Source organism: Streptomyces sp. NPDC002133 (assembly GCF_040296405.1).
In the GTDB taxonomy this organism is placed as follows: Bacteria; Actinomycetota; Actinomycetes; order Streptomycetales; family Streptomycetaceae; genus Streptomyces.
The window spans coordinates 1-47,686 of the sequence record NZ_JBEOXF010000059.1 but is presented as its reverse complement, the minus strand read 5'-3'; the positions used below and the strand labels follow the sequence as shown (position 1 = coordinate 47,686).

36 protein-coding genes and 1 pseudogene are annotated in these 47,686 nt (G+C 70.3%); 17 read left to right on the top strand and 20 right to left on the bottom strand.

Going from position 1 to position 47,686, the window contains the following annotated elements; genetic code table 11:
• Window positions 1-511 precede the first annotated feature (511 nt).
• The gene (locus ABT078_RS34730; protein WP_351234963.1) at window positions 512-2,092 is read left to right on the top strand and encodes a phosphodiester glycosidase family protein; all 1,581 of its coding nucleotides are present in this window, start codon (window positions 512-514) and stop codon (window positions 2,090-2,092) included.
• Window positions 2,093-2,520: 428 nt separating this feature from the next.
• Here ABT078_RS34730 and ABT078_RS34725 read toward each other — a convergent pair whose 3' ends face one another.
• Window positions 2,521-3,276, bottom strand: coding sequence for a dienelactone hydrolase family protein (locus ABT078_RS34725; RefSeq protein ID WP_351234961.1), 756 nt, complete (start codon window positions 3,274-3,276; stop codon window positions 2,521-2,523).
• Window positions 3,277-4,585: 1,309 nt separating this feature from the next.
• Between ABT078_RS34725 and ABT078_RS34720 the strand changes: the two genes are divergently transcribed.
• The 6 genes and pseudogenes from ABT078_RS34720 to ABT078_RS34695 form a co-directional block, all read left to right on the top strand.
• On the top strand, window positions 4,586-5,803 hold the full coding sequence (locus tag ABT078_RS34720) for a glycosyltransferase (protein WP_351234971.1): 1,218 nt from the start codon (window positions 4,586-4,588) through the stop codon (window positions 5,801-5,803).
• Complete coding sequence (locus ABT078_RS34715; protein ID WP_502981460.1) at window positions 5,800-7,440, top strand: glycosyltransferase family 39 protein; 1,641 nt, start codon at window positions 5,800-5,802, stop codon at window positions 7,438-7,440. The genes ABT078_RS34720 and ABT078_RS34715 overlap by 4 nt, the downstream gene beginning before the upstream one ends.
• Window positions 7,437-8,642: a glycosyltransferase gene (locus tag ABT078_RS34710; protein ID WP_502981458.1), complete on the top strand. Its 1,206-nt coding sequence runs from the start codon at window positions 7,437-7,439 to the stop codon at window positions 8,640-8,642. Before ABT078_RS34715 ends, ABT078_RS34710 begins: the two co-directional genes overlap by 4 nt.
• Window positions 8,642-11,095: a galactose oxidase early set domain-containing protein gene (locus ABT078_RS34705; protein WP_351234959.1), complete on the top strand. Its 2,454-nt coding sequence runs from the start codon at window positions 8,642-8,644 to the stop codon at window positions 11,093-11,095. Before ABT078_RS34710 ends, ABT078_RS34705 begins: the two co-directional genes overlap by 1 nt.
• Entirely contained in the window at window positions 11,092-11,994 is a 903-nt protein-coding gene (locus ABT078_RS34700) for a hypothetical protein (protein ID WP_351234975.1), read from the top strand. Before ABT078_RS34705 ends, ABT078_RS34700 begins: the two co-directional genes overlap by 4 nt.
• A gap of 139 nt (window positions 11,995-12,133) precedes the next feature.
• A pseudogene (locus tag ABT078_RS34695) lies at window positions 12,134-12,265 on the top strand (IS5/IS1182 family transposase); the annotation flags it as partial.
• A 171-nt stretch (window positions 12,266-12,436) separates the two neighbouring features.
• Here the strand turns inward: ABT078_RS34695 and ABT078_RS34690 are convergent.
• On the bottom strand, window positions 12,437-13,015 hold the full coding sequence (locus ABT078_RS34690) for a TetR/AcrR family transcriptional regulator (RefSeq protein ID WP_351234957.1): 579 nt from the start codon (window positions 13,013-13,015) through the stop codon (window positions 12,437-12,439).
• A gap of 306 nt (window positions 13,016-13,321) precedes the next feature.
• Here ABT078_RS34690 and ABT078_RS34685 point away from each other — a divergent pair, with 306 nt between their 5' ends.
• A complete protein-coding gene (locus tag ABT078_RS34685; RefSeq protein ID WP_351234965.1) occupies window positions 13,322-14,791 on the top strand; it encodes an MFS transporter in 1,470 nt (489 codons plus the stop codon).
• A gap of 314 nt (window positions 14,792-15,105) precedes the next feature.
• On the opposite strand, the gene ABT078_RS34680 is transcribed toward ABT078_RS34685, so the two are convergent.
• On the bottom strand, window positions 15,106-15,726 hold the full coding sequence (locus ABT078_RS34680; protein ID WP_351234955.1) for a TetR/AcrR family transcriptional regulator: 621 nt from the start codon (window positions 15,724-15,726) through the stop codon (window positions 15,106-15,108).
• Window positions 15,727-15,777: 51 nt separating this feature from the next.
• Between ABT078_RS34680 and ABT078_RS34675 the strand changes: the two genes are divergently transcribed.
• Entirely contained in the window at window positions 15,778-16,350 is a 573-nt protein-coding gene (locus tag ABT078_RS34675) for a GNAT family N-acetyltransferase (protein ID WP_351234953.1), read from the top strand.
• Window positions 16,351-16,614: 264 nt separating this feature from the next.
• Here ABT078_RS34675 and fxsT read toward each other — a convergent pair whose 3' ends face one another.
• Both fxsT and ABT078_RS34665 read right to left on the bottom strand, forming a co-directional pair.
• Entirely contained in the window at window positions 16,615-19,164 is a 2,550-nt protein-coding gene (fxsT, locus tag ABT078_RS34670; RefSeq protein WP_351234951.1) for an FxSxx-COOH system tetratricopeptide repeat protein, read from the bottom strand.
• A gap of 205 nt (window positions 19,165-19,369) precedes the next feature.
• Window positions 19,370-19,723 (bottom strand): hypothetical protein, encoded by a 354-nt coding sequence (locus ABT078_RS34665; RefSeq protein WP_351234949.1) that lies wholly within the window; start codon window positions 19,721-19,723, stop codon window positions 19,370-19,372.
• 495 nt (window positions 19,724-20,218) lie between these two features.
• Between ABT078_RS34665 and ABT078_RS34660 the strand changes: the two genes are divergently transcribed.
• Window positions 20,219-20,806, top strand: coding sequence for a protoglobin domain-containing protein (locus ABT078_RS34660; RefSeq protein ID WP_351234947.1), 588 nt, complete (start codon window positions 20,219-20,221; stop codon window positions 20,804-20,806).
• Window positions 20,807-21,099: 293 nt separating this feature from the next.
• Here ABT078_RS34660 and ABT078_RS34655 read toward each other — a convergent pair whose 3' ends face one another.
• Entirely contained in the window at window positions 21,100-22,716 is a 1,617-nt protein-coding gene (locus ABT078_RS34655) for a calcium-binding protein (protein ID WP_351234945.1), read from the bottom strand.
• 51 nt (window positions 22,717-22,767) lie between these two features.
• Here ABT078_RS34655 and ABT078_RS34650 point away from each other — a divergent pair, with 51 nt between their 5' ends.
• Window positions 22,768-22,923, top strand: coding sequence for a hypothetical protein (locus ABT078_RS34650; RefSeq protein WP_351234943.1), 156 nt, complete (start codon window positions 22,768-22,770; stop codon window positions 22,921-22,923).
• A 37-nt stretch (window positions 22,924-22,960) separates the two neighbouring features.
• On the opposite strand, the gene ABT078_RS34645 is transcribed toward ABT078_RS34650, so the two are convergent.
• The 9 genes from ABT078_RS34645 to ABT078_RS42960 form a co-directional block, all read right to left on the bottom strand.
• Window positions 22,961-24,397: an aldehyde dehydrogenase family protein gene (locus ABT078_RS34645; RefSeq protein ID WP_351234941.1), complete on the bottom strand. Its 1,437-nt coding sequence runs from the start codon at window positions 24,395-24,397 to the stop codon at window positions 22,961-22,963.
• A 28-nt stretch (window positions 24,398-24,425) separates the two neighbouring features.
• The gene (locus ABT078_RS34640; RefSeq protein WP_351234938.1) at window positions 24,426-25,199 is read right to left on the bottom strand and encodes an SDR family oxidoreductase; all 774 of its coding nucleotides are present in this window, start codon (window positions 25,197-25,199) and stop codon (window positions 24,426-24,428) included.
• Window positions 25,199-26,101: a dihydrodipicolinate synthase family protein gene (locus ABT078_RS34635; RefSeq protein WP_351234936.1), complete on the bottom strand. Its 903-nt coding sequence runs from the start codon at window positions 26,099-26,101 to the stop codon at window positions 25,199-25,201. The genes ABT078_RS34640 and ABT078_RS34635 overlap by 1 nt, the downstream gene beginning before the upstream one ends.
• 20 nt (window positions 26,102-26,121) lie before the next feature.
• A complete protein-coding gene (locus ABT078_RS34630; RefSeq protein ID WP_351234934.1) occupies window positions 26,122-26,907 on the bottom strand; it encodes an enoyl-CoA hydratase-related protein in 786 nt (261 codons plus the stop codon).
• Window positions 26,904-28,094, bottom strand: a complete 1,191-nt coding sequence (locus ABT078_RS34625; protein WP_351234932.1) for a CaiB/BaiF CoA transferase family protein — start codon at window positions 28,092-28,094, stop codon at window positions 26,904-26,906. Before ABT078_RS34625 ends, ABT078_RS34630 begins: the two co-directional genes overlap by 4 nt.
• Window positions 28,091-29,446, bottom strand: a complete 1,356-nt coding sequence (locus tag ABT078_RS34620; protein WP_351234930.1) for an FAD-dependent oxidoreductase — start codon at window positions 29,444-29,446, stop codon at window positions 28,091-28,093. Before ABT078_RS34620 ends, ABT078_RS34625 begins: the two co-directional genes overlap by 4 nt.
• Before the next feature lie 11 nt (window positions 29,447-29,457).
• A complete protein-coding gene (locus tag ABT078_RS34615; RefSeq protein WP_351234927.1) occupies window positions 29,458-30,759 on the bottom strand; it encodes an MFS transporter in 1,302 nt (433 codons plus the stop codon).
• A 108-nt stretch (window positions 30,760-30,867) separates the two neighbouring features.
• Window positions 30,868-31,476: a helix-turn-helix domain-containing protein gene (locus ABT078_RS34610; protein ID WP_351234925.1), complete on the bottom strand. Its 609-nt coding sequence runs from the start codon at window positions 31,474-31,476 to the stop codon at window positions 30,868-30,870.
• 621 nt (window positions 31,477-32,097) lie between these two features.
• On the bottom strand, window positions 32,098-33,108 hold the full coding sequence (locus tag ABT078_RS42960) for a hypothetical protein (protein ID WP_502981457.1): 1,011 nt from the start codon (window positions 33,106-33,108) through the stop codon (window positions 32,098-32,100).
• A gap of 85 nt (window positions 33,109-33,193) precedes the next feature.
• Here ABT078_RS42960 and ABT078_RS34595 point away from each other — a divergent pair, with 85 nt between their 5' ends.
• Both ABT078_RS34595 and ABT078_RS34590 read left to right on the top strand, forming a co-directional pair.
• Window positions 33,194-33,451, top strand: a complete 258-nt coding sequence (locus ABT078_RS34595; protein WP_351234973.1) for a hypothetical protein — start codon at window positions 33,194-33,196, stop codon at window positions 33,449-33,451.
• A gap of 308 nt (window positions 33,452-33,759) precedes the next feature.
• On the top strand, window positions 33,760-34,203 hold the full coding sequence (locus tag ABT078_RS34590) for a PAS domain S-box protein (protein ID WP_351234923.1): 444 nt from the start codon (window positions 33,760-33,762) through the stop codon (window positions 34,201-34,203).
• A gap of 146 nt (window positions 34,204-34,349) precedes the next feature.
• On the opposite strand, the gene frc is transcribed toward ABT078_RS34590, so the two are convergent.
• Entirely contained in the window at window positions 34,350-35,606 is a 1,257-nt protein-coding gene (gene frc, locus ABT078_RS34585; RefSeq protein ID WP_351234921.1) for a formyl-CoA transferase, read from the bottom strand.
• A 74-nt stretch (window positions 35,607-35,680) separates the two neighbouring features.
• Window positions 35,681-37,432 (bottom strand): oxalyl-CoA decarboxylase, encoded by a 1,752-nt coding sequence (oxc, locus tag ABT078_RS34580; protein WP_351234919.1) that lies wholly within the window; start codon window positions 37,430-37,432, stop codon window positions 35,681-35,683.
• Between the two features lie 258 nt (window positions 37,433-37,690).
• Between oxc and ABT078_RS34575 the strand changes: the two genes are divergently transcribed.
• Complete coding sequence (locus ABT078_RS34575) at window positions 37,691-39,286, top strand: FadD7 family fatty acid--CoA ligase (protein WP_351234917.1); 1,596 nt, start codon at window positions 37,691-37,693, stop codon at window positions 39,284-39,286.
• Between the two features lie 17 nt (window positions 39,287-39,303).
• Here ABT078_RS34575 and ABT078_RS34570 read toward each other — a convergent pair whose 3' ends face one another.
• Entirely contained in the window at window positions 39,304-40,236 is a 933-nt protein-coding gene (locus tag ABT078_RS34570) for a LysR family transcriptional regulator (RefSeq protein ID WP_351234915.1), read from the bottom strand.
• A 366-nt stretch (window positions 40,237-40,602) separates the two neighbouring features.
• A complete protein-coding gene (locus ABT078_RS34565) occupies window positions 40,603-41,616 on the bottom strand; it encodes a 2-dehydropantoate 2-reductase (protein ID WP_351234913.1) in 1,014 nt (337 codons plus the stop codon).
• Between the two features lie 157 nt (window positions 41,617-41,773).
• Between ABT078_RS34565 and ABT078_RS34560 the strand changes: the two genes are divergently transcribed.
• The 3 genes from ABT078_RS34560 (at window position 41,774) to moaA (ending at window position 45,906) form a co-directional block, all read left to right on the top strand.
• Window positions 41,774-43,315 (top strand): Re/Si-specific NAD(P)(+) transhydrogenase subunit alpha, encoded by a 1,542-nt coding sequence (locus tag ABT078_RS34560; RefSeq protein WP_351234911.1) that lies wholly within the window; start codon window positions 41,774-41,776, stop codon window positions 43,313-43,315.
• A gap of 6 nt (window positions 43,316-43,321) precedes the next feature.
• The gene (pntB, locus tag ABT078_RS34555) at window positions 43,322-44,797 is read left to right on the top strand and encodes a Re/Si-specific NAD(P)(+) transhydrogenase subunit beta (RefSeq protein ID WP_351234909.1); all 1,476 of its coding nucleotides are present in this window, start codon (window positions 43,322-43,324) and stop codon (window positions 44,795-44,797) included.
• 119 nt (window positions 44,798-44,916) lie between these two features.
• Window positions 44,917-45,906: a GTP 3',8-cyclase MoaA gene (gene moaA, locus ABT078_RS34550; RefSeq protein ID WP_351234907.1), complete on the top strand. Its 990-nt coding sequence runs from the start codon at window positions 44,917-44,919 to the stop codon at window positions 45,904-45,906.
• Between the two features lie 694 nt (window positions 45,907-46,600).
• Here moaA and ABT078_RS34545 read toward each other — a convergent pair.
• The coding region (locus ABT078_RS34545) for a hypothetical protein (RefSeq protein WP_351234905.1) at window positions 46,601-47,686 on the bottom strand (1,086 nt) is incomplete at its 5' end.

Here is a 47,686-nt window from a genome sequence, read left to right as displayed (position 1 = left end):
CTGAGCGTCAAGAACTCCATGATCACCATGGCTCGTGCCTGCTCGACTTCCGGGGTCGCCCTCATCAACGACGCACGCCTACTGCCGGGCGCTCTAAGCCGCGCTACTCAGCACGAGCTGACACCACCGGCCGACAAAAGGGCGAACGTTGTCTGATGCGGCGCACTCGCCAGATGTGCTGCGCGCCGTGTCCAGCCAGGCGCCCCGCCCCCGACGAGCGTGGTGAACGAGTACGGCTTCGGCGACCTGCGGCGACGAACGCCGACTGATGGAGCACGTCTTCGACGCGCACCCCTACCCGCCGGTCCGCCTGCGCCCGACCAGCGCGCCCTGTCGACCACTTGTCACCTGGGCTTCTTCTGGGAGTTCGCCACACGTACGGTGATCGACTCCGCATCTGGTTGCCATGTGCCGATGGGAAGGCCAGGGTTCATGTGCCGCCCCGGAACTGCGACCGTCAGGGAGTCCAATGTCCAACGCAGCCGTACGAACGCACCAAACAGCGCGAGGGATGAGGCACGCCGGATGGCGCAGGGCCGCCCTGGGGGTCGCCCTGCTGCTTGCCGCCGCCGTTCCGCAGGGCACCGCCTCGGCATCCTCCTCGACGTCCGCCTCCGCGCCGACGGGGATACGGTGGACGACACAGCACGTGGCGCCCGGCGTTCAGGTCCGCACCGGCGTGATGAACGACGAGACCTCCACACCTGTCTGGACCGTGACCGTCCAGGCTCCGGCCACCAACCGGCTTACCGGTGCAGCCACGTGGGCCCCGCTCGGGGACCGCGCCTGGGCGGACGCCACTGCGGAGCAGTTGCGTCGCGCCGGGTTCGAGCCTCGGATCGAAGAGGTGGTGTGGGACACGTACACGGACACCCCCCACGGCACGATGGGCTGGCAGGTCCGCGTCGGCTCGTACGCCACCCAGGCCGAGGCGAACACGGCCGGCACGGCAGTGACGGCGGCAGGTCTCCGTACGGCGGTGGACTGGTCCGGCTATGACGGCCGGCAGGCCCCCGACGCCGAAAAGGTCCACGTCACCGTCATCGACCCGGCACGCTTCCACGGCACGGTGGAGACGAGCAACGGCGGCAACGTCGCCGACCGCGAGCGCACCTCCGCGGTCTCGGCGAAGCTCGGCTCCCTCGTCGGCGTCAACGGCGGCTTCTTCATCACCTCGGACGCGGACGGTGTCCAGGGCACGGTGGCCGGCATTTCCGCCGTGGACGGCAGGCTGGAGTCGATGGCGGTCGGTTCGCGCGCCGCGCTGATCCTCGCGGACGGCGGCAGGCGCCCCCGGATCGCCGACCTGTCGACCACCGTCACCGTACGGGCGGGGGCCGCTTCGTACGCGGTGCAGGGCATCAACCGAGTTCCCGGCAAGGTCCGCAACTGCGGCCGTCCTGGAGCCGTGCCCACCGACAGGCCCCGCCACGACACGACCTGCACGATCGCCGACGACCTGGTGAAGTTCACGCCTTCGTTCGCAGCCCCGCTCCCCCAGGGCACGGGCACCCAGGTCGTCCTGGACGCCGGCGGACGGGTCGTGTCCGTCGGCGAGCGCGGGGGCAGCGTCCCGGCGGGCGGCGCCGTTCTGCAGGGCATCGGCGGCGCGGCCCAGTGGCTCACCGGCCACGCCCGCACCGGCCGTACGGTGGCGATCAAGGAGGTCGTACGCGACTCCGCAGGACGGCAGGTCAGGCTCGGCCCCGACGACAGCATCGTCAGCGCCGCACCCACCCTCGTGGAGAACGGCCGGATCCACATCGACGCCGCAACCGAGGGCACGCTCGACCCGCTGGACCTCTCCTTCGGCTTCGCATGGTCCAACGTCCGCCAGCCCCGCACCCTGGCCGGCATCGACGCCCGCGGCCGACTGCTCCTGGTCACCGTGGACGGCCGCCGGCCCGGCGTGAGCGAGGGCTTCACCCTCGGCGAGGCAGCCCGCTTCATGCGCTCAATCGGTGCGATCCAGGCCCTCAACCTCGACGGCGGCGGCTCGACGACCATGGTCGTCGGCGGCTCCGTCGTCAACATGCCGTCCGACGCGGCGGGCGAGCGCCCGGTCAGCGACACCATCCAGATCCTGCCGTAACACGGCAACCACATGGCCTGTCGGGGACTTCCCACGCCCCGACAGGCCACTCGGGCCTACCGGCCCACCCCCGCATGGCAGCACTTCGGTTCGGTCTACCCGCACGCCGCACCCGTGTCGGCGAGGCAGGACATGTGCGCTCCGGGTGAGCGCGTGCCGCGCCCAGGTGCGGTGATCCCGGAGAGAGCGGCGGACCGCGTTTTCCCCACATCGCAGGCGGGAACGCAAGCAGCATCGGCACGGTCAGCGTCCTGCCTCGTCAAGCACCCGGGGCTGCCGCCGGCCCCGGCGGTGTCCGGCCGGGCGTGCGTGGAGGCGCACCGCGGCGGCCGTGGTCTCCTCCCCGGACTGGGGGCACTGCGTCGCCGCACTCCTCACCCGTCCAGCCGTTCACCCGCCATCCCCCTTGCGTCGGTCGTTGGTTGCCGTCACAGGTTGCGGCTGAACAGGTCCAGCAATGCGCTCCAGTGGCGTTCGGCCGCCTGCTGGTCGTACGCCTCGGTGTCCGCCATCGTGAAGCCGTGGACAGCGCCGGTGTACACCTCGGCGTGGTGGCGGACTCCGGCTCGGGTGAGGGCCTGGTCGAGGCGGGCCTGCTGCTCGGGCGGGTTGCCGGCGTCGTGGTCGGCGTGTCCGAAGTACAACTCTGCGGTGATCTTGTCGGCGAGCAGGTGCGGGCTGTCGGGGGCGTCGGTGGCCAGGCCGGCGCCGTGGAAGCCGGCCGCGGCGGTGACCTGGTCGGGGTGGCTGCCCGCGGTGAGCAGGGCGAGGCGGGCGCCCATGCAGTAACCGGTCATGCCGACCGGGGCGCCGTCGGTCTCGGGCCGCGATCGCAGCCAGGTCAGATACGCGTCCGCGTCGGAGGCCACCACATCGGGGTTCAGCTCGCCCAACATCGGGAGGAGCTGCTCGAACAAGCCCGCACGGTTGTCGCTGCCGATGACGTCTGGCAGCGGTACCACCGGGGCCCGGCCATGGCGGTAGAAGACGTTGGGTACGAGCACCGTGTAGCCGGCCGCGGCAAGGCGGTCGGCCATCGCACGAAGCTGGGGCCGCGGCCCGAACGCGTCCATGTACAACAGGACGGCGGGGCGGGCGGCACGGTCGCCGGGGTGGACGAAGTAGGCGTCCGCGGTGCCGTCCGCAGTGGGGATGTCGACGGTGGATCCCTGTACATCGGTCATGGTGTTGTTCCTCTTTCACGTCGGCCCCGGCAGGGTCTTGTTCCTCTTGCCCGGGATGTCTTCCAGCGGGCAGGCCGGCTGGGAGGCGGTGGGTCACCGCTGCACGCCGCAGGACCACGCTAGCTAGGGCTGCAGCCAAAACGGCTGAGTTCCTCCGGGCCATGGCGCTGATGGCGGCGGACGACAACGACCGGCGCACAACAACGGCCCCGATCCACGTTCACGCAGATCAGGGACCGTCACTTGCGGGAGTCGGCGATCGAGGAGCATCAGCCAGCCCGGCCGGGGGCCCGGCCGGTCCGGTGGACGCCGAGCCGTCGCTGAGCGATGGAGGCCTCCAGGTGGAAGGTGTTGCTCAAGCAGCGGCCTGGACTGACTCGTACGAGTGAGCCCGAGTCCACGTCCACCGATGGCCGTGCAGGACCAATGAGCCGCTCACCTGTTGGTTTCTCCATTCCGTGAAATCGACGCGGAAATCTCCCGCAGGAGCGGCTTGCATGGCAGTACACACAGCAACTAGCGTCCAATCCCGCCGGACACATCGTCCAATGATGCCGGACAGGGTTGCGTGTGCCCGAATACGCCTTCCAGTGCCCGTCACGAAGAGGAATCACCATGCTCGACGCGCAAAAACTCGACAGCGAGTCCGCGGGGCTGCTTCCAGCCCCGAGGTCCTGGCCAATGGGCGGAGGAAACGGCCGGCCATGCCTCAGGTTGTCCCGGAGGACGCCTTCGCGACGAGCCCGCGAATACGCAAGCTTCCCATTTTAAGGGCAAGGCCGCTTCCGGTTGCAGTACCAGGGCAGTCGCAGGGCGCGGGCCACTCGGATCCGCTCGGCTTGCGTCGCAGGTGAGGCCGCACGGAGAAAGCGCCTGGGGTGCACAAGTGGTCAATCGCACCGCCATCGGCACACTCTGAGCAATTTCCTGGACCTCTTGGGGTCCCGAGGCGGTCGCCGACCCCTGACGTAGTAGTCCGCGCCGACCGGACGGATCGCCGAATCGTTTAGTTCTACTTTTCTGTCTCCGTCCCAGCGGACCGGCGTGCAGGGCGATTCAGCCGCGTACACAGAACCACCACCACACACCAAATCTGCCGTGACGTGCGGATTCCCGTATTTCGCAGGTACGCGCCCGGGGCGCGCGCATGCGACGAGGAAACGAGAGCATGACCAGATTTCTCATTGCCGACTCCGCGACGGCACCAGCCCATGGGGATCCGTTCACAGCTGTGGCGCTCAACAGCCCACCCGAAGGGCTCTTCTTGCTTTCCGCGCTCATCACCGCCACGTCGCTGGTGCTGTTCTGGATGGCGACGTTCACTCTTTGGTGGCAGATGCATGCCTGGCGTACGCCGGAGACGCTGGCGGCCACCCGTTTCGCGCGGCCCGACGGGGACGCGGGCCTGTCCTTCTCCCTGCTGGTGCCGGCTCGGCACGAGCAGGCGGTCCTGGAGCACACCGTCAACGGTCTGCTGACATCGACGCACGGCGACTACGAGATCCTCGTCATCGTCGGTCATGACGACCCCGGCACCACCGAGGTCGCCGAGCGCGTCGCGGCCGTCGCCCCGGACCGGGTCCGTGTCGTGGTCGACACCAACGCGGTCAAGAACAAGCCCAAGGCCCTGAACACCGCGCTGCCGTACTGCAGAGGCGACGTCATCGGGGTCTTCGACGCCGAGGACCAGGTCCATCCGGCCCTCCTCGCCCACGTGGACCATGCCTTCCGCGTCACCGGCGCCGACGTCGTGCAGGGCGGGGTCCAGCTGATCAACTTCCACTCCAGTTGGTACAGCCTGCGCAACTGCCTGGAGTACTTCTTCTGGTTCCGCAGCCGGCTGCACCTGCACGCCCTCAAGGGGTTCATCCCGCTCGGCGGCAACACCGTCTTCGTCCGCACCGAAGTGCTCCGCGACGCCGACGGCTGGGACGAGAACTGCCTGGCCGAGGACTGTGACCTGGGCGTGCGGCTGTCCAGCAAGGGCAAGCGAGTGGTCGTCGCGTACGACTCGGAGATGGTCACCCGCGAGGAGACGCCCGGCACGCTGCTGAGCCTGATGAAGCAGCGCACCCGCTGGAACCAGGGCTTCCTCCAGGTGTACCGCAAAAGGGACTGGCAGCAACTGCCCACCCTGGGGCAGCGGATGCTCGCCCGCTACACCCTGATGACGCCGTTCTTCCAGGCGTTCACCGGGGTGATCATCCCGGTCAACGTCGCGGTGGCGGTGTTCCTCGACGTCCCGGTCGGCGTCGCAGTGGTCACCTTCCTGCCCGCCCTGGCCGCCATGGTGACCTTCGTCTTCGAGATCGTCGGACTGCACGACTTCGGCCGCCAGTACGCCCTGCCGGTACGTCTCGTCCACTACCTCAAACTCATCGTGGGCGGCCCCTTCTACCAGCTCCTTCTGGCCGGCGCCGCCACGCGCGCGGTGTGGCGGGAGCAACGCGGCCGCAACGACTGGGAGCTGACCCATCACGTCGGCGCCCATCTCACCGAAGCGACCCGGAAGGACGTGCTCCGGTGACCGTCACCCGGCCCGCCGCTACTCTGCCCACCGCGGCTGTGCCCGCGCCGCGTGGCGTCGCCCACGCCGTCGCGAAGAACCCTGCTCCACGATTCCGCTTCCGCACCTCTCGCCCGGATCTGCTGCTGTGCGGCGCCCTGCTGACGGTGATCCTGACCGTCCAGGGCTGGAACATCACGCGCTTCCCGACGTTCAGCGACGACGAGGGCACCTACATCGCTCAGGCCTGGTCGGTCCAGCAGGGCATGGGCCTGGCCCACTACACCTACTGGTACGACCACCCGCCGGCCGGCTGGATCCAGATCGCGCTCATCACGTGGCCGGCCTCGCTGATCGACCCGTCCACCATGACGGTGGCGACGATGCGTTACGCGATGCTGCTGGTCAGCGGGATCAGCGCGGTGCTGCTGTTCGTACTGGCGCGGCGGCTGGGCCTGCCACGCTGGGCGGCCGGGCTCGGCATGGCGCTGTTCGGCCTTTCGCCGTTGTCGGTGATGCTGCAGCGGGAGATCTTCCTCGACAACGTCGCGGTGATGTGGATGCTGCTGGCGTTCTGCCTGGCCGCGTCCCCCAGCCGGCACCTATGGCACCACTTCGGGGCCGGGTTGGCCGGCGCCGTTGGCGTTCTGAGCAAGGAGACGATGCTGGTCGTACTGCCGGCGCTGCTGGTGACGATGTGGCGGCACAGCCACCGGGACACCCGCAAGTTCGCGGTGACCGGCGCGGTGGCCGCCTGCGGGCTGAGCGGCCTGGGGTATCCGCTCTATGCCCTGCTCAACAGTGAGCTGTTCCCGGGGAATGGGCACGTCTCGCTGATCGACGGCATCAAGTACCAGATGAGCCGCGATGGCTCGGGCTTCATCCTCGCCACGGGCGCCGACTCGCACGCCGTCCTCGAGTCGTGGCTCTACTACGACGCCGTGCTTCCGCTCGGCGGACTCGCGGGCGCCGTGCTGCTGCTCGCTGTCATGCGCTGGTCGGTGACGGCCAGGGCGCTGGCCGGTCCCGCGCTCGCCGTGGCGACCCTTGCTCTGGTCGCCATGCGTCCGTCGGGCTATCTGCCCGCCATGTACGTGATCCAGGCGCTGCCCTTCTTCGCGCTGATCATCGCCGGAGCGGCCGCCAGCGTCACCCACGCGGTGCTGCGCAGGCGCCGCAAGGTCGACGAGCCCAGCGGGCTGAAGGCGACCCGCTGGGGGCTCACCTTCGTGCTCGCCGCGGCAGCGGCCGCTTACGTCGTACCGCACTGGTACGAGGGCAACCGCACCGCGCTGACCGCCGACGCCAATGCCCCCTACCGGGCGGCCGCCGCCTGGATGCGGGACGCCGTGCCGGACCCGGGCGGCACCCGGGCGCTGGTGGACGACGCCCTGTGGCTCGACCTCGTCCACGCCGGGTATCAGCCCGGTGACGGCGCCATCTGGTTCTACAAAGCCGACCTCGACCCGGCCGTCGCCAGGACGCTGCCCCGCGGCTGGCGGGACATCGACTACGTGGTCTCCTCCCCGACGGTGCGCCGGGACGCCGTCGATCTGCCGACCGTCAGGGCTGCACTGGAGCACTCCACTCCGGTCGCGGTCTTCGGCCTGGGCGAGGACCGCATCGAGATCCGCCGCATCGCCGGAGGCACCGGGTGAGCGTGTTCAGCACCGGAACGGAGGAGATCGACGACCAGGATCTGCGGGTCGGAGCGCCGGCCGCGCCCGGCACCGTCACCGTCGTCATCCCCACCTTCAACGAGGCCGGCAACATCCGCGAACTCCTGGCGCGGCTGGGCGCGTCCCTGCCCGGTCGGCTGACCGGCTGCGAGGTCGTCTTCGTCGACGACAGCACCGACGACACCCCCGCCATCGCCGAAGCGGTGGCCCGCGACTGCCCGTTCCCCGTCACCGTCATCCACCGCGACACCCCGGTGGGAGGTCTCGGCGGAGCCGTCGTCGAGGGCCTGAAGGCCGCCCGCGCGGAATGGGTCGTGGTCATGGACGGCGACCTGCAACACCCTCCGTCCCTCGTCCCCGAACTCGTCGAGGCGGGCACCCGCAAGGGCGCCGACCTGGTCGTGGCCAGCCGCTACACCGGCGGCGGCAGCCGCATGGGGCTGGCCGGGGCGTACCGGGTCGCGGTCTCCCGCGGCGCGACCTGGCTCACCAAGGGCCTGTTCCCGCAGGCGCTGCGCGGCATCAGCGACCCGATGAGCGGCTTCTTCGCCATCCGCCGCGACGCGGTGCGCGACCAGCGGGACAGCGGCGCGCTGCGCCCGCTCGGCTACAAGATCCTGCTGGAGCTGGCCGTGCGCTGCAGTCCGCGCTCCGTCACCGAGGTGCCCTTCGTCTTCCAGAACCGGTACGCGGGCGATTCCAAGTCGACCGCGCGGGAGGGGATGCGCTTCCTCGCCCATCTGGTGGCGCTGCGCACCGCGTCCCCGGTGGCGCGGACGCTGGTCTTCGGCCTGATCGGGCTCACCGGCTTCGTGCCGAACCTGGCGGCGCTGGCCGTGCTCACCGCCCTGGGTGTGCACTATGTGCCGGCCGAGATCGTCGCCAACCAGTTCGGCGTGCTGTGGAACTTCCTGCTGATCGAGTCGCTGCTCTTCCGCGACCGGCGCCGGCACCGCCACTGGGCGGACCGGGCGGGCCGGTTCGCGCTGCTCGCCAACGCCGATCTGCTGCTGCGCATCCCGCTGATCGCCGTCTTCGTCGGCCGCCTCGACGTGGACGTGCTCACGGCCACGGCGCTCGCGCTGCTGGTCACCTTCGTCCTGCGCTTTGCGGGCACCGAAATGCTGGTCTACCTGCCGCGCCGCAGCAGCCGGGGCCGCACAACGATCGAGGAGGCCTGATGCCCAGGAGCGTACGCGGGCCGTTCGCGGCCGCCACCGCCTTCATCCTCGCCGCCGTGGCAGCGCCCTTCGTCCTGCTGTCGGTCCCGCAGGAGGCCGAGGCCGGCACCAACCTCGTCATCAACCCCGGATTCGAGAGCGCCGGCACCGATGACATGCCGGCCTGCTGGGAGAAGTCCGGCTGGGGCGACAACGACTTCACCTTCACCACCACCTCCGACGCCCACACCGGGAGCAATGCGGTCACTGTCGCCCTGACCCGCCGCGCCGACGGCGACCGCAAGGCGATGATGACCGAGGCCGCCGACTGCGCACCGCATGTGACGGCTGGTCAGCAGTACGACCTGTCGGTCTGGTACAAGTCCACGACCGCCGACACCTCGGTCACTCTCTTCCGCCACGACACCACGCTGGGCTGGCAGTACTGGACCGACCTCATGAACCCGCCCGTCAGCACCGCGTGGAACAAGGCCGAGGTGCGCACCCCGCCGGTCCCGCCCGGCACCGACCAGCTCACCTGGGGCGTGTCGGTCTACGGCGTCGGCAGCGTCACCACCGACGACTACATGGCCGAACTCGTCGGCGGGACCACCCCCGGGCCCGTCTGCACGGGCACTCCCGCGCAGTGCGAGGACGGCAAGTGGGACGTCCTGCCCATGCAGAACCCGGTGCGCTCGATGCACTCCGTCGTGCTGAAGAACGGCAAGGTGCTGCTCATCGCCGGCTCCGGCAACGACACCGACAACTTCGCGGCCGGCACCTTCACCTCCGCCGTCTACGACCCCCAGGCCGGCACGTACAAGGTCATCCCCACCCCCGACGACATGTTCTGCTCAGGCCATGTGCAGCTGTCCGACGGCCGGGTGCTCGTGATGAGCGGCAACAAGGACTACCCCGCCGCGAACGGCTCGCACGGCTACGAAGGCTTCAAGCACAGCTACGTCTTCGATCCGGACACCGAGAGCTACACGCAGACCAACGACCTCAACGACGGCCACTGGTACCCCTCGGCCACCGCCCTGGGCAACGGCGACGTGCTGTCCTTCGGCGGCCTGCGCGAGGACTCCACCGGCTCGGTGACCGCCGAGAGGTGGTCCGCCGACCAGGAGCAGTGGCTCCCGCTGTGGCAGGTGAACCAGACCTGGTCGTACTGGGGCCTGTACCCGTCGATGATCCTGATGCAGGACGGGCGGCTCTTCTACTCGGGCAGCCATGTCTTCGGCAACGGCACACCCGGCACCGGCTCCGCGGTCTACGACTACACCGCCAACACCATCACGCCTATCAGCGGTCTGCAGAACAAGGACGAGCGCGACCAGTCCGCGAGCGTGCTACTGCCCCCGGCCCAGGACCAGAGGGTGCTGACGATCGGCGGCGGCAACATCGAGACCAATCCCGACGCCAGCCGGCTCACCGACCTGATCGACCTCAAGCTGCCGAACCCCGTCTACTCGCCCGGCCCGCCGCTGCCCCAGGGCACCGTCGACCTCGGCACGGGCCCGGTCGCACAGACCGGGAACCAGGGCAAAATGTACGTCTCCGCCGTGCTACTGCCCGATGGCAAGGTACTGGAGACCGGCGGCGGCCTGCACAACCGGGCCGACCCCGTCCACGAGGCCTCGCTCTTCGACCCGCAGACCGAGACCTTCGACTCCGTCGCCGCCGACCCCGAGGCCCGCGGCTACCACTCCTCGGCCTTTCTGCTGCCGGACGGCCGTGTGATGGCGACCGGCGACAACCCGGGCAACGGCACCTGGAACCACAACGTGTCGATCTACACCCCGGCGTACCTCTTCAAGGGCCCCCGGCCACAGATCACCTCGATCGCCGACAGCCACTGGACATACGGCAGCACCCAGCGGATCACCGTCGACCGCACCATCACCAAGGCCGAACTGATCCGCCCGGCCGCGGTCACCCACTCGTCCGACCCCAACCAGCGCTACGTCGACCTGCCGCTGACAGTCGACGGAAACACCATCGACCTCAACGTCACCAGCAACCCGAACCTGGCGCCGCCCGGCTGGTACATGCTCTTCACGGTCGACGCGAACGGCGTTCCCTCGGTCGCGAAGTGGGTCCACCTGGACGCCCAGGGGAGCACCGCCGCGCTGCGCTCCACGCCGGCCGGTGCCGACCAGCCCTCCCCGCACATCCACGACTTCGCGAGGGACCTGGCCAACCAGCCCCGAAAGCCCGGGAAGAAGCGCGCCTCGGCACCGGTCGGCGTCCGCGTCTCCGGCTGCGACAACCGCTACGGCACCCCCGGCCTCTGCGTCCCGACCATTTTCCCGGACACCGTCAAGGCCACCCCGAAGGCCCGCTGCACATGGCTGAGCACACACGATTTCAAGCTGCCGTTGAAGGTCAACGGTGTCGACGACCCGCTACGGCTCGATCCGAACAAGAACGGCCTCGCCTGCGACCCTACCGACCGCATGCCGCCCAGGTGACCCTGCTGAGCGAGCGCGTCGTCCAGCACCGCGATGTGATCGGCGGCGGTGTTGGCTCCGGCGTTGCCGGCCCGCAGCTGCCCGGACATGCCCTCGCCGGTGTTGGCCAGGAAACACACCAGAGGGTGGAAGCCGAGATGGTCGCCAATCCACGTAGCCGACCGGCGTCGTCAGCGTCGCGGCTACCCCTGCCGTGCCCGAACCGATGGAGCAAATGGCAGGCTTACAGGGTGTTGATCGAGGGATACAACGGCGGCCCGCTGGTTGCCGGGGAGCCACTGGCCGCCCGTCCGGGCTTCTGGTCACACCACTTGTGGGGCCCGTGTTGTCGCGATGCGGGTGCTGTGCCGGAGTGGTTCGGCGATGACGGAGCTGATGTCGATGCCATGTCCGAGGTGCTCATGGACCCGGAGCGGTGGCCGGTGTTCCGGGTGCCTGTTGAGGGCGGGTACGAGGCCGTGGTGGTCTACCGCAACCTTGTCGGCGACTGTGGCGTCGACTACCTGTTCACCCATCCGAGCTGGAGTACTGCCCGGCAAATCGCCAGCTGGGAGGGGGACTTGGTGGGTGACTCACTGAGGTGGCACGAACTCTTCCGCATCGTCGACAGTCCGAGCTCCATTGCCGAAGGGATCGAGGACCCAGCTGCCCGCCTCCTGCTGCTGCTTCCCTTGCTCACCGAGCATGCCCTACCGGACGAGGCGACGGCGAGGCTCACCGCCGCTCTGATTGCGGTAGGGGCCCCGCAGGATACCGCCCCGATCACGGCACAACACCTGCTCGAGCACTCAGCCGGGAGCCCATGGCATGACCCCACGTGGGGGTCGCCGCTCAGTGGCGGCTCAGGCCCTCCCAGCCCTGCCGGAAGCGGAGTACTGGCGCGCCTGGGTATCACCTGAGGCACACGATCCGTTCCTCGACGCCTGAAAGGCCGTCCTGTCCGCACTGCCGGCTCCGCCAAGACCTGCCATTTCCGGGGCGGAGGAGCCGAGCGGAATGACCACGGCTGCCTGGTGTGATCACGGTGATGGCGTCGACCGCATCATCGACCAGATCGGTCCGCGTCTCGCGCTGCAGCCGCACAATCGGTTCCGAACGGACGCCGTGCTCATCGTGGTGGACGGCACCCTGGTGCCCACGCGTGACCGCACGGCCGCCGATCAGTCGAAGCCATCTCATGTCGCAGGCGGGTCGAGCCGAGCTGGGCAGCCGGCCGCGACTGATCGTCCCTCCCGCCGGTCGCCTGTCGGGGGCGCTGGCGTCGGATGTTCCTGACGTGTCGGTGGCGCCGGGAGGCGGGGTTTGCGACCGCTCACCCGCCCAACGAGTCGCATGCGCGCGTCAGCGCGCCGCCCGCACCCCGTCCAGAGCGATCGCCAGGACGCGGTCGCGCTGTGCGTCGTCGGGGAATTTCGTTGCGGTGATCCCGGCGACCATCCGCAGCAGGTCGTCGAAGGCCATGTCCGCACGTGCCTGCCCGGCCTTCTGTGCGCGCTCGAAGAGCGGGCCGCCGGCCTGGTACATCGATTCGCGGCAGGCCAGGAAGATGTCCGACTCGTTGCTCAGCGCCTCGCGGATGGCCCGCTTGGTCACGCTGTAGTCGACGAACCGGCACAGCCACGAGGTCAGTGCCTCCCACGGCTCCAGCTCTGCGACCTCCTGCGCCACCCGACAGAGGGCGTTCACCTCGTCCGCGTAGACGCTCTCGAAGAGGTGGCGGCGGGTGGGGAAGTTTCGGTACAGCGTGCCGATGCCGACGCCCGCGCGGCGGGCGATGTCCTCCAGTGACGCCTCAGCGCCGTTCTCCGCGAAGGCCTCGCGTGCGGCGGCGAGCAGGGCGTCGTAGTTGCGTGCGGCGTCCCTGCGGTGCGGGCGCTGGGACGCGACGATCTCGCTGACGGGGAACGGCTGGGCTGTCACTGCTGCCTCCCGGGCCGGCGACAAGTTGAAGTGGAGGGTCACCTCCGCTACAGTGGAGGCATACCTCCACTTTACCAGTCGGGGTGCGCTCCCGGTCGAGACGTGTCGCGGCACGCATCGCCGAGGCGCTCGTGCCCCTGCCTGATCACATACTCCGCCGTGCACTGCCCCGCACGGCCGATCAACCGAATCCTCGGCGACCGCCCCGAGCCGGCGCCGGACTCCCCCACCGCTGCCCTGCAGCCCGCCCAGCCCGTACGACCGCGGCCGGATGACCTCGGCCGCATCCTGTTCGGAAGGCTCTACATGCCCCGCACCTCCACCCGTGCCCGCACCTCCACCCGTCTCACCTTCGTGGTCCTCGCGACCGGTGCAGGCGTGTTCTCCATGCTCCAGTCGCTGATCGCGCCGGCCCTGCCGACCGTCCAGCACGCCATGAACACCTCACAGTCCACCGCAACCTGGGTGATGACGGCATACCTGCTGTCCGCCTCGATCTTCACGCCGATCCTCGGACGGGTCGGCGACCTGATCGGCAAGAAGCGCACACTCGTCGCCGTGCTGGTGGCCCTGACACTCGGCTGCCTGCTCGCCGCGCTCGCACCGACGATCGGCGTCCTGATCCTCGCCCGGGTCGTCCAGGGCATCGGCGGCGCACTGTTCCCACTGTCCTTCGGCATCATCCGCGACGAGTTCGCCGCGGCCGAGGTGAGCCCCAGCATCAGCAACCTGTCCGCCGTGATCGCCGCGGGCGGCGGCGTCGGCATCGTGGCAGCCGGCCCCATCGTGTCCGCGCTCGACTACCGCTGGCTGTTCTGGCTCCCGGTCGGCATCGTCGCGGTCACCGCGCTGATCGCCCTCCGCTTCATCCCGGAGTCGCCCAGCCGGGCCAAGGGACGCGTCAACTGGCTCGGCGCCGCGTTGCTCTCGGGATGGCTGGTAGCTCTACTGCTGCCCCTCAGCCAGGCCACCAACTGGGGCTGGACGTCGGCCCGGGTGATCGGCCTCTTCACCGCCGCCGTGGTGCTCTTCGCGCTGTGGCTGCTCGCCGAGGCGCGTTCCCGCTCCCCGCTGATCGACCTGCGCATCATGCGGCTGCCCGCGGTGTGGACCACCAACCTCGCGGGGCTGCTGTTCGGCGCGGGCATGTACGCGATCTGGTCCTTCCTCCCCGCCTTCGTCCAGACCCCGAGCTCCGCGGGCTACGGATTCGGCGCGAGCGTCACCACGGCCGGGCTGCTCATGCTGCCGATGCTGGTCGCGATGTTCCTCTCCGGTGTGCTGAGCGGCCGCCTGGAGCCCGTCCTCGGAGCGAAGAAGCTGCTCACCGCCGGTGCCGCGCTCGGCGCGATCGCCTGCGGCTTCCTCGCGGTCTGGCACGACCGGCCGTGGCAGGTGGCCCTCGTCGCAGGCGTCTTCGGCTTCGGCATCGGACTGGCCTTCGCCTCGATGGCCAACCTGATCGTGGGCAGCGTCCCGGCCGAGCAGACCGGCGCCGCAACCGGAATGAACGCCAACATCCGCACCATCGGCGGATCCATAGGCGCGGCAGTGACCAGCGTCCTGGTGACCAGCCACCTGCAGCCCTCGGGCCTTCCCTACGGCTCCGGCTACACCAACGGGTTCAGCCTGCTGGCCCTGCTCCTCCTCGGCGCAGCCCTGGCCTCGCTCCTCGTTCCGGTCACGCGTCGCGCCCGTACCCCCGGCATGGCCATCACCTCCGCCGAGGCGTCACATGTGGAGCGTCAGGCCGTCACGCCCAGCGCCCGGAGCTGACGCCGATGCCCAGCGCCCGACACTCGCCCAGGACCGCACGGTGTGGCCGTTCGTGTCGGGCCGAGGGCGGCGCCTCGGCCCATGGGGGTTGTCGTCGTGGCCTCACGTCGTTCGCGAAACGCGCGCATGAGTGCGCCAGTCGGCAATACCCGCCGGCCGAAGCGCCCGGTCACAGACGCCGCGACTGATCCCTTGAGCCGGCGGGCGAGCGCGCCGGTCGGCAGATCCGAGCACTCGAGCTGGTGCGCGTCCGCGAAGCGGACGACCGGAGTCGGGTCGCGAGTCCTGGGCAGCTCTTCGAGGAGGCTCGGTCGTCAGCCGGAGACCGTGTGATCGCCGCGGGACGAGGGCGGGCAGGTCAGGGACGCCAGGTAGTCGTCAAGGAGCTCGACCTGGCGATGGGGTGGGAACGCCGTGGGGTCGAACAGGGCCTGCACCGTCAGGCCGAGCACGAAGGACTGGGCGCCGGCCGCGATGTGCGCCGGGTCTCCGGCCGGCAGTTCGCCGAGCCGTTGGGCCGCGGCGACCAGGTCGCGCAGCTTGAGGCGGCTCTGCGCGTACTTGCGGGCGTAGTCGGCGCTCAAGGCGGGGTCGGCGAGCGAGGTGTCCCAGGATGACACCCAGATCCGGTTGCCGGCGGTGGCGTCGGCGGTCAGCGGCAGGACACCGAGCAGAGCGACCCTCAGGGCGGCCAGGCCTTGTCCGCCGGCCTTCCGGGGGCGCGCGGCGGTTCGCTCCGCGAGCAGGTCGAGGGCATACACGACCAGGTCGCGCTTGACGGGGAAGTAGTGGGTGAGCAGGCCGGTGGTGGCGCCGAGCTCGGCGGCGACGGCGCGCAGGGTCAGCCCGCCGAAACCGTACGCGGCCAACACCCGCCAGACCGCCTCCGAGACGTCGCGGCGACGGGCCTCGTGGTCTCCCTTGGTGCGTGACATGCTGCTACGGTACATAGCCGTAACGCTTGTTATGTGAATGTGGGGTCATTGATGTTCTCCCTCCCTCTACGGGACGATGCCCGCCTCCGTCCGCTGGAGATCTGGCACGCCGCGGAGTTCGCCGCCCACCTCGACCGGGCTCGCGAACACATCCGACCGTGGGTCGGGCCGAGCTTCGTCACCGACGACCTCGACGGGGCACGGGGCACACTGCGCCGGTATGCCGAGCGCAAGGCCGCTGACGGCGCCCGCCTCTACGGCATCTGGCTCGACGGCACGCTGGTGGGCGGCGTGATGTTCACGGACTTCGACGCCGCTTCGGGCTCCTGCGAGATCGGCTGCTGGCTGGAGCCGGCCGCCGAGGGGCGCGGTCTGGTCACGGAGGCGTGCAGCGCCCTGCTCGACTGGGCCTTCACCGACCGGGGCGCGCACCGCGCCGAATGGCACTGCCGAGCCGACAACGAGCGAAGCGCCGCGGTGGCCAAGCGGCTCGGCATGACACTCGAAGGGGTGCAGCGCCAGTCCTGGCCCGTCGGCGGCATCCGCCACGACAAGCAGATCTGGGCGATCCTCGCCCCCGAATGGCGAGCCGGGCCGACGACGAGTCGGAGCTCCTGGAACTGATCTTGAACGCGCCGACGCAGCACTGCGCCGGCGTTGGTGCTCGCTCACCTCGGTCACCGGTGGGTAGCGGCGGGCGCAGCTCGCCCTCCCGCTCGCCCAGGCGCACTATCCGGGCGATCTCCTCTTCCCGTGGTCGGGCGTATTCATGTGGTTGGGCGTTGCGGGGCGCGTCGGGGCGGCCCTCGCCCCGAGGAGTGTCATTTCCCTTTGGCATAGTCCGATCCTCTCGGCGGACGTGCCTCCGCGCCGGGGTCAGGGGTGTCGTCACCCGTTCGTGAGTGCTTCCCGCCAGAAGGCGATGTTGTGCCGGGCGGCGAGAGTGAGGGAGTGGTCTGCGCCCAGCTCCCGTTCCAGCTCGGGCAGAAGTTCGGTGAGTGCCGTCGCGGCGCCGGCCGCATCTCCGGCCTCACCCCGCCAGTGCGCAAGGTTGTGCCGGGCGGTGAGTGTGGCGGGGTGGGCCTCGCCGAGCGTCCGCACCAAGTCGGGGATGAACTCCTCGTACGCCCTCGCGGCACCCGCCGCGTCCCCTGCCTCCGCTCGCCAGTGCGCGAGGTTGCCCAGGGTGGTGAAAGCGTCAGGATGGTCCGGACCCAGCACCCGCACCCGGTCGGCCACCAGTTCGGCCAACGCGGCGGCGGCACCGGCTGGATCCCCTGCCATCCCCCGCGACTTGGCAAGTTCACCTCGGGCATTCAGGGTGTAGGGGTGGTCCGGTCCCAACACCCTCAGCTGATCCTCGAGTAGGTCTGCCAAGGCCACCGCAGCCCCGGCTGGATTCCCCGCGTTCTTCTGCCATGTGGCCAGGTGTTGCCGGGCGGTGAGTGTGGCGGGGTCGTCCGGGCCCAGCACCCGCACACGGTCGGCCACCAGCTCGGCGAACTCGGCGGCGGCACCCTCCGCATCGCCCGCCATCCCCCGCCACCAGGCGAGGAGGTTTCGCGTCTCCAGGGTTTCGGGGTGGTCAGGGCCCAGCACCCGCAGTTCGTCGGCCAGCAGCTCAGCCAACGCGGCGGCGGCACCCTGCGCATCGCCCGCCTCCCCCCGCCACCGGGCGAGGTACCTGCGGGTGCTGAGGGTTTCGAGGTCGTCCGGGCCCAGCACGCGCAGTTCGTCGTCGAGCAGGTCGGCAAGGACCTCCGCAGCCCCGGCCGGATCCCCGGCCTCCCCCCACCAGTGGGCGAGGTTGCCGCGGATGGTGAGAAGGTCGGGGTGCTCGTCGCCCAGGAGCCGCGTCATGTCGTGCAGCACTTGCTCAGTGGCAGCCGCGGCCCCGCTCACATCCCCCGCCTCCCCCCGCCAGTAGGCAAGCAGGTACCGGGCGGTAAGTGTGTCGGGGTGATCGGGACCGAAGCGGTGCGTGGTGGTGTCGGACAGGTGCTGGAAGTAACGGACCGCTGTCGCCGCCTGGCCGCTTTCACCGAGGCTTCGACCGGCCTGATACAGCACTGCGTGGGCGTCAGGCCGATACAGAGCGTCTTCGGCGCACGTGGTGAGGGCGGTGGTGTTGGCGCGGAGGGCTTGGGCGAGGGCGGTGTCGCGTTCGATCTCGGGCCAGGCCGCCAGCAGGGCGTCTGCGGCGGTGCGGGCGTAATGGTGGTGCTGGTCGGGGGTGAGGGTGTCGCGGGCGGCGCGCTGGATGAGTTGGTGGACGCGTACGGCCTGGTCGGGGGCGTAGTCGACGAGGCTGAGCCGATGCAGTGCCCGCAACGCGAGCTTTGCCTCCCGGGTGGATACCGGGCTCGGTTCTGCGCTTCGGTCCTGGCCGGTTCGGGTGCGGTGCGGCGCGAGGTGGGTGAGGGCGGGCTCGCTGGCAAGGACGGCCTGGGGGATGCCGTTGGCGTCGAGCAGGGCGGCAAGGTGGAGCATGGGGCGAGCCAGGCCAAAGGGCCGCAGGGCATCAGCACGTTCGATGGACAGGGACCAGGCGGCGGCAAGGGGGCTGTCCTGTTCGTCGGGGAGCCGGTCGGGGGCGGCATCGGCGAGTGTGGTGGCGCGGTCGGCCAGGAGTTCCCGGTACGCGGCTGTGCCTTCACCGGAGTCGATGAGGTAAGCGGCAGCCTGGGCAAGGGCAAGAGGCAGGTACCCGAGGTCGGAGGCCAGGGCGGTGAGCTGATCAGCGGGCTCGTGCCGGCCGTGGTTGGCAAGGGATTCGGTGAGATAGGCCACGGCTTCGGCTTCGCTGAAAAGGCCGAGCTCGACCAGGTGACGGCCGTCCCCGGTCAGAGCAGCGTCGCGGCGGCGGGTGGTGACCAAGGTCCGCCCGTATGGGCTGGGAGGCGGCCATAGGCCGACCAGGTCATCGGGATCGGCGACGTCGTCCAGGACGATCAGCCAACGGCACGAGACCGCTCCGGCCTTCGGCGTCAACCAGGCCAGGAAGGCCTGTGCGGCCTGCTGCGGGTCATTGGGATCGGCACGAGACAGTTCCACGCCGGCTTGGGCGTATCCGGTGACTACTGGCGAGCGGGCGCTCGCTGTGATCCACACCAGGACGTCCACGGTGTCGTCGTCCCAGGCAGTGCGGGCGTAGTCGGCGGCGAGCTGGGTCTTGCCCACCCCGCCCATGCCGGTCAGAACCTGGCCCAGCACAGCGGTGCCGCCACCCTCGATCGCCGACCGCAGTCGTTCCACCTCGGCACGGTGCTGGAAGAACTGGGCCCGCGAGGGTATGACGCCGACCTGGTGCGGCCAGGTGGCTGGTTCCCGGGGGCCGTGTTGCTGCACCATGGTCAGCTGCTCGGCGCTCACCTGGTGGATGTATCCGGCGTTGGCGAGCCCGCCCTCGGTGGCGTGCGCGGCCCCGGTCCCGGACACCCGTACCGAGCCAGTGGGGGGACCGCCGGACCCTGGTACCGGTCCGCGGTAGCCGGTCACCGCCGTGGCTCCGAACGCTGCCGACGCGTTGCCGGTGTCGGTTACCGCTACCCGCCCATCGGCGGTGTCCATGGGGCCCTCTGGGCGCTTGTGTCCTCTGCCCACGCGGCCGTTCCCCCCTGCCTTGATCCGTACACCGGACTGTTCAGGTGTAGTCGATGCCGGCGACAGCGTTACTGCCGTCGCCGGTGGCGGTGGCGTTTCCGGTCCTCTCCGCCTTCGCCGATCCGCTGCCCTTGCCCTGTGGGCGCTTCACACCGCTGACGGCTTTTCCCCCGCGGCTGGCGCGGGCCTGTCCCGTCCGCAAGGCCGTGTCGTCGGTGCGGTTGCCCGGGTGCTGGAGCAGCGCCCAGACCAGGGCCGCGATGCCGACGCCTGCCTGGATGGAGGCCCCGACCATCTGTCCCGCATCGGGGCTGTCCAGCAGCCAGATCAGCGGCGTGGAGATGACTCCGGCCGCTGCCAGCACGATGACCGTGATCTTCCACCCCTGCGACATGTCGCCCCCTCACCTCAAAGCTCATGACCGCCAGTCGGCTGACGGTCTGCCACTGCCCATTGTGGCGTGTTGCTTTGGCCCGTAACAGGATGCGTCGCCGCAGCGCGCATGGGCCGACACCGGTGGCCTCAGCGCATCTGCGTGGAGGGACGGCGAAGTGCCCGTCGGGACAGCCGCCGTGGTCCTATGCGGCGTCCGGGCCGCGGCGGGACAGCGTTGGCGCTGCTCCGGCGCCGACGACGCCCGGTCGGCATGCCAGAGCGCCGACCGGTGGTGCCCCTTCAGCCAGCTGGTACGCCGAAGTCCGCAACTCCCAAGGCGACCCCAGGTGCCGCGCGTGCCCCGTCACCGTCAGTGGTGGGGCTGGGGGGAGACGTCACGCCGGCGCTGCGGGGCCTGTGGCCTGCCGAGAACCACTGATGGCCGCCAGCGATGGCGGCAAGCGGCAGCCCGGCCTAGGTTCGCAAAGGGTCTTCCGAACGTCTGGAGGCAGCAATGAGCAAGGGGACCATTCCGGGCTACCGATTCGGTGACCCGGACCTTCCGGCATCGCCGGTGGCGCTGGAAGACCTCGACAGGCTGAAGGCCGCCGTCCTGTTCGGCGAGGCCGACGAGGCCGCGCTGCGCCACGCCTGGGACGTCCTGAAGGACCAGGTCGAAGAGGTGCTCGACGTCTGGTACGGCTTCGTGGGATCACACGAGCACCTCGTGGCCTACTTCTCCACGCCCGCAGGAGAGCCCATCCAGGCCTATCTCGACGCGGTGCGCCCACGTTTCGGCAAGTGGATCGAGGACACCTGCACGCGGCCGTACGACGCCACCTGGCTGGCCTACCAGGAGGAGATCGCCGTACGCCACACACCGGAGAAGAAGAACCGGACCGACGAAGTGGACTCCGTACCGAACGTGTCGATGCGCTACCTCGTGGCCTTCATCTACCCCATCACCGCGACCATTCGGCCCTTCCTGACCGCCGGCAGCCACTCCGAAGAGGAAGTGGAGGCCATGTACCAGGCATGGTTCAAGGCCGTCACCTTGCAGGTCGCGCTCTGGACCCGCCCCTACGTACCCCAAGGCTGGTAGCCGGCCCCTCGGCGGGGTACCCGATCATCCGGCTCGCACGCTCATCACCCCTGTCGCAAGACCTGTGAGGGGGCGGTTGAGCTCGGCGGCCTTCGGATGTCCGGGGCCTGAGTCGCGTCGGACGTCGACTGGATGACTGATTCCAGGGGATCGGCTGCGCGCATGCACTGCGGCGACGGATGTTCAAAACCCGACAAGCCGAAACGGCCCGCCAGACGAACTGGCGGGCCGTCACGAAGGATCCAGGCTGGTGCCCACGGCTCAGAGCTTCAAAATCGCACCTTGGCTTGGGCTCACCCGGCCTTCTTGCACGCCTCGTACTCACCCGGGCGACAGCCCTTCGGGTTCACGGTGGTGATCGCGGTGGCGGTGTTGTTGTCTGCCACGGGGTCGGCTTCCGTGGCCTGCGCCGTGGCGGCGTCGGAGACAGTGCCGGTGGAAGTGGGTTCGACGACGACGGTCACCGTGGCGCCGGCGCCGGGAGCGAGGGTGTTCAGGGTGCAGGAGGCACTGGTGGATGTTCTGGTGCAGGTGCCCTGACTGGCCGTGGCGGACCATAGGTGACCGGGTCCGGTGAGGGTGTCGGACAGCGTGAGGCCGGTGGCCGAGTCGGTGGTGCTGGTGTTGGTCACCGTCACGGTGTAGGAGATGTGATCGCCCAGCTCGGCGGTGGTCGGCCCGGTCTTGGTGACGGACACGTCCACGCCGGCGGGGGCACCGTCGCTGCTCTGGTAGCGGGCCAGCGCGAAGTCGAGGCTGTCGCCCGAGAAGCTCTGGCCGGCGGCGACGATCTTGCCGTCGGCCTGCACCGCCACCGCGCGAGCCCAGTCGAGGTTGCCGGCGAAGTCAGTGGTGACCTTGCCGTCGGTGTCGAAGGTGGTGTCCAGACTGCCGTCGGTGTTGTAGCGGGCCAGCGCGAAGTCGTCGGTGCCAACCGAGGAGTTGAGGCCGGCGGCGATGATCTTGCCGTCGGCCTGCACCGCCACCGCGGAAGCCAAGTCGGAGTTGCCACCGAAGCTCGTGGTGACCTTGCCGTCGGTGTCGAAAGTGGTGTCCAGACTGCCGTCGGTGTTGTAACGCGCCAGCGCGAAGTCGTTGCTGACGCCCGAGAAACTCTCGCCGGCGGCGACGATCCTGCCATCCGCCTGCACCGCCACCGCGAAAGCCAAGTCGGAGTTGCCACCGAAGCTCGTGGTGACCTTGCCGTCGGTGTCGAAGGTGGTGTCCAGACTGCCGTCGGTGTTGTAGCGGGCCAGCGCGAAGTTGTTACTGAAGCCCGAGACGCTCCGGCCGGCGGCGATGATCCTGCCGTCGGCCTGCACCGCCACCGCGAAAGCGTCGTCGATGTTGCCGGTGAAGTCGGTGGTGACCTTGCCGTCGGTGCCGAAAGTGGTGTCCAGACTGCCGTCGGTGTTGTAACGCGCCAGCGCGAAGTCGGGGAAGGTGACGCCCGAGAAGCTCTCGCCGGCGGCGACGATCCTGCCGTCGGCCTGCACCGCCACCGCGAAAGCCCCGTCGTTGCCGGCGAAGTCGGTGGTGACCCTGCCGTCGGTGCCGAAAGTAGTGTCCAGACTGCCGTCGGTGTTGTAACGCGCCAGCGCGAAGTCGCCGATGCCGCCCAAGCCGCTCTCGCCGGCGGTGACGATCCTGCCGTCAGCCTGCACCGCCACCGCGAAAGCCAAGTCGGAGTTGCCGCCGAAGTCGGTGGTCACCTTGCCGTCGGTGCCGAAGGTGGGATCCAGGTCTCCCGGGGCGGCCAGCGCAACCCCGGGGCAGACCAGCACGAGCGCCGCGCCCAGGGCTGCTACCGCCCCGGCCCGGCTGCTTCTCGGCCGCCGCCGGCCTGGGGCACGTCTGGTACGGCGTCTGAACGCGAAGAGCAGGTCGGAAAAGACCGTGGGCATGGCCATGCAAGCTGCCTTTCATGGTCGGGCCGCCACGCGCCCCCGCATCCAGCGGTCATGCCGGTGACGGTATTCCTCGCGGACACCCCGTGCACCCGCTCAGGCAGACTGCAGGAGGACGGCGCGCCGACCAGGGACGCCACAACCACCGCACTGCGTGTCACCCTGATGGCGCGTCATGGATTCGGCCAAGCCGTGCCCGGCAGCGCCTGATCAGTCATGGCTGCGGCCGATCCCTAGGAATCGATCGCTAGCCCTCCCAGCCGAGGTAGACCGACTTGGACCAGGTGAAGAAGTCCACCGCGACCGCGCCCTGCTCGCGGAAGGTGTTGCTGGAGGAGTCGCCGACGCCGCCGAACGGGACGTTGAGATCCAGGCCGGTGGTCGGGCGGTTGACTTTGACCACGCCCACGCGGACGGCCGCGGCGAAGCGCTGGGCGGCGGCCAGGCTGCGGGTGCAGATGCCCGCGGCCAGGCCGTAGCGGGAGTCGTTCACCAGGTCGATCGCGTCGTCCAGGTCCGCCGCGGACAGGACCGCGACCACCGGGCCGAAGATCTCCTCGCGCGCGGCCGCGCTCCGCCGGCCCAGGCCGGTGAGCACGGTCGGGGCGAGCATCAGGCCCTCGGGGGCCTCGCCGCCCGCGGCGACGCTCGCGCCCTCGGCCCTGGCCTGCTCGATGGCGGCGATGACCGTGGCCAGTTGCTGCTCGCTCACCACCGGGCCCATCAGGGTGCCGTCGGCCAGGCCGTCGCCCGGGCGGTAGCGCGCCGCCTCCTTGGCGAGTGCGGCGACGAAGTCGTCGTACACGCCCGGGGTGCAGATCACCCGGGAGGAGGCGGTGCAGGCCTGGCCGGTGAGGCCGAAGCCGCCCGCCGCGGCGATCCGCGCGGCCTGTTCGACGTCGGCGTCGTCCAGTACCACCAAGGCGTTCTTGCCGCCCATCTCCACCTGCACCCGGCCGCGGCGCTCCTGCACCGCGCGCTCGATGCGCATGCCGACCGCGGTGGAGCCGGTGAAGGAGACCGCCGCCACGCGGGGGTCGCGGACCAGGGCGTTGCCGGCCACCGGGCCGGAGCCGTGCACCACGTTGAGCACCCCGGCGGGGAGGCCGGCCCGGACCAGGGCCTCGGTGAGTTGGCGGGTGGAGACCGGGGTGAGCTCGGCGGGCTTGAGCACCACCGCGTTGCCGCCGATCAGCGCGGGCGCCAGTTTCCAGGCGGGGATGGCGATCGGGAAGTTCCACGGGGTGATCAGTCCCACGACCCCGACCGGCTCCCGGCGGGTGTGGACCATCGTGTCGGGGAGCGAGCTGGGCAGCATCTGCCCGCCGAGCCGCCAGCCTTCGGAGCCGAAGAAGCGCAGGACGTCGATGGCCCGCCGGACTTCGCCGCGGGCCTCGGCCTGCGTCTTGCCCTCCTCCCGGACCAGGTCGCGGGCGGCCTCCTCGTGGCGGCCGCGCAGGATCTCGGCCGCGTCCAGCAGGATCGCGCCGCGCGCCGGGGCGGGCAGTGCCGCCCATCCCGGCTGGGCAGCGGCGGCGGCCGCCACGGCCGCGTCGACGGCCTCGGCGCCGGAGGCCGGGGCCACGGCGACCAGTTCGGCAGGGTCCGCCGGGTTGTACCGCTCGAGGCCCTCGCCGAAGACCTCCTCGCCGTCGATGAGGTTGGGGATCTGCACAGTGCTCATGGGTGTGGTTCCTTGGGAAGTCGGGGATTCACAGGCTGCGGACCAGGCCGCCGTCGCAGCGCAGCGCGATCCCGGTGATGTACGAGGCGGGGGCGCCGCAGAGGAAGGCGGCGGCCGCGGCGAACTCGGCGGGGGTGCCGTACCGTCCGGCGGGGATCGCAGCCCGCGAGGCGGCCTCGACCTCGGCGGCCGGGCGCTGTTCGCGTTCGGCCCGCGCGGCGTCCAGTGCCGCCACCCGGTCGGTGGCGATCCGGCCGGGCAGCAGCAGGTTGACGGTGATTCCGTCGGCCGCCACCTCGGCGGCGAGGGTCTTCAGGTAGGCGGCGAGGGCGGCCCGTCCGGCGTTGGAGAGCACCAGGCCGGGCAGTGGCTCGGCGATCCCGCTGGAGCCGATGGCCAGGATGCGTCCCCACCCGCGCCGGCGCATCGCGGGCAAGGTCAGCGCCACGAGCCGCTGCTGGGCCAGCAGCAGCGCGTCCACGGCAGTGGCGAGGTCGCCGGTGTCCAGGCCGACGGCGGTGCCGGGCCGCGGTCCTGGTCCGTTGAGGACCAGGATGTCGGGATCGCCGTACGCCTCGCGGGCCGCCTCGACCAGCGCCTGCGGCCCGTCCGGGGCGGTGAGGTCGACCTGGACGCCGACCGAGTCCGGCAGCCCGGTGGCGATCTCCTTGGCGAGGTCACCGCGCCGCCCGGCCAAGACGACCGAGGCGCCCTCGGCGGCCAGCGCTTCGGCGACCGCCCGGCCCAGGCCGCCGGTGGAGGCGGCGACCACGGCGACCCGGCCGCGGATGCCGAGGTCCATCAGCGCACCTCCTTGGGCAGCGCGGCGAGGTGCTGCTCCAGCTGCGGGATCAGGGCCTCGGGCAGCTGCGCGGCCGGCGGCCGGACGCCCGACTCCATGATCAGGCCGCGCCGGCGGATGGCCTCCTTGCGCAGCGCCAGCCCGATCCCGGCCTGCGCCTCGAAGTTGACCAGCGGCAGGTACGGCAGATAGGCCTCCCGGGCCGCGTCGTAGCCGCCGCTGCGCCAGGCCTCGACACAGGCGATCAGGCCCTTGGGGCAGGAGAAGCCGGTCATCGCCCCGGCGGCGCCGGCCGCCAGTTCGTCGAGCAGGCCCAGCCCGCCCAGGCCGCCGAAGACCGGAATGTCGAGTGCGGCGGTGAGCCTGGCGACGGCCGCCGGGGTGGGCGGTGCCTCGGCCTTCACCGCGACCGCCGAGGGGACGGCGCGGACGGCGCGGACCAGGTCTGCGGTGCGGATGGTGGCCCGGCTGGTCTCCGGGTAGTCCTGGACCACGATCCCGGCGCCGGTGGCGTCGTGGACCGCGTTGAGGTGGGCCGCAGCCACCTGCGGATCGGGGGAGTTGACCTGCACCATGAGTCCGGCGAGGCGGTCCCCGACCACGTCGCGGACCAGCCGGGCCTCCTCCAGCACCGGTGCGGTGGCAAGTCCGGTGACCCCGACGACCAGGGGCAGGTCGACCGTGCCGACCACCGTCTCCAGCACCGTGCGGCGCTCCTCGGCGGAGAGCCGGGCGGCCTCGCCGAAGACTCCGAGCACGGTCAGACCGGTGGTGCCGATCCGTTCGTAGTGTTCGACCAGCCGGGCCAGGCCGGTGTCGTCCACCTCGAGGGCGGAGCCGAGGAAGGGCGTGGCGACCACGCCCCACACTCCGGGTGCGAGCTTTTCGGGATTCTCAGGCATCAGTGGGCTCCCCGCTCCCCTCATCGTCCCGGCCAGGCCGGCGGCCGCTTCTGCTGGAAGGCGAGCACGCCTTCCTTGGCGTCCTCACTGTCCAGCGCCGCCATCAGCGCCGGGGTGCGGAGCTTGTGGGCGTCCTGCGGGGACAGCCCGCCGCCGCGCTGGACCATCTGCTTGATGGCGCGCAGCGAGGTCGGGGCGCAGGCGAGGATGTCGGCGGCCCAGCGGTCGACGGCCTCGTCCAACTGCTCGGCCGGGACGACCTCGTTGACCAGCCCCATGCGGTGCAGTTCGGTGGCGGAGGCGCGGCGGCCGGTGAGCAGCAGCCCCATGGCCTGGGTGTGCGGCAGCCGGCGCACCAGCTGGAAGACCCCGCCGTCCAGCGGGATGCGGCCGACCCGGGGCTCGGTGAGGCCGAACCGGGCATGGTCGGCGGCGACGACGATGTCGCAGCCGAGGACCATCTCCATGCCGCCGCCCAGGGCGTAGCCGTTGACCCTGGCGATCACCGGGACGTCCAGGGTGGTGCGCAGGCCGAGCCCGCCGAAACCGTTGGGGTCGAGGCCGGCCCAGTACTCCAGTCCGGTCTTGTCCACCGCGTCGGCGGACATGTCGGCGCCCACGCAGAACGACCGCTCTCCGGCGCCGGTGACGACGACCACCCGCACCTCGGGGTCGGCCTCGATCCCGTCCCATATCTCGTTGAGCCGGGCGTTGGTCTTCACGTCCACCGCGTTGAGCACCGCGGGGCGGTCGATGGTGACCCGGGCGATGTGCCCGTCCCGTACGTAGCGGACCTCGTCGGTCACCGCAGTACCCCCTTCTCGCGAAGCACCTCGATCTGCTCGGCGGTGTAGCCGAGTTCGCCGAGCACCTCGGCGCCGTGCTCGCCGAGCCGTGGCGGGACCCGGCGGACCTCGGCGGGGGCGGCGGAGAGGTGCAGCGGGGCGTTGAGGGCGCGGATCCGGCCGGCGACCGGGTGGTCCATCTCGACGATCATCTTGTTGACCGCGGTCTGCTCGTCGTCGAGGGTCTGCTCCAGACTGCGCACCGGGGCACAGAGGATGTCCTCCTCCTCGAGCCGCTTGACCCAGTGGTCGGTGGTGTTGCCGGCCACCGCCTCGGCGAAGATCCGCTGCAGCTCGGGACGGTGCGCGAACTGCAGGTCGAGGGTGGCGAATTCGGGGCGCTCTCCCAGGTCCTCGTCGAGCTCGAGGGCGCGGCTGATGTGGTGCAGCGGGTTCGCCTTGAAACCGCCGACCATGATCAGGGCGCCGTCGGTGGTGGCGAACACCCCGGTGAGCGGCATCGCGGCCCAGTTGATCTCGGATCCGCGGTTGAGCTGCTGGCAGGCCTCCTGCATCTGCATGTGGAGCATCGAGTCGTACATCGACACCTCGACCTTCTGCCCCTCGCCGGTGCGGTCGCGGTGCAGCAGGGCCAGCAGGATGCCCTGGAGCAGGTGCATGCCGGTGGTGTAGTCGCAGAGCGTGGTCGGGTAGAGGGTGACCGGGTCGTCCTCGGACACCCGGCGCCACATCACTCCGCTGTACGCCTGGGCGATGGCGTCCTGCCCGCCCTTGTGGGCGTACGGGCCCTCGCTGCCGAAGCCGGTGCCGGAGGCCCAGATGATCCTGGGGTTGACGGCCCGCAGCGCCTCGTGGCCCAGGCCGAGCCGCTCCATCACGCCGGCCCGGAAGTTGCTGACCACGACGTCGGCGGAGCGGACCAGCTCCTGGACGGCCTGGCGGCCCTCGTCGGTGCGGGTGTCGATGGCGATGCTGCGCTTGTTGCGGTTGATCGACAGGAAGATGGGGTTGTCCAGGCCGGCCGGGTCCGGGATCGAGGTCCGGGAGATGTCGCCGGTGCCGGGGCGCTCCACCTTGATCACGTCGGCGCCGTAGTCGCCCAGCAGCTGGGTGCAGGACGGGCCCATGAAGACCTGGGTGAAGTCGATGACGGTGATGCCGCTCAGCGGCTGTGCGGCGGCGGTCATGCCACGGCCTCCTCGGTCTGGTCGACGGTCGCGTTCTCTGCGGGGACGTCACCGGGGTCGGCGCCCTGCTCACGCATCCGGCGCTGGATGACGCCCGGGTCCACGTCCCGGACCAGGACGCCCTGCTCCACCGCGGTGGCGGCGGCGATGCCGGCGGCCTGGCCCATGGCCATGCAGGGCGGGATCTCCCGGGAGATCCGCTGCGCTTCGGGGGTGGCCGAGTAGTGCCGGCCGGCGACCAGCAGCTGGTCGACGTCGCGCGGCAGCAGGGCGCGGTAGGGGGTGTAGTAGTCGCGGCCTCGGGCGACGCTGTCGGCGAAGTGGCGGCGGGAGGTGACGTCGTCCTTGGTGACCACGTACTCGCCCTGCAGCAGCCGGGTCTGACGGACGCCCATCTGCTCGGCGACGTCGAGCAGGTAGGCGTTGCCGAAGCCGGGCAGGTCGGACTTGATGTGGTCGAGGACGGCGCCGATGCGGGCCCGGGCCTCGAACTCGGCCTCGGTGAGCGAGACCGGGTCGGTGCCGTCGAAGCCGGTCATGTGCGGGCAGTTGCACCAGACCACGCCGGGGACGGGAGTCTTGAGCCACCACAGCTCCCAGGCGCCGCCCAGCATCCGCTTGATCTTGCGGTTGACTGCCCGGGCCTCGCGCGGGTTCTCCTGCTCGAAGCGCTCGGCGGCCGCGGTGTCCACCCCGCCGAGCCGGAAGACCAGCGTGACCAGGTAGTTGTCCTGGGCGTAGGAGGCGCCGGCCCGGGAGGCCACGTCGATGTCGCCGGTGGTGTCGATCACCACATCGCCCATCACCGCCTGCGGGCCGGACTTGGTCTCGCAGACCACGCCCTTCACCGCGCCGTCCTGGACCACCGGCCGGGAGAACCAGCTGTGCAGCCGCAGGTTGACCCCGCTCTCGCGGACCAGGTCGTTGGACACCCGCTTCCAGCCGTCGGGGTCGAAGGCGACGGCGTAGCAGATCGGCTTGGGGTTGGTGTGGGAGTGGAAGTCGAAGGCGCCCCAGCGGCCCCACTTGGCCCACATCTCGGGTGAGGAGTAGCGGTCCTCGGCCGGCGGGTAGACGGCGAGGCCGAGCTTGGCCATCCGCTCGACGTACTCGTCGACGATGCCGGTGACGGTGATCTCGCTGCCGTTGATCATGTCGTCGAGGACCAGGACCATGCCGCCGGAGGCCAGGCCGCCGAGGGCGGAGTAGCGCTCCAGCAGTGTCACGCTTGCCCCGGTACGGGCGGCGGCCACAGCCGCGCTGACCCCGGCAGGTCCGCCGCCGACCACGACCACGTCGGAGCGCTGGACCACGGGTGCCTCGACGGCGTCGAGAGAGACGGTCTGGGGCATCTGGCTTCCTTTCAGTTCCCGACGCGGACGGCGCCGCGACGGAGGACGAGCACGTAGAGCAGGACGCTGAGCAGGCACAGGACCGCGCCGTAGACGGGGAACGCCCAGGCGGCGCCGAGGTCCTGGAGCCACAGCAGGAGATAGGGGGCGGTGCCGCCGAAGCCGGCCACGCCGATCGCGTAGCCGAGGCCGACGCCGGTGACCCGGCAGCTGGTCGGCATCAAGGTGGCGGCGACGGTGTTGTAGAGGCCCATGGTGAAGGCCAGCACCGGGGCGCCGACCAGCATGACCACGGTGAACACGGCCATTCCGGGCTGCTGGTAGGCGAGCACGATGAAGATCAGCGGCACCACGGCGAGCCGGGAGACGATGAAGGTGCGCGAGATCCGGTTGTGGTCGGCGAGCCGGCCGACCAGCGGGTAGAGCGCGGCGACGCCGATCCCGGCGATGGTGGAGACCAGGAAGACGGTGTCCGGGTTCTCGTGGTGCACGGTGCGTGCCAGGTTGGGCAGTCCGGTGGCCCAGGTGTAGTTGAGTGCCTGGGCGCCGGCCACCACGAAGATGATCGTCAGCAGTGCCAGCCGGTGCCGCCAGACCTCGGCCCAGACCTGGCCCACCCGGGCCGGCTCGGCCGGCTTGTCACCGTCTGCGTGCAGGGTCTCCGGCAGGGCGCGGCGCATCCAGAGGAAGATCAGGCCGCCGACGGCACCGACCGCGAACGGGATGCGCCAGCCCCAGGAGGCCATGGCGTCGGGGGCGACCACCGAGGTGGTCAGGAAGCAGACCAGCGAGGCGCCGACGATGCCGGCCTGGACGTAGACACTGATGACACTGCCGAACCGGGCGGTCTTGCCCTCGGGTGCCAACTCGACGATGTACGCGGAGTTCAGCGGGGCCTCGATGCCGGTGGACAGGCCCTGCAGGATACGGCTGACCAGCAGGATGACGCCGGCCCAGACGCCGATGCTCGCATGGGTGGGCAGCAGGGCGATGGCCAGGCTGGACAGCACCATGGTGCCGATGGAGAACAGCATGACGGCGCGCCGGCCGATCCGGTCGGCCAGGGTGCCGAAGACGATCGCGCCGAGCGGCCTGGCGGCGAAGCCGACGGCGAAGACGGCCAGCGCGGACATGGTCTCGGAGACGGAGTTGCCGGACGGGAAGTAGAGCGGACCTATGTAGGAGGCCAGCAGCCCGTAGACCATCCAGTCGTACCACTCGACGGCGTTGCCGCCGCCGAGAGCGAGCAGGGCGCGGCGGTGGGAGAGGGAGTTTCCGGTAACGACAGAGGTTCTGTCGATGAGTGATGCCATAGTGGGGCACCTCATGGGGAGGCGCACGGAAGAGGCCGTGCGGTACCGGCGCCCGGGCCGAGGGCCGAGGGCCGGGGCGTTGGGGACGGGACGGCGCGAGGCCTGTGCCTACCAGCTGGGCGGAGTGATCACCCAGATCGAGGTGGCGGGCTCGTCACCGGGGTTGGCGTACCAGTGGGGAGTGCTGGAGGAGTACGTGATGGAGTCGCCCGCCTCGAGTCGGTGACGGACGCCGTCGAGATAGACGTCCTTCACCCCCGAGAGCACGATGCCGAACTCCTCGCCGTTGTGACGGAAGGGCGTGGCGCTGGTGTCGTGGCCCGGCTGGGTGACCACCCACAGGACCTCCAGAGCGCCGTTGAGCGACGGGGTGAGCAGTTCGTAGCGGTCACCGTCCGCCGGGTCCGAGCCGTGGAAGTCCAGGTTGCGGCGCTCGTGGGCACGGACCACCGGGCTGACCTGCTCGGCGAGATGGAACAGCCGCCCGATCGGGACATCCAGACCGTGCGCGATCTGCACCAGGCTGGTGAAGGAGGGATTGCCCTTCCCCCGCTCGACCTGGCTGATCAGCCCGGTGCTGATGCCGGACCGGCGGCTCAGCTCGTCCAGGGTCAGATCGGCCTGCTTGCGCAGGGCCTTGATCTGCAGGCCGACCGTGGCGACCAGCACATCGAGGTCCGGTCGGCCGTCCGGCATCGGTGCGTCGGTGTCGTTCACGGTCTCCACCTGTCCCTGGGGGATGTGTCGTGCGACATATTGAAGACCTTCATGATGCTGAAGACAACCCCTGATGTTCATCTTTCTGAAGCCGGGCGGGCGTCCGCCATGCAGAGCTGAAAGGACCCGGCCGCCGAGGGCGCGCAACAGCTCTGGCCGGCGCGCAGTGCGGGGACTGCCGTGCGCACACCGACGGGTCGTACGGCGGCACACGACCGAGGCCATGGGGCCAGGGCCGTCCGCGACCTGGGCCACAGGTGGGCCGTACTGACCGACCACTCGCCGCGGCTTACCGTGTGTTCGGCCCTTGGGGGCCGAACGCCAAGCGGCCGCGCGGCAGATCGAGGTGGTCCAGGGCACCGCACTTGGACTCCAAGTCCGGCACTTTGTACGTCAGTTGAGCGCCCGCCACGCCCCGTTCCACCGTCTCGTGCGGGCACCTCATCACCGAGGAGACGCGTGCCGACACGGCGAAGGCCCTGAGGCAACTGACGACGCACCGAGCCGGCAATGCGCGGGGCGAGTGAAGGCCTGCCGAGGGGATCGCGCAGGCCCCGCGGAACCAAAGGAGTTCAGCATCCCAGTCGTGCCACCCGCGGCCGGCAGGGCGAGCGTCCGGGGCTAGGGTGCGCGCTCGTGAACGCTGCCGAACTGGACCGACGGGCCCGAACGTACGACGGGTGGATCCCCACCGATCTGGTCGCGTACCTCATCGAGCATGGGCATCTCGACGAGGTACGACTCCAGGCGCACCGCGGAGACTGGTTCTGCGCGAACACGTGGGCACGATTGCTCGCCGCTCAGGATCGCCGGGACGAGGCACTGGAGGTGCTCGCCCCGTTCGTCGAAACGGGTTGGTGGAAGGCGGCCCGCAGCGTCGCCGAGCTGCTCGAGGGGTGGGGACGGGCGGACGAGGCGATCGCACTCGTCCGTCCGTACGCGGAGGCCGGGGAGCGACTGGCGCTCAAGCATTTCGCGCTGCTGCTCGCCCGGCACGACCGGGCCGAGGAGGCGTACGCCCTGCTCCGGCCGCACATCGAGGACTGGTTCCTCGCCGACGCCCTGGTCGAGGTGACCGCCGGTCTGGGCCGGGACGAGGAGGTCGCCGCGTTGCTGGCCGCCCGCGTCGAGGCAGGGCACCGGTGCGACGGGCCGCCGTGCGGCAGACGGACTCCCGAACTCCACAACCCCGTTGACCTGTTGGCTACCGTACGCGAGCGACAGGGGCGGATCGACGAGGCGATCACCCTGCTGCGCACCCGCGAGACCACGTCGGTCAACGGCCGTGACCAGCTGGCCGATCTGCTGGCCCGCCACGACCGGATCGACGAGCTGCGGGAGTATGCGGTGACCGAGACCCTCGGGGACGCGGCCCGGTGTCTCGCCGAGCTCCTGGAGGGGCGCGGGGACGTGGCGGGCGCGGTCGAGGCGTACCAGCCGCTGGAGGCGCACGGTTCGCCGAACGCGGCGGTGCGGCTCGCGGAGCTCCTGGCCAGGCACGGCAGGGGTGAGGAGGCGATCGAGGTGCTGCGGTCCCTCCCGAGCTCGAAGGGCGGCGACGCCGACTGGGTCGTCGACACCTTGTGCACGCTGTACATCGATCAGGGCCGCGCCGAGGACGGCCTGGCACACCTCGACGACCTCAAAAGCACGGCTCGGCTCGGAGGACTGGGAGTTCTTCCGCCTGCGGATCCGGCTTCTCGCCTCCTGCGGCCGAGTGGAGCAGGCGATCGAGGAAACGCGAGCCCGCCCCGATGCGGATACCTGGTACGGGGCCCAGGACCTCGCCGAGCTGCTCTCCGAAGCCGGGCGCCCGGAGGTGGCCGTCGCGGTCCTGGACCCGACCCTCCCGGCCAACTTCAGGGTCCTCGCCGCACACCTCATGGAGCTCGGGCGCGTCAAGGAGGCCGTGGCCGTACTCCACCGGCCGAGACACGTAGCTTCTCTCACCTGGAGTGCCACGCCGCCCTGGTAGCTGACAGGTGCCGGGGCCCGGCCCTGCGGCCATCGGCCGGCACCCACTCGGGCGCGAGTTCGTCACGGCACGCAGCCCTGACTAGATGTCACCTGCGCAGCTGCGGCACACACTTCAGCCGCGCGAGTCCGCCTCCGGCCTCACCACGTCCGTGATCCGCCGGCAGCACGGCGAGCACATCGCCGTAACGCCCGACCGTCCGAGCGGTGTTGGGTGCCGACCCACGCCTCCTCTCCGACAGTATTCTGTATACTAACGGTGCTTACGCTCATCGATGGATTGCCCTGTTGCCCCAACTCGGAGGAGACATGGAAGATCTGGACCCCACGGTGGTTCTGGGCATGACGGCCCAGGCACCTGACGGCGTAGTGATCATCGACCGGGAAGGGCTCATCCGTTACTGGAACCACGGTGCGGAGCGGATATTCGGGTTCTCGGCGGCCGAGGTCGCCGGCCGCAGCCTGGACGTGATCATTCCCGAACGGCACCAGCAGCGTCACTGGGACGGTTTCGAGAAGTCCATGGCCACCGGGACCACCAAGTACGGGGACGACGACCTCCTGAACGTCCCCGCGGTGGGCGCCGGGGGCAGGAAACTGTCGATCGAGTTCAGCGTGGTGCTCCTGAACGACGCGGAAGGACAGCCGGGTTACGTCGGGGCGGTCATCCGGGACGTCACCGCGCGTCGCGCCCGGGAGAAGGAGATGTACCGCCAGGTGGCGGCCGCCAAGGCGGCCCACACGACGGCCTGACCCCCGCCCTCCGAGGCCGTCCCAGGCCGTCCTAGGCGATGAAGCCCCCGTGCCGGCACGGGGGCTTCGCCGTACGCAGTCCCGCACACCCACGGGTGCCCCGCGCACGAGGATCGCGCGCGGGGCACCCGTGGGGCGGTCCGGGGTCAGACGATGATCTGGCTCTCGCGCAGCTTGACGATCGCGTCCGCGTCGTAGCCCAGGTCGGCAAGGACCTCGCTGCCGTGCTCGCCGAGCAGCGGGGCGCCCTTGATCTCGGGCTTGAAGTTCGAGAACTTGATGGGGCTGCCCACGGTCAGGTAGGTGCCACGGCCCTTCTGCTCGACCTCGACGATGGTGCCGCTCTTGCGCATGTCGGCGTCCTCGGCGAGCTCCTTCATGCTGAGCACGGGCGCACAGGGCACCTCCCACTTGCGCAGGATGTCGACCGCCTCGTACTTGGTCTTGTCGGCGAGCCACTTCTCGATCTCGCCGAAGATCTCCATGATGTGCGGCTGACGCGCCTTGGCGCTCGTGTACTCCGGGTCCTCGACCCACTCGGGCCGGCCGATGGCCTCGGCGGTGCGCTTCCAGTTCTGCTCCTGGATCGTGAAGTAGATGTAGGCGTTGGGGTCGGTCTCCCAGCCCTTGCACTTCAGGATCCAGCCCGGCTGGCCACCGCCGCCGGCGTTGCCGCCGCGGGGCACCGCGTCGCCGAACTCGCCGTTCGGGTACTGCGGGTACTCCTCCAGGTAGCCGACCTTCTCCAGGCGCTGCTGGTCGCGGAGCTTGACGCGGGTCAGGTTGAGGACGGCGTCCTGCATGGACACCGACACCTTCTGACCCACGCCGGTCGCGTTCCGGTGGATGATCGCGGTCAGCAGGCCGATCATCAGGTGCATGCCGGTGTTGCTGTCGCCGAGGGCCGAGCCGCTGATGGTCGGCGGGCCGTCCCAGAAGCCCGTGGTGGACGCGGCACCGCCGGCGGCCTGGGCGACGTTCTCGTAGACCTTGAGGTCGTTCCAGGACGAGTCGTCGTTGAAGCCCTTGACCGAGCCGAAGATCAGGCGCGGGTTCAGTTCGTGGATGTGGTCCCAGCCGAGGCCCATGCGGTCCATGGCGCCCGGCGCGAAGTTCTCGACCAGGATGTCCGCCTCGCGGATCAGCTTCTCCATGACCTCCTTGCCCTCGGGGGTCTTGGTGTTGATGGCCAGCGAGCGCTTGTTGCTGTTCAGCATGGTGAAGTACAGCGCGTCGAGGTCGGGGATGTCCCGGAGCTGGTTGCGGGTCACGTCGCCGCCCTGGGGACGCTCGACCTTGATGACGTCGGCGCCGAACCAGGCGAGCATCTGGGTGCACGCGGGACCGGCCTGGACCCCGGTGAAGTCGATCACCTTGATTCCGGCGAGCGGCTTGTCACTCATGTGGCTTCCTTCTTGTGAGTTCGCGGTGCGCGGGTGAGCAGTGCTGGAGAACGGGGCTTCGGTGATACGGGCTGTCACTTCTTCGCCGGCGTGATGTTGCCGACGGTGATGCCCTTGGGGTTGAGGTGCGAGATGTGACCGCTCTCGGTACCGGCCGACGGGTCGATCGCGCAGTCGATGAGCGCCGGTCCGCCCGAGGCCAGCGCCTCGGTGAGGGCGGCGGTGACCTCGGCGGGCGTGGTCGCGTGGTAGCCCTTGCCGCCGAAGGCCTCGATCATCCGGTCGTGCCGCGCCGCGAGCATCAGCGTCGTCGGGGACGGGGCGTCGTCGAGCGGGTTGACGTCGTCGCCGCGGTAGACGCCGCCGTTGTTCATGATGACGGTGACGACCGGCAGCTTGTAGCGGCAGATCGTCTCCAGCTCCATGCCGCTGAACCCGAAGGCGCTGTCGCCCTCGACGGCCACGACCGGCTGGCCGGTCTCGACGGCGGCGGCGATCGCGTAGCCCATGCCGATGCCCATGACGCCCCAGGTGCCGCTGTCGAGACGGTGGCGCGGCACATGCATGTCGATCACGTTGCGGGCGATGTCCAGTGCGTTGGCGCCCTCGTTGACGAGGTACGTCTCGGGGCGCTGGTGCATGACGTCTCGTACCGCCTTCAGGGCGCCCATGAACTGCATCGGGTGCGGGTCGGCCTTGAGGCGCTCCGCCATCTTGGCCACGTTCTGCGCGGAGCGCGCCCCCAGTTCCTCCCGCCAGGCGGTGGGGGTCGCGATCCGGCCCGGCTTGGTCCGCTCGGCGAGCGCTTCGAGCACCGACTCGATGTCACCGACGAGCGGGGCGGCGATGGGCTGGTTGCTGTCCATCTCCTTCGCCTCGATGTCCACCTGGACGAACTTCGCGTCGGGGTTCCACTGCGGTGCCTCGCCGTGGTTGAGCAGCCAGTTCAGGCGGGCGCCGATGAGCATCACGACGTCGGCCTTCTTCAGCGCCAGCGAACGGGCCGTGGCCGCCGACTGCGGGTGGTTGTCCGGCAGCAGGCCCTTCGCCATCGACATCGGTACGAAGGGGATGCCGGTGGACTCGATGAACTCCCGGATCCGGTCGTCGGCCTGCGCGTACGCGGCGCCCTTCCCGAGCACCACCAGCGGCCGCCGGGCACCCGCCAGGAGCTCGATCGCGCGGTCCACCGCGTCGGGTGCGGGCAGCTGGCGCGGCGCCGGGTCGACGAGACGGCTCAGCGTCCTGTCGCCGTCCGCCTTGGGAAGGACGGAGCCGAGCACCGCGGCCGGGATGTCGAGGTACACACCGCCGGGCCGGCCGGAGATCGCGGTGCGCAGGGCCCGTGCGATGCCGCGCCCGATGTCCTCCACCCGGCTCACGCGGTACGCGGCCTTGCAGAACGGCTGCGCGGCGGCGAGCTGGTCCATCTCCTCGTAGTCGCCCTGCTTGAGGTCGACGAGGTGCCGCTCGCTGGAGCCGGAGATCTGCACCATGGGGAAGCAGTTCGTGGTGGCGTTCGCCAGCGCGACCAGCCCGTTGAGGAAGCCCGGAGCGGACACCGTCAGACAGATGCCCGGCTTCTTGGTGAGGTAGCCGGCCGCCGCCGCCGCGTGTCCCGCGTTGCTCTCGTGGCGGAAGCCGATGTAGCGGATGCCCTGCGCCTGCGCGAGGCGGGCCAGGTCGGTGATCGGGATGCCGACCACCCCGTAGATGGTGTCGATGTCGTTCAACTTCAGAGCGTCGACGACCAGGTGGTACCCGTCGGTGAGCTCGGCCGGAACGTCGGCGGTCGCCGCGGTCTCCAGTGGTGAGGGGGCGGTCATGGTCCGAGGTCCTCCTTGGGCAAGTCATGCCGGTGCGGCTGCTCCTCTCACCTTCCGCAGCGCGCATCCCCGCGTCCAAGACCTATCGGCGACCAGCCGATAACCAGCATCTATCGAGTCGTGCCGCACCGGTCCGCAGCTCGGTTGATAGCCCCCTGCTATCGCGCGTTCGTCAGTGCGTATTGGACGGGCAACTCGCGCCCCGCGCAGGCTCGCAGTCGACCGCTTTCATCAGACCTGGCGCGAGGAGGTGCGGTCATGGCCGTTCCGGCCGCAGCATCCGTGCGCGACCCGAACCGGTACCCGCCCCCGGCGGTCACAGGCCTCGTCGATCTCCTCGACCGGCACGTACGTGAACGCCCCCGCGCCCGAGCACTCGTCGTCAACGGGGACCGGGGGGAGCTGTCCTACGGCGCCCTCGCCGCCCTGGCCGACGACGTGGCCGGCCGGCTGGGCGGCACGGGGCTGCGCCGCGGCGACGCGGTCGCGCTCGTCTGCGCCAACACCGCCGAGTTCGTCGTCGCGCTCCTGGGCGGGGTACGAGCCGGGCTGGTGATCGCGCCGATGGACCCGGCGCTGCCCGCGTCACAGATGTCCGCCCGGCTGGAGGCGCTGGGGGCGCGGGCGGTGCTCCTCGGTCCTCCCGCGGCGGGTGCGGCGCCGATCGCGCAGGTCCCGGTCCCGACGTGGACCCTCCGTGTGGACGTACCCCGTGGCGGGTCGCCGGTGGCCGTCCTCGACACCGGCGCACTCACGGCCGCCCCTCACGTGGGCGGCGCGACTCGGGAGCTCGCGGTCGATGACGCCCTTGTGCTGTTCACGGCGGGGACCACCGACCTGGCCAAGATGGTGCCGCTGACCCAGGCGAACGTGGCCGCCTCCGTCCAGGGCATCTGTGCCTGCTACGAGTTGGGGCCTGACGACGCGACGGTCGCGGTGATGCCGTTCTTCCACGGTCACGGGCTGTTCGCGGCGCTCCTGGCCACCCTGGCCAGTGGGGGGTGCGTCCTGCTGCCCGCAGGGGGACGGTTTTCGGCGCACACGTTCTGGGACGACATGCGGGCGGCGGACGCCACATGGTTCACCGCGGTCCCGACCGTCCACGAGATCCTCCTGGAGCGATCGGCGATCGAGCACCCGGGTCCCCTCGTCCCGGCCCTGAAGTTCGCGCGCAGTTGCAGTGCCCCCCTCAACACGGCCACGCAGCGGGCGCTGGAGCGCACGCTGGGCGCGCCGTTGCTCTCCGCGTACGGAATGACGGAGTCCGCCCATCAGGCGACCAGTGAGCCCCTGCCGCATCAAGGGCTCCTCAAGCACGGCTCGGTCGGCCGGCCGACGGGGGTGGACGTACGTGTCCTCGATCAGAACGGTCACATGTGCCCGGTCGGCACGGAGGGCGAGATCTGGGTGCAGGGTCCTACCGTCGCCCGCGGCTATCTGGCCGACCCGGCCGAGACGGCGCGCAGTTTCGTCGACGGGTGGTTCCGCACCGGCGATCTGGGCTCACTGGACAAGGACGGGGACCTGTTCCTGACCGGGCGCATCAAGAACCTCATCAACCGCGGAGGCGAGAAGATCTCCCCCGAGCATGTCGAGGACATCCTGGCCGGGTGTCCCGGTGTCGCCGAGGCGGCGGTGTTCGCCGTACCCGACGCGACGTACGGGCAGCGCGTCGGCGCCGCCGTGGTCGTGCGCGAGGGCTGGACCACCGGCTCCGAGGAGATCCTGCGGTACTGCCGCAGTCGGCTGGCCCCCTTCGAGGTGCCCGACCGGCTCGAGGTCGTCGCCGCTCTGCCTCACACCGCCAAGGGGGGTCTCGACCGGTCGGCAGTGGAGGCCCGGTTCGCGCGCTGACGCCGCGCGGGCGGGTCTCACCTGACGAGGTGCTCGGACGCCAGCGGCTGGTCGAAGAACTCGTCCAGCGACAGGCCCGCCGCCGCGGTCATGAACGCCCGCGCCGCGACCGAACCGGGGGTCGCGGCGTGGATCGCCACCGAGACCTGCGCCCGGGCGACCGGGTCCACCAGCCGGACGGCTCTCAGCCTGCCCGTCACCGGCATGGCGCGCAGCCAGGTGTGCGGCACGATGCTCGCGCACGCGCCGATGCCCACGTTGGCGTAGAGAGTGGCGACCGAGTCGGTCTCGACCTGCGGGGTCACCACGACCCCGCTGTCCGCGAAGGCGCTGTCGATGACCTGGCGGATCCTCATGTCGGGTGTCAGCAACGCAAGCGGCAGCTGGGCCGCCTCCGCCCAGGTCATGGTGTCGGTCTGGGGCAGCAGCTGGTCGCTGGACGCGAGCAGCATGTACCGCTCCTCGTAGAGCGGCATCACCTGCAGGCTCTCCCGGTCGTCCGGGGCGAAGTGGGCGATCGCCGCGTCCAGTTCGAACGCGCGCAGCTGCCGGGTCAGCTCCGTCGTCGACAGACGGGAGCGGACCTGCACCTTGGCCAGCGGGTGTGCCGCGCAGAACGCGGCCACGGGAAGGACCACGGTCGTCGATGCCGTCGGTTCCGCGCCCAGCCGCAGCGTCCCGGTGATGCCGGACTGGACGGCGGCCACCTCGGCTTTGAACGCCTCCTGCTCGGCGAGGATCCGCTTGGCCCACACGACGAGCCGCTCGCCCTCCGGGGTCAGGCCCTGGTACTTGTGCCCACGGTTGATCAGTGTGACGTTCAGCTCCCGCTCGAGCTTGGCGATCGCCGCCGAGAGCGCGGGCTGCGACACGAAGCAGGCCTCCGCCGCGCGGGCGAAGTGCCTCTCCCTGGCCACCGCCACGAAGTACTCCAGCTGACGGAACAGCATGAACGACTCCTTTCTGCCTGGGCCGCGGCCGCGCCGGCACATTCTGCTGGAGTCGCTGGGCCGCCCGTTCCCGCTGGTCAACTCCCCGGACGTGGAGAACGTCCCCGGCGGGCCGGCGACACGCGAACGGGATGCGGTGCGGCGGCCGCGTCCTTCCAGGCGGCTCCGATGTGTCTGTGCCGGAGTCGTCGTCGTACGAGGTGCACCGCCGGCCCGCCACCTCGACGGTGCCGGAGCCTGGCCCCGAAGCAGCCGGGACGGGGCCAGGTGCCGCGACATCGTAAGGGGTGGTCGGTGGTCGTCCGGACGGCGGTCCGGTGGTCTGTCGGTGTTCCGTTCCGGGTACGCGGGTATCCCGCGCCCGCGCTAGGCGGGAACCGGCTCCTGGGCCCTGCCGCCGTTCTCCATGCCTGCGGTGGAGCGTCGCGCCAGGAGGTCGGTGGCGGCGTGGACCGCACGCAACGTGGGCGCGTCGGCGCCCGTGATGTCGGCCATTTCCACCACCGCTGTCACGATGGCGTCGAGTTCCATCTGCTTGCCGGCCTCGAGGTCCTGCAGCATGGAGGTCTTGTGGTGTCCCACCCCCTCCGCACCTCGCAGTCTCTTCTCGATCGAGATGTTCGGAGTGCTGCCGACCCTGGCCGCGATGTCGAGGGTCTCCTCCATGAGTTGGGCGACCAGCCGGCGCGTGGGCAGGTGCCGGCAGATCTCGACCATCGTCGCCCTGGTGAGCGCGCTGATCGGGTTGAAGGCGACGTTGCCCATCAGCTTGATCCAGATGTCGTCGCGCAGATTCGCCTCCACCGGGCACTTCAGCCCGCCCGCGACCATGGCCTCGCTCAACGTGGTACACCGGTCGGAGATCGAGCCTCCCGGTTCGCCGATGGAGAAGCGGGTGCCCTCCAGATGCCGGATGACACCGGGCGCCTCGATGACCGTGGCGGGGTAGACGACACAGCCGATCGCCCGTTCCGGTGGCAGCACCTTGCTGGTGGCACCGTCCGGGTCGACCGCCTCGATCCGCCGTCCCTCATAGGGACCGGACAGCTTGTGGAAGTACCACCAGGGAATGCCGTTCTGACCGGCGACCACTGCGGTCCGGTCCCCCAGCAAGGGGGCGACCAACGCTCCGGAGGACGGGTAGGCGTGCGCCTTCAGGCCCAGGAACACGTAGTCGACGGGACCGATCTCGGCCGGGTCGTCCGTGGCGTGGGGCCGTGCCACGAAGTCACCGCGTGGGCTGTTCACCCGGACCCCGTGGGCGCGGATCGCCTTCAGGTGCTCGCCTCGGGCGATCAGGTGGACGTCAGCGCCACCACGGTGCAGTGCCGCTCCGACGTAGGCGCCGATTGCGCCGGCTCCGAGGACTGCGATTTTCACGGCGGCTCCTCTCGATTTGAGGGTGGAGGAATGGATACTGTATGCAGTGTTCTCTCCGGAAGTACAGTCGCATGACAAAAAGACGCTCGCTTCGGATAGTTGACCAAGCCCGGCCACTGCCGAGCCAGGACGGTCGAAAAGGACGAAAAGGAGAGCGATGTCGGATTCACCGCCACAGCAGATCGGTGTCGTCGCCGAGTCCACAGCCGGGGAGACCCGCGTGGCCGCGACACCAGCCAGCGTCCGCCAACTTCTCGGCCTCGGCTACGAGGTCGTCGTCGAATCGGAGGCAGGAGAGGCCTCGGGATTCTCCGACGACGCCTACGCCGAGGCGGGCGCGCGGATCGGCGACGCCTGGCAGGCGGACGTCGTCCTGAAAGTCAACGCGCCCTCGCACGAGGAGATCGAGAAGCTGCGGGACGGGGCGATGCTGATCGGGCTGATCGCCCCCGCGCTGAGCCCCGACCTCCTGGACGACCTCGCACGGCGGCCGATCACCGTCCTGTCGATGGACGCCGTACCGCGCATCTCCCGGGCCCAGTCGCTGGACGTCCTCAGCTCGATGGCCAACATCGCCGGGTATCGCGCCGTGATCGAGGCGGCGCACGCCTTCGGACGCTTCTTCACCGGCCAGGTCACCGCGGCGGGCAAAGTGCCGCCCGCGAAGGTCCTGGTGGCCGGTGCGGGTGTGGCCGGACTCGCGGCGATCGGCGCGGCCGGCAGCCTGGGCGCGGTGGTACGGGCCACCGATCCGCGGGCGGAGGTCGCCGACCAGGTCCGCTCGCTGGGCGGTGAGTTCCTCGCCGTCGAGGTGGAACAGGAGTCCGGCGCGGACGGGTACGCCAAGGCCACGTCCGAGGCGTACGACCGGCGCGCCGCGGAGATCTACGGCGAACAGGCCCGGGACGTCGACATCATCGTCACCACCGCGCTGATCCCCGGCCGCACGGCGCCCCGCCTGATCACGGCGGAGCACGTGGCGTCCATGAAGCCCGGCAGTGTCATCGTGGACATGGCCGCGGCGCAGGGCGGCAATGTCGAGGGCACGGTCAGCGGCAGGGCGATCGTCACCGACAACGGTGTGACGATCATCGGCTACACCGACCTCGCCGGCCGGCTGCCCACGCAGGCCTCGCAGCTGTACGGAACCAACCTCGTCAACCTGCTGAAGCTGCTCACACCCGGCAAGGACGGGCAGGTGACGCTGGACTTCGACGACGTCGTACAGCGGGCCGTGACCGTGGTGCGCGACGGCGAGAAGACCTGGCCGCCACCGCCCGTGCAGGTGTCGGCCGCGCCCGCGAAGCCGGCGGCAGCGCCGGCCGAGGCCCCCAAGGCGAAGGACTCCGGCCTCTCGCCGGCCGTCCGCTACGGCCTGATCGGCCTCGGCATGATCGCGATGTTCCTGCTCATCGCCTACTCCCCCGCCCAACTCGCCGCGAACTTCACCGTGTTCGCCCTGGCCGTCGTCATCGGCTACTACGTGATCGGCAAGGTCCACCACGCCCTGCACACCCCGCTGATGTCGGTCACCAACGCGATCTCCGGGATCGTGGTGGTCGGTGCGCTGCTGCAGATCGGCCACGGGCACATGGCCGTCACCGTGCTCTCGTTCGTGGCGATCCTGCTGACCACCGTGAACATCTTCGGAGGATTCGCCGTCACCCGCCGCATGCTCGGCATGTTCTCGAAAGGCTGAGGATCGATGAACGCAACCACGGCGGCACAAGCCGCCGACATCGTCGCAGCGCTGTTGTTCATCTTCAGCCTGGCCGGGCTCTCCCAGCACCACACCGCCCGCGCCGGGGTGGCCTACGGCATCGGCGGAATGGGGCTCGCGCTCGCCGCCACGGTCGTCGTCGCCGCGCGGGGCATCTCGGCCGGCGCCATCGCGCTGATCCTCATCGCCACGGCGATCGGCGGAGCCGTGGGCCTGTGGCGGGCCCGCAAGGTGGAGATGACCCAGATGCCGGAACTCATCGCCGTTCTGCACAGCCTCGTCGGGCTGGCCGCGGTGCTGGTCGGCTGGAACAGCTACCTCGGGGTCGAGGCCCACGGCGCCGCGCAGACAGAGGTCGCCCACGACCTGCTGCGCATCCACCACGCCGAGGTGTTCATCGGCATCTTGATCGGCGCGGTCACCTTCACCGGCTCGATCGTCGCCTTCCTCAAGCTGTCGGCGCGGATCAAGTCCAGGCCGCTGACGCTGCCCGGCAAGAACGCCCTCAACGTGGGGGCGCTGGTCGCCTTCGTGGCACTGACGATCTGGTTCACGGTGAGCCCGGGCCTCGGCCTGATGATCGCCGTCACCGTCCTGGCGCTCGCGCTGGGGTGGCACCTGGTCGCCTCCATCGGCGGCGGTGACATGCCCGTCGTGGTCTCGATGCTCAACAGCTACTCGGGGTGGGCGGCAGCGGCGGCGGGCTTCCTGCTCAACAACAACCTCCTCATCGTCACCGGAGCGCTGGTCGGCTCGTCCGGCGCGTACCTGTCGTTCATCATGTGCAAGGCGATGAACCGGTCCTTCATCTCGGTGATCGCCGGCGGATTCGGCGTCGAGGCAGCGGCAGGCGGCGACACCGAGCAGGGCGAGCACCGCGAGATCAGCGCCGAGGACGGCGCGGAGCTGCTGACGAACGCCACATCGGTGATCATCACCCCGGGGTACGGCATGGCGGTGGCCCAGGCCCAGCACCCGGTGGCCGAGCTGACCCGGGCCCTGCGCGAGCGCGGGGTCGACGTGCGCTTCGGCGTGCACCCGGTGGCCGGACGGCTTCCCGGGCACATGAACGTGCTGCTGGCCGAGGCCAAGGTGCCCTACGACGTCGTACTGGAAATGGACGAGATCAACGACGACTTCGCCCACACCACGGTCGTGCTGGTCATCGGCGCCAACGACACCGTCAACCCGGCGGCAACCGACGACCCGTCCAGCCCCATCGCCGGCATGCCGGTGCTGCGGGTCTGGGAGGCCGAGAACGTCATCGTGTTCAAGCGCTCCATGGCCTCGGGCTACGCGGGCGTGCAGAACCCGCTCTTCTTCCGCGACAACACCAGCATGCTCTTCGGTGACGCCAAGCAGAGCGTGGAGGACATCCTGCGCGCGCTGGGCCCGGCGGACTCCGGTCCCGCGGCGCCGCGTTCGGGCTCCCGTCCGGCCGAGCAGCCGGCGCACGCCTGACACTTCGCGCAGCGGCGCCGGCACACCCCGTCGGCGCCTCCTGCTCACGTTGTGGTGGGGCCGGGCAGCCGACGGCTTCCCGCCCCACCGCAACGCCGCCCCACGGAAAGGTGGAGTCCATGTTGCTCGACACCTACGGTCGGATCGCCACCGACCTACGGGTCTCCCTGACCGACCGGTGCAATCTGCGCTGCACCTACTGCATGCCGGAGGAGGGCTTGCAGTGGCTGTCCAAGCCCGACCTGCTCACCGACGACGAGATCGTGCGGCTGGTCTCGATCGCGGTGACCGATCTGGGCGTCACCGAGGTGCGCTTTACCGGCGGTGAGCCGCTGCTGCGCCCGGGCCTGGTCGGCATCGTCGAGCGCTGCGCCGCCCTCGACCCGCGCCCCCAACTCTCCCTGACCACCAACGGCGTCGGACTGGCCCGCACCGCCGAGGCCCTGCGCGCCGCCGGGCTCGACCGGGTCAACGTCTCCCTCGACACCCTGCGTCCCGAGGTCTTCCGCACCCTGACCCGCCGTGACCGGCTGCACGACGTCGTCGACGGCCTGAGCGCGGCCCACGCGGCCGGCCTCACACCGGTGAAGGTCAATGCGGTCCTCATGCGCGGTGTCAACGACGACGAGGCCGCCGACCTGCTCGGCTGGGCCGTTGAGCACGGGTACGAGCTGCGCTTCATCGAGCAGATGCCGCTGGACGCCCAGCACGGCTGGCAGCGCAGCGACATGGTCACCGCCGCGGAGATCCTCGAGAGACTCTCCGCACGCTTCACCCTCACCCCCGAGGTGTCCTCCGTGCGCGGCTCCGCGCCCGCCGAGCGCTGGCTGGTCGACGGCGGGCCCGTCCGGGTCGGCGTGATCGCCGCCGTCACGCGGCCGTTCTGCCGCGCCTGCGACCGCACCCGGCTCACCGCCGACGGCCAGGTCCGCAACTGCCTCTTCGCCCGCGAGGAGTCGGACCTGCGCACGACCCTTCGCTCCGGCGCGACGGATCACGACGTCGCCGAACGGTGGCGCGCCGCGATGTGGGGCAAGAAGGCCGGCTCCGGGCTCGACACCCCGGCCTTCCTTCAGCCCCGACGGCCGATGTCCGCCATCGGAGGCTGACCCTGCCGCTCACTGCGTTTCCATGAATCTCAGTGATTCGCTCACGATGGGCTTCAAGGCCGAGGGCCCGTCCGTTGACGGAACCTGGGCCAACGGCGACGTCGCCCTGAGCCGGTATCGCGCATCGACGCCGTCGCCGCCGCCCTCGCCCTGGAGTGGAACTCCGGCAGGGTCGAGGCAACGTGAACCGCATCAAACAGATCAGGAGGGAGGGGTATGGCCTGGCCGGCTTCGACCTTCTCCGCCTCCGAATCCTCCACGCCGACTGACCACCGTCACAGGCCGTGATCGCTCCACAGAGAGGAGATCAGGACCATTTCTCCTGGCCGCCGACACCGTTCGCAGCTGACCGCGCCTCAGTGAGCGGACGTACACCGCGCCGAGCGGCGTCTGCTCGCTGATCTCCGAGCGCGCGGGGGCATGACCGGGCCGGCGGCGGGCGGCACGCGGCATTCCCGTGACCGCCTCGCGGCGCGCCGGCTGCTCTTCGGACAACGGCGTGCGCTCCAGGCAACTGTTCGACGGCGCGTTCGGACAGCGTTGAGGGAGTCAACGCAGGAGCGATGACGGAGGGTGGAGGACGTCCGGTCTCGTCCTGGTCGCGGCCCGGTCCCGTCGCGAACAGCCTCTGATGCGGGAACAGCAGTGAGGGCCCGCCGGACAGGTTCCGGCGGGCCCTCACTGCTGGTGGTGCCTACTTGAGGAGGTAGGCCTTGATCACGGTCTGCTTGAAGGAGTTGCCCGCGGCGTCCTTCACGTACGTGCGCAGCGAGACCGAGCCGCCCGAGGTGCGGTGCGGGTGGTCGACGGTCACGGTCCGCTTCATACCGGAGCCCTCGACCTTGGCGGTGTGCCAGGTCTTGCCCTCGTCGTAGGAGACCTCGGTGGTGAAGGTACGGATCGACGACTCGGCGGCGCCGACCGGACGCTGGATCAGGACCGGGATGTCGAACTCGCGTCCGTCGTCGGCCCGGTTCCACTCGTCCAGTTGCGGGGCCATGCGCACCGCGTACAGCGGCAGCGCCTTGCGTTCCGACGTGGTCTGCGACCGGAACCGCCATTCCGCCCGCAGGTCCGTGGAGACCAGGGAGAGGGGGGCGCGGTCGCGCTGCACCTGGATGTTCAGGCGGTAGTCGGCGGGGGTGGCATCGGCCGGTACGTCGGCGTAGCCCCGGCTTTCCGTGACGAGTTCGCCGTTGCGGTACAGCTGCACGTTGTCCTTGCTGGCGGTCGACGTTCCGGCCACCAGGTCGAGGTTTCCGTTGGCCGCGTCCTGGATCGCGTAGAGGATGGTGTTCCCCTCACGGAAGGTGTTCAGGCCCTCGGGCGAGAAGCCCATGGCCTGCACGCCCTGGTTCCAGCGCTCGTCGACCTTGGTACCGGCCTTGTAGCCGTGCAGGGCGCTGAGGTACATCTGGCCGTGCGGGCTGTTCGGATCCAGGAAGTCGAGCTGGTCGAAGGCGGTCTGCCAGCGCAGGCCCTCACCCCCCGAGAAGTAGTCGACGCGCCGGCTCGGAACCGGGACTCCCTTCATCATGTGCCCGGCGAAGCGGACGTTGCCCACATGCGTGTAGACGAAGCGGAACGCGGGGGCTCCGGATGCGGTGGCGGCGAACGTGCTGTTCACCTCGGCCAGATCCGACTTGCGAGGGTTGTAGGCGGGGTCCGCCGGGATGGCGCCGAACACCGGCCGGGTGAGGTAGTAGACCGAGGACGGGTTCGCGCCGTCGGCGGCGGGCTCGGCCCAGATGCTGCTGACCAGGTAGGTGAACTTCGAGTT

Excerpts from the sequence above, each read along its gene's own strand:
- ABT078_RS34665 (WP_351234949.1), bottom strand. The coding sequence starts at position 19,723 with ATGTCGCAGGGGTGGAAGATCACGGTCATCGTGCTGGCAGCGGCCGGA.
- ABT078_RS34635 (WP_351234936.1), bottom strand. The coding sequence starts at position 26,101 with ATGCCTGAGAATCCCGAAAAGCTCGCACCCGGAGTGTGGGGCGTGGTC.
- ABT078_RS34685 (WP_351234965.1), top strand. The coding sequence starts at position 13,322 with ATGCCCCGCACCTCCACCCGTGCCCGCACCTCCACCCGTCTCACCTTC.
- ABT078_RS34625 (WP_351234932.1), bottom strand. The coding sequence starts at position 28,094 with ATGACCGCCGCCGCACAGCCGCTGAGCGGCATCACCGTCATCGACTTC.
- ABT078_RS34650 (WP_351234943.1), top strand. The coding sequence starts at position 22,768 with ATGCCGGTGACGGTATTCCTCGCGGACACCCCGTGCACCCGCTCAGGC.
- ABT078_RS34730 (WP_351234963.1), top strand. The coding sequence starts at position 512 with ATGAGGCACGCCGGATGGCGCAGGGCCGCCCTGGGGGTCGCCCTGCTG.
- pntB (WP_351234909.1), top strand. The coding sequence starts at position 43,322 with ATGAACGCAACCACGGCGGCACAAGCCGCCGACATCGTCGCAGCGCTG.
- ABT078_RS34725 (WP_351234961.1), bottom strand. The coding sequence starts at position 3,276 with ATGACCGATGTACAGGGATCCACCGTCGACATCCCCACTGCGGACGGC.
- moaA (WP_351234907.1), top strand. The coding sequence starts at position 44,917 with ATGTTGCTCGACACCTACGGTCGGATCGCCACCGACCTACGGGTCTCC.
- ABT078_RS34645 (WP_351234941.1), bottom strand. The coding sequence starts at position 24,397 with ATGAGCACTGTGCAGATCCCCAACCTCATCGACGGCGAGGAGGTCTTC.
- ABT078_RS34640 (WP_351234938.1), bottom strand. The coding sequence starts at position 25,199 with ATGGACCTCGGCATCCGCGGCCGGGTCGCCGTGGTCGCCGCCTCCACC.
- ABT078_RS34720 (WP_351234971.1), top strand. The coding sequence starts at position 4,586 with ATGGCGACGTTCACTCTTTGGTGGCAGATGCATGCCTGGCGTACGCCG.
- frc (WP_351234921.1), bottom strand. The coding sequence starts at position 35,606 with ATGAGTGACAAGCCGCTCGCCGGAATCAAGGTGATCGACTTCACCGGG.
- ABT078_RS34560 (WP_351234911.1), top strand. The coding sequence starts at position 41,774 with ATGTCGGATTCACCGCCACAGCAGATCGGTGTCGTCGCCGAGTCCACA.
- ABT078_RS34680 (WP_351234955.1), bottom strand. The coding sequence starts at position 15,726 with ATGTCACGCACCAAGGGAGACCACGAGGCCCGTCGCCGCGACGTCTCG.
- ABT078_RS34655 (WP_351234945.1), bottom strand. The coding sequence starts at position 22,716 with ATGGCCATGCCCACGGTCTTTTCCGACCTGCTCTTCGCGTTCAGACGC.
- ABT078_RS34620 (WP_351234930.1), bottom strand. The coding sequence starts at position 29,446 with ATGCCCCAGACCGTCTCTCTCGACGCCGTCGAGGCACCCGTGGTCCAG.
- ABT078_RS34660 (WP_351234947.1), top strand. The coding sequence starts at position 20,219 with ATGAGCAAGGGGACCATTCCGGGCTACCGATTCGGTGACCCGGACCTT.
- ABT078_RS34590 (WP_351234923.1), top strand. The coding sequence starts at position 33,760 with ATGGAAGATCTGGACCCCACGGTGGTTCTGGGCATGACGGCCCAGGCA.
- oxc (WP_351234919.1), bottom strand. The coding sequence starts at position 37,432 with ATGACCGCCCCCTCACCACTGGAGACCGCGGCGACCGCCGACGTTCCG.
- ABT078_RS34570 (WP_351234915.1), bottom strand. The coding sequence starts at position 40,236 with ATGCTGTTCCGTCAGCTGGAGTACTTCGTGGCGGTGGCCAGGGAGAGG.
- ABT078_RS34615 (WP_351234927.1), bottom strand. The coding sequence starts at position 30,759 with ATGGCATCACTCATCGACAGAACCTCTGTCGTTACCGGAAACTCCCTC.
- ABT078_RS34705 (WP_351234959.1), top strand. The coding sequence starts at position 8,642 with ATGCCCAGGAGCGTACGCGGGCCGTTCGCGGCCGCCACCGCCTTCATC.
- ABT078_RS34575 (WP_351234917.1), top strand. The coding sequence starts at position 37,691 with ATGGCCGTTCCGGCCGCAGCATCCGTGCGCGACCCGAACCGGTACCCG.
- ABT078_RS34675 (WP_351234953.1), top strand. The coding sequence starts at position 15,778 with ATGTTCTCCCTCCCTCTACGGGACGATGCCCGCCTCCGTCCGCTGGAG.